Annotated in this window: 54 protein-coding genes (1 of these 54 cut by a window edge); 39 read left to right on the top strand and 15 right to left on the bottom strand. The window is 67.6% G+C overall.

The window, feature by feature from the left end; translation table 11 throughout:
• From A9974_RS28545 to A9974_RS28535, 3 genes are all read left to right on the top strand, one after another.
• A protein-coding gene (locus tag A9974_RS28545) for an ABC transporter substrate-binding protein (protein ID WP_183007534.1) crosses the window boundary here: on the top strand, positions 1 to 464 show its 3' end. The gene continues 508 nt to the left of window position 1, outside the view; only the last 464 of its 972 coding nucleotides appear in the window; its start codon lies off the left edge, out of view; it ends in the stop codon at positions 462 to 464.
• Positions 465 to 852: 388 nt separating this feature from the next.
• A complete protein-coding gene (locus A9974_RS28540) occupies positions 853 to 1,743 on the top strand; it encodes an ABC transporter permease (protein ID WP_183007533.1) in 891 nt (296 codons plus the stop codon).
• 1 nt (position 1,744) lies between these two features.
• Positions 1,745 to 2,539: an ABC transporter ATP-binding protein gene (locus A9974_RS28535; RefSeq protein WP_183007532.1), complete on the top strand. Its 795-nt coding sequence runs from the start codon at positions 1,745 to 1,747 to the stop codon at positions 2,537 to 2,539.
• A gap of 95 nt (positions 2,540 to 2,634) precedes the next feature.
• On the opposite strand, the gene A9974_RS28530 is transcribed toward A9974_RS28535, so the two are convergent.
• From A9974_RS28530 to A9974_RS28500, 7 genes are all read right to left on the bottom strand, one after another.
• Entirely contained in the window at positions 2,635 to 3,303 is a 669-nt protein-coding gene (locus A9974_RS28530) for an aspartate/glutamate racemase family protein (protein WP_183007531.1), read from the bottom strand.
• A complete protein-coding gene (locus A9974_RS28525; protein ID WP_183007530.1) occupies positions 3,300 to 4,085 on the bottom strand; it encodes an amino acid ABC transporter ATP-binding protein in 786 nt (261 codons plus the stop codon). The genes A9974_RS28530 and A9974_RS28525 overlap by 4 nt, the downstream gene beginning before the upstream one ends.
• 2 nt (positions 4,086 to 4,087) lie before the next feature.
• Entirely contained in the window at positions 4,088 to 4,876 is a 789-nt protein-coding gene (locus A9974_RS28520; protein ID WP_183007529.1) for an amino acid ABC transporter permease, read from the bottom strand.
• A 10-nt stretch (positions 4,877 to 4,886) separates the two neighbouring features.
• Positions 4,887 to 5,723, bottom strand: a complete 837-nt coding sequence (locus A9974_RS28515) for a transporter substrate-binding domain-containing protein (protein ID WP_025137864.1) — start codon at positions 5,721 to 5,723, stop codon at positions 4,887 to 4,889.
• Positions 5,724 to 5,787: 64 nt separating this feature from the next.
• Positions 5,788 to 7,032, bottom strand: a complete 1,245-nt coding sequence (locus A9974_RS28510) for an FAD-binding oxidoreductase (protein WP_183007528.1) — start codon at positions 7,030 to 7,032, stop codon at positions 5,788 to 5,790.
• A gap of 160 nt (positions 7,033 to 7,192) precedes the next feature.
• Positions 7,193 to 8,830, bottom strand: coding sequence for an NAD(P)/FAD-dependent oxidoreductase (locus tag A9974_RS28505; protein WP_183007527.1), 1,638 nt, complete (start codon positions 8,828 to 8,830; stop codon positions 7,193 to 7,195).
• The gene (locus A9974_RS28500) at positions 8,830 to 10,341 is read right to left on the bottom strand and encodes a polyamine aminopropyltransferase (RefSeq protein WP_183007526.1); all 1,512 of its coding nucleotides are present in this window, start codon (positions 10,339 to 10,341) and stop codon (positions 8,830 to 8,832) included. Before A9974_RS28500 ends, A9974_RS28505 begins: the two co-directional genes overlap by 1 nt.
• A gap of 98 nt (positions 10,342 to 10,439) precedes the next feature.
• Here A9974_RS28500 and A9974_RS28495 point away from each other — a divergent pair, with 98 nt between their 5' ends.
• From A9974_RS28495 to A9974_RS28460, 8 genes are all read left to right on the top strand, one after another.
• The gene (locus A9974_RS28495; protein WP_183007589.1) at positions 10,440 to 10,826 is read left to right on the top strand and encodes a DUF350 domain-containing protein; all 387 of its coding nucleotides are present in this window, start codon (positions 10,440 to 10,442) and stop codon (positions 10,824 to 10,826) included.
• A 45-nt stretch (positions 10,827 to 10,871) separates the two neighbouring features.
• Entirely contained in the window at positions 10,872 to 11,924 is a 1,053-nt protein-coding gene (locus A9974_RS28490) for an SPFH domain-containing protein (RefSeq protein WP_183007525.1), read from the top strand.
• 13 nt (positions 11,925 to 11,937) lie between these two features.
• Positions 11,938 to 13,407 (top strand): DUF4178 domain-containing protein, encoded by a 1,470-nt coding sequence (locus A9974_RS28485; protein ID WP_183007524.1) that lies wholly within the window; start codon positions 11,938 to 11,940, stop codon positions 13,405 to 13,407.
• Positions 13,408 to 13,410: 3 nt separating this feature from the next.
• A complete protein-coding gene (locus A9974_RS28480; RefSeq protein ID WP_183007523.1) occupies positions 13,411 to 13,587 on the top strand; it encodes a hypothetical protein in 177 nt (58 codons plus the stop codon).
• Between the two features lie 41 nt (positions 13,588 to 13,628).
• Positions 13,629 to 13,979, top strand: coding sequence for an adenosylmethionine decarboxylase (speD, locus tag A9974_RS28475; protein ID WP_183007588.1), 351 nt, complete (start codon positions 13,629 to 13,631; stop codon positions 13,977 to 13,979).
• 129 nt (positions 13,980 to 14,108) lie between these two features.
• A complete protein-coding gene (gene modA, locus A9974_RS28470) occupies positions 14,109 to 14,867 on the top strand; it encodes a molybdate ABC transporter substrate-binding protein (protein ID WP_183007522.1) in 759 nt (252 codons plus the stop codon).
• 43 nt (positions 14,868 to 14,910) lie between these two features.
• Positions 14,911 to 15,594: a molybdate ABC transporter permease subunit gene (gene modB / locus A9974_RS28465; RefSeq protein ID WP_183007521.1), complete on the top strand. Its 684-nt coding sequence runs from the start codon at positions 14,911 to 14,913 to the stop codon at positions 15,592 to 15,594.
• A complete protein-coding gene (locus tag A9974_RS28460) occupies positions 15,594 to 16,280 on the top strand; it encodes a sulfate/molybdate ABC transporter ATP-binding protein (RefSeq protein WP_183007587.1) in 687 nt (228 codons plus the stop codon). The genes modB and A9974_RS28460 overlap by 1 nt, the downstream gene beginning before the upstream one ends.
• A gap of 52 nt (positions 16,281 to 16,332) precedes the next feature.
• On the opposite strand, the gene A9974_RS28455 is transcribed toward A9974_RS28460, so the two are convergent.
• Complete coding sequence (locus A9974_RS28455; RefSeq protein ID WP_183007520.1) at positions 16,333 to 17,127, bottom strand: TOBE domain-containing protein; 795 nt, start codon at positions 17,125 to 17,127, stop codon at positions 16,333 to 16,335.
• A gap of 188 nt (positions 17,128 to 17,315) precedes the next feature.
• Between A9974_RS28455 and A9974_RS28450 the strand changes: the two genes are divergently transcribed.
• The 12 genes from A9974_RS28450 to A9974_RS28395 all read left to right on the top strand — a co-directional run bounded on the left by A9974_RS28450 (position 17,316) and on the right by A9974_RS28395 (position 32,421).
• A complete protein-coding gene (locus A9974_RS28450; RefSeq protein WP_183007519.1) occupies positions 17,316 to 17,912 on the top strand; it encodes a DUF4136 domain-containing protein in 597 nt (198 codons plus the stop codon).
• Between the two features lie 28 nt (positions 17,913 to 17,940).
• Positions 17,941 to 19,137, top strand: coding sequence for a patatin-like phospholipase family protein (locus A9974_RS28445; RefSeq protein WP_183007518.1), 1,197 nt, complete (start codon positions 17,941 to 17,943; stop codon positions 19,135 to 19,137).
• A gap of 203 nt (positions 19,138 to 19,340) precedes the next feature.
• Positions 19,341 to 19,781 (top strand): winged helix-turn-helix domain-containing protein, encoded by a 441-nt coding sequence (locus A9974_RS29600; protein WP_183007517.1) that lies wholly within the window; start codon positions 19,341 to 19,343, stop codon positions 19,779 to 19,781.
• A gap of 271 nt (positions 19,782 to 20,052) precedes the next feature.
• Positions 20,053 to 21,309 carry an efflux RND transporter periplasmic adaptor subunit gene (locus tag A9974_RS28435; protein ID WP_183007516.1) on the top strand — a complete coding sequence of 419 codons (1,257 nt, stop codon included), beginning with the start codon at positions 20,053 to 20,055 and terminating at the stop codon, positions 21,307 to 21,309.
• 63 nt (positions 21,310 to 21,372) lie between these two features.
• On the top strand, positions 21,373 to 24,609 hold the full coding sequence (locus tag A9974_RS28430; RefSeq protein WP_183007515.1) for an efflux RND transporter permease subunit: 3,237 nt from the start codon (positions 21,373 to 21,375) through the stop codon (positions 24,607 to 24,609).
• Positions 24,606 to 26,099 (top strand): efflux transporter outer membrane subunit, encoded by a 1,494-nt coding sequence (locus A9974_RS28425; RefSeq protein ID WP_183007514.1) that lies wholly within the window; start codon positions 24,606 to 24,608, stop codon positions 26,097 to 26,099. The genes A9974_RS28430 and A9974_RS28425 overlap by 4 nt, the downstream gene beginning before the upstream one ends.
• Positions 26,096 to 26,836: a pyridoxine 5'-phosphate synthase gene (gene pdxJ, locus A9974_RS28420; RefSeq protein WP_183007513.1), complete on the top strand. Its 741-nt coding sequence runs from the start codon at positions 26,096 to 26,098 to the stop codon at positions 26,834 to 26,836. The genes A9974_RS28425 and pdxJ overlap by 4 nt, the downstream gene beginning before the upstream one ends.
• Positions 26,837 to 26,928: 92 nt before the next feature.
• The gene (acpS, locus tag A9974_RS28415; RefSeq protein WP_183007512.1) at positions 26,929 to 27,366 is read left to right on the top strand and encodes a holo-ACP synthase; all 438 of its coding nucleotides are present in this window, start codon (positions 26,929 to 26,931) and stop codon (positions 27,364 to 27,366) included.
• A gap of 44 nt (positions 27,367 to 27,410) precedes the next feature.
• Positions 27,411 to 28,466, top strand: a complete 1,056-nt coding sequence (nagZ, locus tag A9974_RS28410; protein ID WP_183007511.1) for a beta-N-acetylhexosaminidase — start codon at positions 27,411 to 27,413, stop codon at positions 28,464 to 28,466.
• The gene (gene uvrC / locus A9974_RS28405) at positions 28,429 to 30,258 is read left to right on the top strand and encodes an excinuclease ABC subunit UvrC (protein ID WP_183007510.1); all 1,830 of its coding nucleotides are present in this window, start codon (positions 28,429 to 28,431) and stop codon (positions 30,256 to 30,258) included. The genes nagZ and uvrC overlap by 38 nt, the downstream gene beginning before the upstream one ends.
• A 104-nt stretch (positions 30,259 to 30,362) precedes the next feature.
• On the top strand, positions 30,363 to 30,935 hold the full coding sequence (pgsA, locus tag A9974_RS28400) for a CDP-diacylglycerol--glycerol-3-phosphate 3-phosphatidyltransferase (protein WP_183007509.1): 573 nt from the start codon (positions 30,363 to 30,365) through the stop codon (positions 30,933 to 30,935).
• Between the two features lie 190 nt (positions 30,936 to 31,125).
• Entirely contained in the window at positions 31,126 to 32,421 is a 1,296-nt protein-coding gene (locus tag A9974_RS28395) for an MFS transporter (RefSeq protein WP_183007508.1), read from the top strand.
• A gap of 114 nt (positions 32,422 to 32,535) precedes the next feature.
• On the opposite strand, the gene A9974_RS28390 is transcribed toward A9974_RS28395, so the two are convergent.
• The gene (locus tag A9974_RS28390; protein ID WP_183007507.1) at positions 32,536 to 33,612 is read right to left on the bottom strand and encodes a tartrate dehydrogenase; all 1,077 of its coding nucleotides are present in this window, start codon (positions 33,610 to 33,612) and stop codon (positions 32,536 to 32,538) included.
• 137 nt (positions 33,613 to 33,749) lie between these two features.
• Here A9974_RS28390 and A9974_RS28385 point away from each other — a divergent pair, with 137 nt between their 5' ends.
• Positions 33,750 to 34,658 carry a LysR substrate-binding domain-containing protein gene (locus A9974_RS28385; RefSeq protein WP_183007506.1) on the top strand — a complete coding sequence of 303 codons (909 nt, stop codon included), beginning with the start codon at positions 33,750 to 33,752 and terminating at the stop codon, positions 34,656 to 34,658.
• 125 nt (positions 34,659 to 34,783) lie between these two features.
• Here A9974_RS28385 and queF read toward each other — a convergent pair whose 3' ends face one another.
• Positions 34,784 to 35,608: an NADPH-dependent 7-cyano-7-deazaguanine reductase QueF gene (gene queF, locus A9974_RS28380; protein ID WP_183007505.1), complete on the bottom strand. Its 825-nt coding sequence runs from the start codon at positions 35,606 to 35,608 to the stop codon at positions 34,784 to 34,786.
• 322 nt (positions 35,609 to 35,930) lie between these two features.
• Between queF and aceA the strand changes: the two genes are divergently transcribed.
• Entirely contained in the window at positions 35,931 to 37,250 is a 1,320-nt protein-coding gene (gene aceA / locus A9974_RS28375) for an isocitrate lyase (RefSeq protein WP_183007504.1), read from the top strand.
• Positions 37,251 to 37,303: 53 nt separating this feature from the next.
• Here aceA and A9974_RS28370 read toward each other — a convergent pair whose 3' ends face one another.
• On the bottom strand, positions 37,304 to 38,101 hold the full coding sequence (locus A9974_RS28370) for a helix-turn-helix domain-containing protein (RefSeq protein ID WP_183007503.1): 798 nt from the start codon (positions 38,099 to 38,101) through the stop codon (positions 37,304 to 37,306).
• A 130-nt stretch (positions 38,102 to 38,231) separates the two neighbouring features.
• Here A9974_RS28370 and A9974_RS28365 point away from each other — a divergent pair, with 130 nt between their 5' ends.
• On the top strand, positions 38,232 to 38,996 hold the full coding sequence (locus tag A9974_RS28365; RefSeq protein WP_183007502.1) for an alpha/beta fold hydrolase: 765 nt from the start codon (positions 38,232 to 38,234) through the stop codon (positions 38,994 to 38,996).
• A gap of 61 nt (positions 38,997 to 39,057) precedes the next feature.
• On the opposite strand, the gene A9974_RS28360 is transcribed toward A9974_RS28365, so the two are convergent.
• On the bottom strand, positions 39,058 to 39,915 hold the full coding sequence (locus A9974_RS28360) for a LysR family transcriptional regulator (protein ID WP_183007501.1): 858 nt from the start codon (positions 39,913 to 39,915) through the stop codon (positions 39,058 to 39,060).
• Between the two features lie 126 nt (positions 39,916 to 40,041).
• Here A9974_RS28360 and A9974_RS28355 point away from each other — a divergent pair, with 126 nt between their 5' ends.
• Genes A9974_RS28355 through A9974_RS28345 form a run of 3 tightly spaced genes read left to right on the top strand, consistent with a single transcriptional unit; the run spans position 40,042 to position 43,103 of the window.
• Positions 40,042 to 41,010 (top strand): tripartite tricarboxylate transporter substrate binding protein, encoded by a 969-nt coding sequence (locus A9974_RS28355; RefSeq protein ID WP_255468355.1) that lies wholly within the window; start codon positions 40,042 to 40,044, stop codon positions 41,008 to 41,010.
• 33 nt (positions 41,011 to 41,043) lie between these two features.
• Positions 41,044 to 41,907 carry a CoA ester lyase gene (locus A9974_RS28350; protein WP_183007500.1) on the top strand — a complete coding sequence of 288 codons (864 nt, stop codon included), beginning with the start codon at positions 41,044 to 41,046 and terminating at the stop codon, positions 41,905 to 41,907.
• The gene (locus A9974_RS28345) at positions 41,904 to 43,103 is read left to right on the top strand and encodes a CaiB/BaiF CoA-transferase family protein (protein ID WP_183007499.1); all 1,200 of its coding nucleotides are present in this window, start codon (positions 41,904 to 41,906) and stop codon (positions 43,101 to 43,103) included. Before A9974_RS28350 ends, A9974_RS28345 begins: the two co-directional genes overlap by 4 nt.
• A gap of 22 nt (positions 43,104 to 43,125) precedes the next feature.
• Here A9974_RS28345 and bioD read toward each other — a convergent pair whose 3' ends face one another.
• From bioD to bioF, 3 genes are read right to left on the bottom strand one after another with little or no spacing between them, the layout of a single operon-like run.
• The gene (gene bioD, locus A9974_RS28340; RefSeq protein WP_183007498.1) at positions 43,126 to 44,559 is read right to left on the bottom strand and encodes a dethiobiotin synthase; all 1,434 of its coding nucleotides are present in this window, start codon (positions 44,557 to 44,559) and stop codon (positions 43,126 to 43,128) included.
• On the bottom strand, positions 44,556 to 45,218 hold the full coding sequence (locus A9974_RS28335) for an alpha/beta fold hydrolase (RefSeq protein WP_183007497.1): 663 nt from the start codon (positions 45,216 to 45,218) through the stop codon (positions 44,556 to 44,558). Before A9974_RS28335 ends, bioD begins: the two co-directional genes overlap by 4 nt.
• A gap of 11 nt (positions 45,219 to 45,229) precedes the next feature.
• On the bottom strand, positions 45,230 to 46,402 hold the full coding sequence (gene bioF, locus A9974_RS28330; RefSeq protein ID WP_183007496.1) for an 8-amino-7-oxononanoate synthase: 1,173 nt from the start codon (positions 46,400 to 46,402) through the stop codon (positions 45,230 to 45,232).
• Positions 46,403 to 46,483: 81 nt separating this feature from the next.
• Here bioF and A9974_RS28325 point away from each other — a divergent pair, with 81 nt between their 5' ends.
• The 10 genes from A9974_RS28325 to A9974_RS28280 all read left to right on the top strand — a co-directional run bounded on the left by A9974_RS28325 (position 46,484) and on the right by A9974_RS28280 (position 54,556).
• Positions 46,484 to 47,752, top strand: a complete 1,269-nt coding sequence (locus tag A9974_RS28325; RefSeq protein ID WP_183007495.1) for an adenosylmethionine--8-amino-7-oxononanoate transaminase — start codon at positions 46,484 to 46,486, stop codon at positions 47,750 to 47,752.
• Between the two features lie 62 nt (positions 47,753 to 47,814).
• Complete coding sequence (locus A9974_RS28320; protein WP_183007494.1) at positions 47,815 to 48,789, top strand: hypothetical protein; 975 nt, start codon at positions 47,815 to 47,817, stop codon at positions 48,787 to 48,789.
• Entirely contained in the window at positions 48,786 to 48,947 is a 162-nt protein-coding gene (gene ccoS, locus A9974_RS28315) for a cbb3-type cytochrome oxidase assembly protein CcoS (RefSeq protein ID WP_183007493.1), read from the top strand. The genes A9974_RS28320 and ccoS overlap by 4 nt, the downstream gene beginning before the upstream one ends.
• Positions 48,948 to 49,078: 131 nt before the next feature.
• Positions 49,079 to 50,563 (top strand): cytochrome-c oxidase, cbb3-type subunit I, encoded by a 1,485-nt coding sequence (ccoN, locus tag A9974_RS28310; protein ID WP_183007492.1) that lies wholly within the window; start codon positions 49,079 to 49,081, stop codon positions 50,561 to 50,563.
• A gap of 10 nt (positions 50,564 to 50,573) precedes the next feature.
• A complete protein-coding gene (gene ccoO / locus A9974_RS28305; RefSeq protein WP_183007491.1) occupies positions 50,574 to 51,314 on the top strand; it encodes a cytochrome-c oxidase, cbb3-type subunit II in 741 nt (246 codons plus the stop codon).
• Positions 51,314 to 51,490, top strand: a complete 177-nt coding sequence (locus A9974_RS28300; protein WP_183007586.1) for a CcoQ/FixQ family Cbb3-type cytochrome c oxidase assembly chaperone — start codon at positions 51,314 to 51,316, stop codon at positions 51,488 to 51,490. The genes ccoO and A9974_RS28300 overlap by 1 nt, the downstream gene beginning before the upstream one ends.
• Positions 51,487 to 52,443 (top strand): cytochrome-c oxidase, cbb3-type subunit III, encoded by a 957-nt coding sequence (gene ccoP / locus A9974_RS28295; RefSeq protein WP_183007490.1) that lies wholly within the window; start codon positions 51,487 to 51,489, stop codon positions 52,441 to 52,443. The genes A9974_RS28300 and ccoP overlap by 4 nt, the downstream gene beginning before the upstream one ends.
• A gap of 73 nt (positions 52,444 to 52,516) precedes the next feature.
• Complete coding sequence (gene ccoG, locus A9974_RS28290) at positions 52,517 to 54,007, top strand: cytochrome c oxidase accessory protein CcoG (protein WP_183007489.1); 1,491 nt, start codon at positions 52,517 to 52,519, stop codon at positions 54,005 to 54,007.
• Between the two features lie 31 nt (positions 54,008 to 54,038).
• The gene (locus A9974_RS28285; RefSeq protein WP_183007488.1) at positions 54,039 to 54,296 is read left to right on the top strand and encodes a FixH family protein; all 258 of its coding nucleotides are present in this window, start codon (positions 54,039 to 54,041) and stop codon (positions 54,294 to 54,296) included.
• A 23-nt stretch (positions 54,297 to 54,319) separates the two neighbouring features.
• A complete protein-coding gene (locus A9974_RS28280; protein WP_183007487.1) occupies positions 54,320 to 54,556 on the top strand; it encodes a hypothetical protein in 237 nt (78 codons plus the stop codon).
• Positions 54,557 to 54,781: the final 225 nt, after the last annotated feature.

Genomic DNA, 54,781 nt, shown 5'->3' with positions numbered 1-54,781 from the left:
GCGAAGCCAACTCGGTCGTGGTGGTCAAGAAGCTGCAGGAACTGCTGCCCAAGTCGGGCATGAGCCTGGTCGAAGCCGCCGCCCCGCGTTCGGTCGACGTGGCCTCGGCCGCGCGCAGCCTGATCGGCAAGGTCGACGTCATCTACACCAACACCGACAACAACGTGGTTTCGGCCTACGAGTCGCTGGTGAAGGTCGGCAACGACGCGAAGATCCCCCTGATCGCCTCGGACACCGACAGCGTCAAGCGCGGTGGCATCGCCGCCCTGGGCATCAACTATCGCGACCTGGGCGTGCAGACCGGCAAGGTGGTGGTGCGCATCCTGAAGGGCGAAAAGCCCGGCGCCATTCCGTCCGAAACCATCAACAAGCTCGAGCTCTACGTGAACCCGGGCGCGGCCGCCAAGCAAGGCGTGACGTTGTCCGACGCGGTCATCAAGTCGGCCGCGGTGGTCGTGAAGTAAAGTAATGGCTGGTCTGCCCCGCCCGTGCCCACCCGGCGCGGGCGGGGCTTGTTTTTATCTTGTTTTCTTGTGTTTTCCCGGCCGGCAGGCGGGGCCCACAGGGCGGCAGCATCCACAAGGTGCGCGCGGCCCGGCGCAAAGGCGTTGGTCTTAACGGCATGTCGGCCTTGGCCGCCACGCTGCGTTTTGCTCCCCTGGAGCGTCCATCGAGCAGCCCGCTTGCGGCCCTGGCCGGCGAGCCTGGCGACGCCTTGGCAGGAATCGAGAGAAAATCACACGGCAAGAAACGTTTATTGCGAAAGCTCGGGTAAAACTGACCCCGAAACGCAAGAAGTCGGACGTTTCAAATCACTAATATGCTCGTTCCTTACCTGATTGGATTTGACCCATGTCATTGTTCTCGTTGTTAGGCGCACTGGAGATCGGCCTGATCTTCAGCCTGGTGGCCTTGGGCGTGTATATCTCCTTTCGCCTGTTGCGCTTCCCTGACCTGACCGTTGACGGCAGCTTCCCGCTGGGCGGCGCCGTCTGTGCCACGCTGATCGCTTCGGGCACCGACCCGTTCGTGGCCACCATCGTCGCCACGTTCGCGGGCGCGGCCGCCGGCCTGGTCACCGGCTGGCTCAACGTCAAGCTCAAGATCATGGATCTGCTGGCCAGTATCCTCATGATGATCGCGCTGTATTCCGTGAACCTGCGCATCATGGGCAAGCCCAACGTGCCGCTGATCACGGAACCCACCGTCTTCACGATCCTGCAGCCGGGCTGGCTGTCGGATTACGTGGCGCGGCCGCTGATCCTGCTGGTCATCGTGGTGCTGGCCAAGCTGGCGTTGGACTGGTTCTTCGCCACCCAGACGGGCCTGGCGGTGCGCGCCACCGGCTCGAACGGCCGCATGGCCCGCGCCCAGGGCGTGAACACCGGTCGCATGATCCTGTTCGGCATGGCGCTGTCCAACGCACTGGTCGCCATGGCGGGCGCGCTGTTCGCGCAGACCCAGGGCGGGTCGGACATCTCGATGGGCATCGGCACCATCGTCATCGGCCTGGCCGCCGTGATCGTGGGCGAAAGCATCCTGCCGTCGCGCAAACTGGTGCTGGCCACGCTGGCCGTCATCATCGGCGCCATTGTCTACCGCTTCTTCATCGCGTTGGCTCTCAATAGCGATTTCATCGGCCTGAAGGCGCAAGACCTGAACCTCGTCACCGCGGTCCTGGTCACCATCGCCCTGGTCATCCCCATGCTCAAGCGCCGGCTCCTCGGCAAGAAGGGGCGCTGATATGCTGTCCGCAAAAGACCTCAAGATCACTTTCAACGCGGGCACGCCGATCGAAACGCGCGCGCTGCGCGGCCTGTCGCTGGACATTCCCTCGGGCCAGTTCGTGACCGTCATCGGCTCGAACGGCGCGGGCAAGTCCACCTTCCTGAACGCCGTGTCGGGTGACCTGCCGATCGATTCCGGCACCATCATGATCAACGACGCCGACGTCACCCGCCAGCCCGTCTGGGCCCGTGCGGGGCGCGTGGCGCGGGTGTTCCAGGACCCCATGGCCGGCACCTGCGAAGACCTGACCATCGAAGAAAACATGGCGTTGGCGCAGCTGCGCGGCGCGCGCCGCGGCTACGGCCGCGCGGTCAAGGCATCGATGAAGGACGGTTTCCGCGAACGCCTCGCAACCTTGGGCCTGGGCCTGGAAAACCGCCTGTCGGACCGCATCGGCCTGTTGTCGGGCGGCCAGCGCCAGGCGGTGAGCCTGCTGATGGCCGCGCTGCAGCCGTCGCGCATCCTGCTGCTGGACGAGCACACCGCCGCGCTGGATCCGCGTACCGCCGACTTCGTGCTGCAACTGACCGCCCGCATCGTGGCGGAAAACAAGCTGACCACCATGATGGTCACGCACAGCATGCGCCAGGCGCTGGACGTGGGCGACCGCACGGTCATGCTGCATCAGGGGCAGGTGGTGCTGGACGTGTCCGGCGAGGAGCGCCGCGGCATGGACGTGCCGGACCTGCTGGCGATGTTCGAGCGCGTGCGCGGCGAGAAGCTGTCGGACGACGCGTTGCTGCTGGGGTGATCCCGCGCTGACCCGCTCAGCGAAACGCCCGGTGCGGCGCCCCATTCCAGGGGCGTCTCACCGGGCGTTTTTCATGGCGTGGCCGGGTTGGGCTGTCAGGGGGCCAGGCTTCGCCAGGTCTTGAGCAGCAGCGTTTCGATGTCGTGCACCGGCAGCCCGGTGGCGCGCGCCACGGCGTCGCGGTAGGGCGGCATATTGGTGCATTCCAGCACGATGTCGCTCAGGTCCGGCGCCCGCGCCGCCAGGCGCGTGGCGGCGTCCACCACATCGCGCTCGACCTGGGCCAGGTCCATCACGGGGCTGTTTTCCAGGATGCGCGCATGCATTTCGCAGCCGGGCGCCAGGCCTTCGACGATGGCATTGGCCGGCACATCGACCGCATCCAGGATGCCGCGCGACAACGACCGCGCGTCGAAGGTGACGACGCCCACGCGCGCCAGGCCGCGGCATTGCAGCAGGCTGGACGTGACCACAGGCACCGGCACGGCGGCGGCCAGCGCCGACTGGTACCTGGCCAGGAAGCCGCAACTGGTGGAGATCAATGCGGCGCCGTCGCGCGCCAGCGCCACGGCGGCATCGATGAACGGCTGCAGAAAGGCCGGGTCGGCCTCCTGCACGATCTTGCGCGGCGATGCCCCCTGCACCGTGACAAAGCGCACCGGGATGCCGGCCCGTGCATAGGTCTGGGCGTTGCCGACGTCGCCGGGCGGCCGCGGAAAGCGGGTGTCCAGCATCAGCACGCCCAGGAAGCCGGCGGCGCTCATGCGGAAGTCTCCTGTCCTGGCGCGCGGTGAAAGCGCGCCAGGAAGGCGCGGGTGGCTTCGTTTTGCGGATTGCCGATCACGGCTTGCGGCGGCCCGCTTTCGGCGACCACGCCGTCGCGCATGAACACGACCTGGTCGGCGACCTCGCGGGCGAAGCCGATCTCGTGGGTCACCAGGATCATCGTCATGCCATCGCGGGCCAGGCCTTTGATGACGTTCAGCACTTCGCCCACCAGTTCGGGGTCCAGCGCCGAGGTGGCTTCATCGAACAGCATCACGGCCGGCTGCATCGCCAGCGCGCGGGCAATCGCCACGCGCTGCTTCTGGCCGCCGGACAGCTTGTCGGGGTAGTAGTCGGCGCGCTCGGCCAGGCCGACCTTGCGCAGCAGTTCGCGGGCGCGTTCCTCGGCTTCCTTTTTCGGCATGCGTAGCACGGTGACCGGGCCTTCCATCACATTGCGCAGCGCCGTCATGTGAGGGAACAGGTTGAAATGCTGGAACACCATGCCGGCCGAGGCGCGAAAACTGGCCAGCTGCTTCTCGCTGGGCAGGCGGGTGGCGGCGCCCTGGAACGCCAGCGACTGGCCGCCCACCGCGATGCGGCCGCCGTCGGGAATGGTCAGCAGGTTGATGCAGCGCAGCAGCGTGGACTTGCCCGAGCCCGACGGCCCGATCAGGGCCACGGCCTGGCCGCGTTCGACCTGCAGGTTGATGTTCTTGAGCACTTCCTGTCCGCCGAACGACTTGCGCAGGCCCTGGATATTGATGAGAGGGTTGCCCATGGTCATGCCTCTTTGGCGGTGCTGCCGAATTCGAGCTTCTTGGCCCACAGCGTGAAGGGCAGCAGGATCACGAAATACGCGACCGCGATGAAGGTGTAGATCTCCAGCGGCCGGTAGGTGTCGTGCGCCACCACCTGGCCCTGGTACAGCAGGTCGGGCACTGCTAGCACGGACAGCAGCGAGGTGTTCTTGAGCTGCATGATGGACTGATTCATCAGGGGCGGCACCATCTTCTTGAACGCCTGCGGCAGGATCACTCGGCGCAGGGCCTGCGCCGGCGTCATGCCCAGCGCCTTGGCCGCCTCGGTCTGGCCGGCATCCGTGGAAATGATGCCGCCACGGATGATCTCGGAATAGAAAGCGCCGCCGTACAGCGCCAGGCACAGCGTGGCCGCCGCCACCGGCGACATCTCGATGCCGGTGACCACGGGCAGGGCGTAGTAGAACCAGACCAGTTGCACCAGCACCGGGGTGCAGCGGAACACCTCGATGTAGGCGCGGATCGGCGCGGTGACCAGCACGTTGCGCGACAGCCGCCCCAGGCCGGTTACCAGTCCTACCGCCAGGCCCAGGAACACGCACAGGATGGTGAACAGGATGGTGTTCATGACGCCCACGGCGATCAGCTTGCGGTATTCCCACAACACGCTGAAGTCCCAGTCGTACTGGACCGCCGCGCCGAAGATGGCTTCGCGCTTGACGATGACCGCGAGCACGGCGACGGCCACCGCCACGCCCAGCAGCCAGGCGCCTGCCCGCGAGCGGGGCAGGGTTTCGTTCTGGTCGTTCATTGCCGCGGCCTTAGAACTGGATTTCGGGCGGGAAGGCTTCGGGCGGCACGCCGGCCAGCTTCTGCATGTTGGACAGAATCACGCCACGCACCTCGCCTTTGGCGCGGATGTCGGCCAGCCAGGCGTTGACGGCCTTTTGCAACGAATCGTCGGCTTCCTTGCGCAGACCGATGCTGACTGGCGCGGTTTCAACCGGGCTGGGGATCGACATGACGCCGATGCCGGGCCGCTTTTCCAGCAGCGGCTTGGCCAGCAGCACCACCAGGATCTGGCAATCGGCGCGGCCGGACGACAGCGCCAGCGTGGCCGAACCGGAATTCTCCAGGCGAGTGACGGTGGCCTTGGTCAGCACGCGCGTGGCGAGCTGGTCATGGCTGGAGCCCACGTCGACCACGACGCGGTTCTCGGGGGCGTTGAGTTCGGCCCACGATTTGGCCGGGAAGCCCTTGCGGCAGACGGTGGTGTAGGTGTTCTGGAACAGGGTGTCGGAGAAATTCACGACTTCCTTGCGCGCCGGGGTGGGCGCCATGCCGAACATCAGGTCGATCTTGTTGGTCTGCACGTCCAGCACCGAATTGCCCCAGGTGGTTTCCAGGTATTCGGTCTTCACGCCCAGGCGGGCGGCGAACATCTCGGCGAAGTCGGGGCCGAAGCCTTCCCACTTGCCGGTATTGATGTTCTTGTTGAAGTAGGGGATGGCGCCGGCGATGGCGCCGATGCGGATCGTCTTGGTGCGCATGATGCGCTCCATGGCGGTCTCGTTGGCGGACTGGGCGTGCGCCGCGCCGGCGAAGGCCAGGCCGGCCAGCGCCAGGACGGACGCGACGAATTTGCGTTTGGTGTTCATGGGCTTCTCCTTGGGGTCTGTCTGGTACGGGGCCGCGGGCGGCCCGTGCTGCTGTGATGGCGTCTTAAATGAACCGGCCGGGACGAAATGCGCGGTAGGGCGTGCCGTCCGCTCCGGACATCAGTTCGCCTAGTATCTTCGCCGTTCCTGGCGCGGTGCTGAAACCGATGTGCTGATGGCCCAGCGCCAGCCACAGGCCGGGGCGGCGCGGCGCCTGGCCGATCATCGGGCGGCTGTCCGGCAGGGTCGGGCGGCGGCCCAGCCAGGCCTGTGGATCCAGCCGCGCGCCCAGGGCCAGCGCTTCGCGGGCGCGGCTTTCCGCCAGGTCCAGTTGATCGGGGCGGGCAGGGGTCTCGCAGTCGTTCAGCTCGACGCCGGTCGTCAGCCGCAGGCCGCGGGCCATCGGGGACAGCACATAACCGCCGCCGGTGTCGTAGACCGGCCGGGTCAGCGCCGGCCCGTCGCCGGCGCCATAGTGCATGTGATAGCCGCGCTCGAACGCCATGGGCAGGTCGATGCCGGTGGTCTTGAGCAGTGACTTGGACCAGGGGCCCAGCGCCACCACCAAGTCCGGCGCGGCGAGCGCGGCGGACGCATGGTCGCCTTGCACGGTCCAGCCTGCGCCGTCGCGGCAGATGGCCGTTGCGTCCAGGCGGCGCAAGGTGCCGCCCCGGCGCTGGAACAGGTCGGCGTAGGCGCGCGTGACGGCGCCGGGATCGTCCACCGAATACGAACCTTGAATCCACAGGGCGCGGGTGAATATCGGGGCCAGGGCAGGTTCCAGCCGCGCCAGCTCGGCCGGGTCCAGCGCCTGGGTCGGCACCTGGTGGCGGGCGTAGGCGGCGCGCGACAGGGCGCTGCCCTGCCAGGCGGCTTCGCTGCGGAACAGGAAGATCCAGCCCGTGTCGCGCAGGCGGTGGCTGATGCCGGCTTCAGCCAGCAGGCGCTGGTGCTCGGGCGCCGACAGCCGGATCAGGCTGTCCAGCGCCGCGGCGGTTTCCTGGAAGACCGAGGGCCGCGCGCGCCACAGGAAGCTGGCGGCCCAGCCCAGGTTGCGGGCCAGGTAGCCGGGGCGGTAGCGGAATTGGACGGTGTCGTTCTTGAGCAGCCGGGGCAACTGGCGCCACAGGCCGGGATGGTTGAACGGCATCAGGGAACTGCGGGCCAGCACGCCGGCGTTGCCGTGCGAGGTTTCCTGGCCAGGTTCCTGGCGGTCGACCAGGGTGACGTCCATGCCGCGACGCTGCAGTTCCAGCGCACAGCAGACGCCGACGATGCCGGCGCCGAGCACAATGACTTGTTTTCCCATCTTTTTTTGGACTCAGGCTAGGGGCAAAGGGACCCGTCGGCGATTGTAGGGCAGCGGGGGGCGGCCTGCGCGCGGGACAGGCCACGGCGTGGACGCCCGCGGCGAGGGCCGCGCGATGACTGCGCCGTCGCAGGCCGCAGGGGCCGGCAGGCCGCCCGGCTCAGGTTGGCGGCCGTTGCCCCAGGATCCGGCCGGCCGCGGCCACGCCCCACCACGCCGCCTCCTCGAAAACGGAATAGCCGGACAGGTCGGCGTGGGCGAACAGCACCGGGCCGTCGACGTCGCGCAGGGCTGCCAGGCCCGGGTTGGACAGGTAGCCGCAATACGGCGAGGCCATGGCGTGGCCGCGCACCGTGATTTCAAGCTGGCGCGCGCGGCGCCAGAAGTCATCGCCGTAGGCGGCCACCAGATCCGCCGCCGCTTCGTCGCGCAGCGCTTCGGGACTGGCGCTGGCCAGCCATCGTCGCGTGGCTTGCGGCGTCTTGCCGCTGAGCGCGTCGTAGGCCGTGAACACCGTGCGCGGCGAACGCGCCACCCGCAGCAATTGGTGGGTCGACACCACATAGCCCAATGCGCGGCCCTGGTAGACCACGTTGTCCCAGGACAGCGGCTCGCCGGGCGCTTCGCGCGGATAGCCGTCCATGACGAAGTTGGACACCAGCCATGGCGCGTGCGGTGAAGCGTGCACCGCCGGGTCGTAGCCGTAGGCGCGGATGTCGGGCAGGATGCGCTGGGCCACGAACAACGGCATGGCGCAGACGGCGCGCCGCGCCTGCAGCGTGTAGACGCTGGCGGCGGGGCCCGGCGCCAGGCAATCGACCTGGGGGCCGGCGGCGGTCTCGCGCAGGCGCACCGCGGTGCCGGGCAGCAGCCAGCCGGCGTGGCCCAGCCGCGCGCTGATCGCATCGCGCAGGCGCTGCATCAGCGGCGCCAAGCCGCCGGGCCAGGTCAGCACCGCGCCCTCGGCGGCGTTGGCGGCATGACCGTCGCGGCTGGCGAAATAATGCAGGCCGGCCCAGGCCGAGACCACGTCGTATTGCGCGCCGTAGTCGTCGCGGCAGCAGTAGTTCAGGTACCAGTGCAGCGCGGGCGAGGTATAGCCCTCGCGGTCCAGCCACGCTTTGAACGTCAGCGTGTCCAGCGCGCGCCAGGCCGGGTCGCGCGACGACAGCGCGATGGGAATGCAGAAGACCTTGTGGCCGTCGTTGCCGACCTGCCCGTGCAGTTGATCCACCAGCGCCAGGAACTTGCGATGCTGTTCGGCGTCGCCGTCGGGCAGGCCGGTCATCGGCAGCAGGCCGTCTTCCCAGTGGCCGTTGCGCAGCAGGCGCTCCTGCGGCGAATGCGCCAGGACGGTTTCGTCGTAATAGGGCCGCGCGGCGTAGGCGTCGCGTTCGGCGATGCCGAAGTCGGCCAGCATCTCGCGCACGTGGGTGGACTGCAGCGACGGCAGCGGCAGGTAGTGCGCGCCCAGTGGATAGTCCAGGCCGTCGCGCTGCCCGGCCGAGGCATTGCCGCCGTACTCGGGGCCCTCGACCACCACGAAATCGGTATGGCCTTCGCGCGCCAGTTTCCAGGCGCAGGTCAGGCCGGCCACGCCGGACCCCAGGATCGCCACCTGGCAGCGGCGGCTACTTGATGACGTCGGCAGCGTGGCACCGTCGCGCAGCGCATGGCCGGCCTGCATGCCGGGATAGCGCACGTCGGGCGTGGTCTCGATGATGCGCGACCGGTAGTAGCCCGCCGTGCCCGCCGCGGCGGCGGTGGCCGTGCCCAACAGGAAGGTGCGGCGGCGCATCAGCGGATGACCTTGCGCCAGTCCTCGTCGAAGTAGCGCACGAGCGATTGTTCGTTCAAGCGGTTCGGCGGCATGGCCAGCGCCGGCATGTCGGCGGGAAAGTGGAACAGCTCGCGCAGGGTGGGCGGGTCCAGGTAGCGGGTCGGCACCGAGATGGCTGCGGGCGGCGTGTAGTCGCGGCGCTTGCCGGCCAGGATGAAGCCCCAGTCGCCGAACGACGGTACGTAGGCGTGGTACGGCCAGGTGTTCAGGCCGGCTTCCTTCAGTGTGGCGTCCACGCTCCAGAACGAGCGCGGCGCGAAGTAGGGCGAGGTCGACTGGATGACCATGTAGCCGTTCTCGGCCAGGTGCCGCGCCATCAGGTGGTAGACCGGCACCGAATACAGCCGGCCCAGGCCGAAGTTGGACGGGTCGGGGAAGTCGACCACGATGTAGTCGTAGACCTCGGCATGGCTTTCCAGCCAGCGGCCCGCGTCGTCGTTGATGACGGTGACGCGCGGATCCTTCAGCGAATTCTGGTTCAGCCGGGTCAGCGGTTCGGAACGCGAGAACAGGCCGGTCATGGCCGGGTCCAGGTCCACCAGCGTCACGTGCTCGACGTGCTTGTACTTGAGGATTTCACGCACCGCCAGGCCATCGCCGCCGCCCAGCACCAGCACGTTGCGGGCCCACGGCAGCGCTTGCAGGCCGGGAATCACCAGCGACTCGTGGTAACGGTGTTCGTCGCGCGACGAGAACTGCAGGTTGCCGTTGATGTACAGGCGCAGGTCGTCGTGCCAGCGCGTCACGATCAGGCGCTGGTAGGGCGTGGTTTCGGCGTGCACCACATCGTCGCCGTACAGGCCTTTTTCGGCCCAGGCCGTCATCTGGCCTGAGAACAGGAAGCCCAGGGCCAGCAAGCCGAGCACCACGCCGCCGCGGATGGCTTTTTCAGCGGGCCGGCGCACTTCGGCGCGGAACAGCCAGGTGGTCCAGAGCGCCACGCTGGCATTGAGGATGCCGAACAGGAACCCGGTGCGCAGCAAGCCCAGCTTGGGCGCCAGCAGCAGCGGAAAGATCAGCGAGACGGCCAGCGCGCCCAGGTAGTCGAACGTCAGCACCCGGCTGACGATTTCGCGGAATTCCGTCTTGCGCTGGTTGAACACGCGCATTACCAGCGGGATTTCCATGCCCACCATCAGGCCGATGATGAACACGCCCACGTACAAGGCGGCGCGGAAGGGCGCCGACAGCCAGGCGAACACCAGGAACAGGACGGCGGCGGAAACTCCCCCCAATAATGCGACGGCCAGTTCGACGTCGATAAAGCGATTCAAAACGTCGTCGTCTTTTACATATTTTGACAACCACGATCCGATGCCCATCGCGAACAGATAGCAGCCGATGACGGAAGAGAACTGGAGAATGGAATCGCCCAGCAAATAGCTGGCCAGCGCGCTGCTGATGAGCTCGTAGCCCAAGCCGCAGGATGCGACGATCAATACCGACAGGATGAGAACGCGGTCGCGCATGGGGGTTCCGACTCAGAAAATGCGTTCGCAGTATATCGAAGGCGCCGTATATACTGCGCGCAATTAGGGCCTGAAGGGGGGCGAATATGGGAGAAGCGATGCATCCGGCCGTGACCTATCTGATCTACATCGTCTCGGCGCTGGTGATGCTGGGCGTGTTCACCGCCGTCTACACCACGGTGACGCGCTACAAGGAATTCGACCTGATCCGCGAAGGCAACATCGCCGCGGTGCTGTCGTACAGCGGCGCGCTGGTGGGCTTTTCCTTCACGCTGTGCTCCAGCATCGCCATCCACGCCAGCTTCGTCATGTTCGTGGTCTGGGGCGTCGCCGCCATGGCGGTGCAACTGGTCGTCTACGCGATCATGGCGCGGGCCATCCGCGGCCTGAACGAAGCCATCGAAGAAAACAATATCGCCATGGGCGGCCTGATCGGTTCGATCTCGCTGGCCGCCGGCGTCGTCAACGCCGCCTGCCTGACCTGAGCGGGCCGAACGCGCTGATTCCGATCTGACACAGGAGAACTTGCCATGAGTCTCGGTTCATTTATCCGCAAGCAGTTTATTGACATCCTGCAATGGAACGAGGATGGCGATGGCGTGCTGGCCTGGCGCCATCCGATGCAGGATTTTGAAATCCAGTACGGCGCCAGCCTGACCGTGCGCGAATCGCAGATGGCGGTATTCGTCAACGAAGGCAAGGTGGCCGACGTGTTCGGCCCCGGCATGTACAAGCTGACGACGCAGACGCTGCCGATCCTGACGTACCTGAAGAACTGGGACAAGCTGTTCGAGTCGCCCTTCAAGTCGGATGTGATCTTCTTCAGTACCCGCCTGCAACTGGGCCGGCGCTGGGGCACGGCGCAGCCGGTCACGCTGCGCGACAGCGAATTCGGCATGGTGCGGCTGCGCGCCTTCGGCGTGTATTCGTACCAGATCACCGATCCGGCCAAGTTCTACCGCGAGATCAGCGGCACGCGCGACGTCTACACCGTCGACGACCTGGAATTGCAGCTGCGCAACATGGTGGTCGCCGCCATGACTACCGCGCTGGGCGGCTCCAAGGTGGCGTTCCTGGACATCGCCGGCAATCAGGGCCTGATGTCGCAGAGCATCAGCGAGCAGCTGGCCCCGGTGTTCGATCGCTACGGGGTCAAGCTGGACAACTTCACGGTTGAAAACGTGTCGCTGCCCGAAGAGTTGCAAAAGGCGCTGGACACCCGGATCTCGATGGGCATGGCCGGCGACCTGGGCAAGTTCACCCAGTACCAGACGGCCACCTCGATCCCGCTGGCGGCGCAGAACGAAGGCGGCATCGCCGGCATCGGCGCGGGCCTGGCGGCCGGCGCGGCGCTGGGCCAGACCATGGCGACCGGGCTGGGCGTGGGGCAGGCTGCGGCTCAGGGCCAGCCGGCGCAGGCCACGGCGGCTGGCGCCGCCGCGGCAGGGGCTGCGGGCGCGGCGGCCGGGGGCGACCCCGTGCAGCGGCTGCAGCAGCTCAAGGACCTGCTCGACAAGGGCCTGATCACGCCGGCCGACTACGACTCGGCCAAGGCCGAAGTGCTGAAGAAACTCACCAGCTGAGCGCCGAACGCCCATGCAGCAGGTCCTGTGTCCGCAGTGCGGAGCGCCCGTCAAGTTCACGTCCACGGCGTCGGTCATGGCGGTCTGCGGCGCATGCCGCAGCACGCTGCTCAAGGACGCCGAGTCGGTCAAGCGCATCGGCGAAACCGCGGATGTGCTGGAAGACTATTCGCCCCTGTGCCTGGGCGCTGCCGGCCAGTTCGAAGGCAAGCGCTTCGACCTGATCGGCCGCATCCAGCTGCGCTATGAAGACGGCTTCTGGAACGAGTGGTATCTGTGGTTCGACGACGGCTCGGACGGCTGGTTGTCGGACGCCTCGGGCCAGTACGCCATCACCCGCCGCCGCAAGGTCAAGTCAACCCAGGGCATGCCGGCGTTCGCCGACATCGCGCCGGGCGACGAACTGAAGCTGGACGGCCAGCGCTTCGCGGCGTCCGACGTGCGCACCTGCCGCGCCGGCGGCGCGCAGGGCGAGTTGCCCTTCGTGCCGGGCGATGGCTGGGAGGCCAAGGTGGCCGACTATCGCAGCCTGGACGCCTTCCTGACGCTGGATTTTTCCGACAGCCCCGATCCCGAGCTGTACATAGGCAAGGCCTTCGACCTGGCGGGCATGCAGGCGGCCTCGTTGCGTTCGAACGAACAGGTGCAAGAGACGGCGGGGCGCTTTCGCGGCCAGATCAAGGCGCTGGATTGCCCCAATTGCGGCGCGCCCATCAGCTTTGTCGCGGCCATGGCCACCCAGGTGGTGTGCCCGTCGTGCGCCGCCACGGTCGACTGCGCCGGCGAGACCGCCGAGGTCATCGCCAAGGCGCAGAAGGTCAAGGCCATCAAGACCACGCTGGCGCTCGGCGCCACCGCCAAGATCGACGGCGCGGCCTATACCCTGATCGGCCTGATGAAATGCGCCGACCCGGACCCCGAAGAGCCGTCCGACTGGATCGAATACCTGCTGTTCAACCCGGTCAAGGGCTTCATCTGGCTGGTGGAAACGGACGAGGGCTGGGAACGTGTGCAGGTCTGCGACACCTGGCCCAGTCGCAACAATGCCACCAGCGTGCGCTGGCGCGACAAGCTGTACCAGAAGCTGTACGACTACACGTCGCGCGTCGACCTGGCGCTGGGCGCCTTCAACTGGCGGGTGAAGGTGGGCGACAGCACGCAGATCACCGACTACAAGGCGGGCAACCTCAAGCTCACCCGCGAGCAGGGGCCGGCCGAACTGGGCTGGTCCGCCGCTGGGCCGGTGGCACCCGCCCAGCTGGCCGAGTGGTTCGGCAACCCCGAACTGGCCAAGCAGAAAGCCATGCCGCGGGCGAGCACGCCGGGCGGTTACCGCAAGTGGGCCTGGTTCGCGACCATCGCCATGGGTTTCCTGAACCTGGGAAATATTTTCAACGGCCGCCTCCTGCCGATCCTGATCGGCCTGGCGTTCCTGTGGCTGCCGGCCAGCCTCGCGGACAAGATGTCCGCAAAGGACGAATAGCGGATGGGCAAGTTCCTCTATGCCATCTACGCCGTGATCGTGGTCATGGCCGCCACCGGCGCCAGCTCGCCCGGCGCCCGCTTCACCAGCGGCGGCAGTACCAGCAGCGGCAGCAGCAGCAGCTGGGGCGGTGGTTCATCGGGCAGCTCGGGCTGGTCCTCGGGCGGATCGCACAAGTGACAGCGCTGGTTTCGACCCCGCAAGACCCGCGTCCCGCCCCGGTGACGCCGCACGCCACGCCCGGCCGTCACATCCTGGCCGACTTTCGCGGCGTGCCGGCCGGCTTGCTGGCCGACGCGCGGGCGCTGGAGCGCGAGCTGGTCCTGGCCGCCGAAGCGGCGGGGGCCAAGGTGCTGGGCGCCCATTTCCACCATTTCGGCGAAGGCGCCGGCGTGACCGGCGTGGTCATGCTCAGCGAATCCCACATCAGCGTGCATTCCTGGCCCGAACACCAGTTCGCGGCGCTGGACATCTTCATGTGCGGCGCGGCGCGGCCCGAGCTGGCGCTGGAGCGCCTGCACGCGGCGCTGGCGCCCCAGACCGTGCGCGTCACTACGGTCGACCGCGGCTGAACGCCCGGCGCCGGCGGCATTCCCCCAACCTTTGACCTGGCGCAAGCCGCCTGCCGGCTGCAAATTGACGGGCGTTATATACCTATATATATTTCGTTACCGATATTGATCTTGTTCTAGGAGAGTGCCATGTTCCGCAAACACCCGATCCTGGCTGTGTCGCTGGCCCTGGCCGCCGTCTGGGGTTCCAGCGCCCACGCCGGCGACCTGGTGGTGTCCGCCGCCGCCAGCCTGACCAACGCGTTCAAGGAAGTGGCGCAGGCCTACGAAAAGGAGCATGCCGGCACCAAGGTCGTCCTGAACTTCGGTGCCTCCGACGTGCTGCTGCAGCAGATCGTCAAGGGCGCGCCCGCCGACGTGTTCGCGTCCGCCGACCAGAAGGCGATGGACAAGGCCGTCGAGGAAAAAGCCGTCAAGGCCGATTCGCGGGTGGACTTCGCGTCCAACCAGATCGTGCTGATCGTGCCGACGGACAGCAAGCTCAACATCGCCGCGCTCAAGGACCTGACGCGCGACGACGTCAAGCGCATCGCCTACGGCAATCCGGCCTCGGTGCCGGTGGGCCGCTACACCCAAGGCGCGCTGCAGGCCGCCGGCCTGTGGGACGCGGTGCAGGCCAAGAGCGTGCTGGCGCAGAACGTGCGCCAGAGCCTGGACTACGTGTCGCGCGGCGAAGTGGACGCGGGCTTCGTGTTCGCCACCGATGCCGCCGTGATGCCGGACAAGGTCAAGGTCGCCGTGCGCGTGCCGTCGCAGACGCCCGTCACCTATCCTATCGCCGTGACCGCGCGCGACGCCGCCGCCAAGGAAGCCCAGAGCTTCGTGGCCTATGTGCTGTCGCCCGCCGGCCAGGAGATCCTGTCGCGTTACGGCTTCCAGAAGCCCTGAGTCCAGGCCGGGATTGAACGTTGAATCTTGAATCGCAGGCGTCATGAGCGATCCAGTATGGGTGCCCCTGCTGCTTACCCTGAAAGTGGCGGGCTGGGCAACGCTGTTGGCAACCGTGGCCGGCACCGCGGCAGCCTACGGCTTGTCCCGCTGGCGCTGGCCGGGGCGGGACCTGCTGGACGCCATTTTGACGCTGCCGCTGGTGCTGCCGCCTACGGTGCTGGGCTATTACCTGCTGGTGCTGCTGGGCCGGCGCGGCGTGCTGGGCGAAAAGCTGGCGGCGCTGGGCATTGAACTCGTGTTCACCTGGCAGGGCGCCGTCATCGCCGCGTCGGTGGTGGCGTTTCCGCTGGTGTTCAAGTCGGCCCGCGCCGCGTTCGAAAACGTCGACGCGCAGCTGGAAAGCGCCGCCCGCGTGTTGGGCGTGTGCGAAGCCGGTGTCTTCTTCCGGGTGACGCTGCCGCTGGCGGCGCGGGGCATCGTGGCCGGCGTGCTGCTGGCGTTTGCCCGCGCGCTGGGCGAATTCGGCGCCACGCTGATGATCGCCGGCAACCTGCCGGGCCGCACCCAGACGCTGTCGGTGGCCATCTACGAAGCGGTGCAGGCGGGCGACGATGCCACCGCCAACTTTCTGGTGCTGGTGACTTCGATCACCTGCATCGCGGTGCTGCTGGCGGCCGGCAAACTGGTGCCGATCAGTTCCAGCCGACGCAGCGGAGGCGCATGATGAGCGTCGACCTGCGGATCCGCAAGAACATGGTCTCGGGCGATCGGCATTTTTCGCTGGACGTGGCGTTTTCGTCGGCGTCCAAGCGGATTGCGCTGTTTGGGCCGTCCGGAGCCGGCAAGAGCCTGACGCTGCGCGCGGTGGCCGGCTTGCTGCGGCCCGACGCTGGCCGCATCGAAGTCAACGGCCGCGTGCTGTTCGATTCCGAGGCCCGTGTCAGCGTCGCGCCGCAAGCCCGGCGGGTGGCCTACCTGTTCCAGGACTACGCGCTGTTCCCGCACCTGACGGTGGCCCAGAACATTGCCTTCGGCTCGCGCCGCGGCTGGCTCAATCCGCCCAAGCGGGCGGTTTCGGCCGACGCGCGGCGCTGGGTCGACGCCTTTGAACTGGGCGCCATCGTCGGCAGCTATCCCAGCGAGATCTCGGGCGGTCAGAAGCAGCGGGTCGCGCTGGCGCGGGCGCTGATGCTCAAGCCCGACATCCTGCTGCTGGACGAGCCGTTTTCGGCCCTGGATTCCCAGTTGCGCGGCAAGATGCGCCAGGAACTGAACGCCTTGCAACGCCAACTGAACGTGCCGATGCTGCTGATCACGCATGATCCGGCGGACGTCGACGCGCTGGCCGATGAGGTGTTCGAGGTGCGCGAGGGCAAGGTGCGCCGGCGCGACGAAGACGTGGGCGTATAGGGGCGAGGGCAGGGCGGGAGCTTGCCCGCCGCCCGTTAGCGACGGGCGCGCGTCAGTCCAGCACGCCCAGGATCACGCTGGACGCCTTGAAGATGGCGACCGCGGGAGCGCCGTCGCCCAACCCCAGCTCGGTGGCGCTTTCGTTGGTGACAATTGCCACGAGCGTGGTGCCGCCTTCCAGGTCGATCAGGATTTCGCTGTTGACCGCGCCGGTGCGCACCGCCGCGATGGTGCCCGGCAGCTGGTTGCGGGCCGACAGCCGCAGGCCGGGGCCCGGGGCGCCGACGATCACCGATGAGGCCTTGACCAGCGCCAGCGCCTCTTTGCCAGGGGCCAGTTCCAGCTCCTGCGTGCTGTCACGCGTGATGGTGGCGGTGATGACGTGGCCGCCGGCGATGCGCAGCAGGATCTCGTCGTTGACGGCCCCGGTGCGGACTTCCATCACGGTGCCCAGGAGCTTGTTGCGTGCGCTGGTCTTCAACATAAATCGCCTCATCAGGTCGATGTCGCCACGGGCGGTCAGGCCGGCGCGCGTCAGGTTTTCCATGAATTTGCGGTGCTCGGACTCCAGCGCGCGGAAGGTCGCGATCAGGCTGCGGGCCCGGTCCGTCAGGCGCGTGCCGCCGCCGCCCTTGCCGCCCGCGGCGCGCAGCACCAGCGGTTCGCCCGCCAGGTTGTTCATGGCGTCGATGGCGTCCCAGGCGCCCTTGTAGCTCATGCCCACCGCGCGCGCGGCAGCGGTGATGGAGCCCGTGGCGTCGATTTGCGCCAACAGGTCTATGCGGTTCTTTCCGCCCCAATTCTGGGCGCCGGAACGAAACCAAATCGAGCCGTCGAGTTCCAACATGGGGGTATCGTGTGGTCTGGGTCTGGAATAATCCCCCGAGTGTAATGGAGCCCGCGCGCGCCGCGGTTTGATCTTGATCCAATGAGAATGCGTCCTTGTTGAAACTTTGTCCGCTTCGCGGCACTATGAATGCGCCTAAGTCCTGTTGACACCCGGGCCCGCGCGGGCTCGTTCTCTCGGAGATCGACATGAAAGCGTTCAAAATGCTGGCGGTGGGTTCCTTGACGGGCTTGTTGGCGGCTTGCGCCTCCGGCCCCACCGTCAAGGGCGATTACGATCACAAGGCCGATTTCGCGCAGTACCGCACGTTCGGCTACATGTCGCCGCTGGGCACCGACAAGGCCGGCTACAGCACCCTGCTGACCGAAAGGCTGAAAGACGCCACCCGTGGCCAGATGGAGATGCGCGGCTACGTCTACAGTGCTTCCAACCCCGACCTGCTGGTCAATTTCAACGGCAAGCTGCAACAAAAGACCCAGGTCACCGAAGCACCGCCGGCGATGGGGCCGTACTACGGCTACCGCGGCGGCTTCTACGGCGGCTGGCCCGGCTACGGCTGGGGCGACACCGTCTACCAGTACACCGAAGGCACCCTGAACGTCGACCTGGTCGACTCGCGCCGCAAACAGCTGGTCTGGGAAGGCGTGGCGGTCGGCGAGGTTCAGAACCCCGAGATGGCGGCATCGGCGCAAAGCGTCGAGAAAGCCGTCGCGCTGATTTTCGCCAAGTATCCGTTCCGGGCCGGCGTCGCCGCCCCGCAGTTGCCGGACAAGAGCAAGCCCTAGGGCTATGTGACTTTCAAAGGATTCCCGCATGAGTACACGCCGCAAGGCCCAGACCCCCGACACCGGCGCGACGCCGTCCTATGACACCGTGGCCCTGGTCTTGCAGGGGGGCGGGGCCCTGGGGTCCTACCAGGCGGGCGTATACGAGGGCCTGCACGAGGCGGGCATCCGGCCGAACTGGGTGTCGGGCATTTCCATCGGGTCGATCAACGCGGCGATCATCGCCGGGTCGCCCGAGGACGAGCGGGTGGCGCGGCTGCGCGGTTTCTGGGAGAGCATCTGCCGCCCCACCGGCTTTGCCGCCCTGCCATGGGGCGAAACGCTGGCCAATATGTTCGACGGCATTCCGTTCGGCTTCGGCTCGCCCGCCATGAATGGCCAGCTGTCGGCTTTCCAGGCGTTGTTCTCGGGGCAGCCGGGTTTTTTCAAGCTGCGTGTCCCGCCGCCGTACCTGCTGCACGGCAAGGGCGCGGCCTCCACCAGCTTCTACGACACCACGCCGCTGGCGGACACGTTGCGCCAGTACGTGGATTTCGACCTGCTCAACAAGGGCAAGGTGCGCGCCAGCTTCGGCGTGGTGAACGTACGCAGCGGCAATTTCGCCTATTTCGACAGCCAGAAGCACACGCTCGGCCCCGAGCACATCATGGCTTCAGGCGCCTTGCCGCCGGGCTTCCCGTCGGTGGAGATCGACGGCGAGCACTACTGGGACGGCGGCGTCGTGTCCAACACGCCCCTGGCCCAGGTGCTGACAACCGACACCATGCGCGACACGCTGGCCTTCCAGGTGGACCTCTGGCCCGCCCGGGGCGGGCTGCCCACCACGCTCGAGGAAGTCGCTGAACGCCAGAAGGACATCCAGTATTCCAGCCGTACCCGTATGGTCACCGACCAATTGCGGCGGGTGCTGAAGCTGCGCCACGGCCTGCAGCAACTGCTGGACCGCCTGCCCGAGAAAGAACGCAACGCGCCCGACCTGGCCGACATCCGCAAGCTGGCCAATACCCCGGCGACCAACATCATCAACCTGATCTACGAGTCCAAGCACCGCGAGCGTTTTTCCAAGGACTACGAGTTCGGTACCGAGGCCATGCGCGAACACTGGGAATCGGGCCTGGCAGACATCCGCCAGACGCTGGCCAAGCCGGGCATCCTGGCGCGTCCGACCCAGAACAGCTGCTTCGTTTCCCACGACATCCACCGTAATGGCACGCACGTGTCCTAAGGCGGTGCCGCGGGCGCCCGCCGGGGCGGCCGGTCACGCAGGATTGCGCCGCGCCGCGATTTGCCTAGGACTAGTCTGATTTCAAGGCCTTTGTACGGCGCAACCCGCCCAAGCCCGGTAGTCTTTCGGCAAGATTAGCAACCTTGTTCCGGATCCGGAGCGCCGCTCCCCTGGGCGGCGGCCTGCCCGGTGGAGACCTTGGCGTGACTGCTTCCTTTCCCCGTTCTTCCGCTCCCCCCGCCGCCGCGGGCCGTACAGATTCTCCTGCAGGCGCGTCACGGACCGCCGCGGCACGCAAGCGGCCGGCCGCCGAGGCCGCGTGCGCCGCGTCAGCCTTTCCGCCCGACGGCTGGTGGAGCCTGGCGTATCGCGGCTGGACCCTGGTGACCCCGGATGGCGCGCGGCTGGACCTGACCGAAGTCGAACGCGCCTGCTTCCAGTGCCTGCTGGGTAACCCGCGCCGCGAACTTCTCCGCGAAGAACTCATGGCCGCACGCCAGGGCACCAACCTGCGCACGCTGAACGTGGCGATCTGCCGGCTGCGCCGCAAAGTGCGACATCTGGACGCGCGCCTGCCCCTGCACACTGTGCACGGCGCCGGCTACGTGTTCCTGGGCAACCTGCGAGAGATCTCCGATCTGTGATTCCGGCCTTTTGATTCCCGGCCCCCTGCTTGCGCCGTGCTGTGAAAATCAGTGATTTCCCCAATAACTGAGTTACATTAACGGGCTATTCACGTGTCACGCGCGGCGCGCGGCGTTTTGCTTTGATCGCAGGCAGGGTTTGCGGTCAAATACGGCGGTCGGATGCGGCCCCCCGAAACCTGCGGCTGTCTTCGGCAACGGGACACGGCGATTGCTTATCGCCGTCACATTGTTGCGGTCGCTTGGCGCGGTCAACTTCGCGGGGGTTTCAATGCGGTTTTCGCCTAAACGTGTCTCAGGTCTGGCTTTTTCCGGCGGCGTCCTCGCGCTGTTGTTGGCGGGGTGCGGTGAAAAGCCGCAAATGAACCCGGGCATGCCCCAGGTCAGCGTCATTACCGTACAGCCGCAACGCACGCCCATCGTGGCCGAGTTGCCGGGCCGCGTCGACGCGGTGCGCGACGCCCAGATCCGCTCGCGGGTCACCGGCATCGTCCAGAAGATCACCTTCGAGCAGGGCGGCGACGTCAAGGAAAACCAGCTACTGTTCAAGATCGATCCGGCGCCCTACAAAGCCACCTACGATCAGGCCACCGCACAGCTCAAGCAGGCGCAGGCCACCCTGTTCAGCGCCAAGGTGCTGGCTGACCGCTACGCGCCGCTGGTCAAGGCCAACGCCGTCAGCAAGCAGGAATACGACAACGCCGTGGCGTCGTACCGCCAGGCCGAGGCCAACGTGGCCGCCGCCAAGGCCGCCCAGGACAACGCGTCGATCAACCTCGGCTACACCGATGTCGTCTCGCCCATCACGGGCCGCATCGGCAAGCCGCTGGTGACCGAAGGCGCGCTGGTCGATGCCACCCAGGCCACGCAAATGGCCACCGTGCAGCAACTGGACCCGATCTACGTCGACTTCACCCAGTCGACCGCGGACCTGGCGGCGCTGCGCCGCGCCTTTGCCAGCGGCAAGCTGCAGCAGGTCGGCAAGGACGCCGCGCGCGCCACCGTGGTGCTCGAAGACGGCTCCGAATACGACAAGCCGGGCAAGCTGCTGTTCACCGGCATCACCGTCGACCCGTCCACCGGCCAGGTCAACCTGCGCGCCGAAATCCCCAACCCCGACGGCATCCTGTTGCCCGGCATGTACGTGCGCGTGCGTCTGGAGCAGGGCGTGGACGACCAGGCCCTGGTGGTGCCGCAGCAGGCGCTGCAACGTACCGCCGACGGTTCGCAAAGCCTGATGCTGGTCAAGGACAACAAGATCGAACAGCTGCCCGTCACCACCGGCGGCGCCGTCAAGAACAGCTGGATCATCAACAGCGGCCTGAAGGCCGGCGACGTCGTCGTGGTCGAAGGCTTCCAGAAGATCCGTCCGGGCGCGCCGGTGCAGGCCAGCCCCTGGAACAAGAACGGCGGTGCGCCCGCTGCTGGCGGCCAGCCGGCGGCGCAGCCCGGCGGCAAGCCCGCGGAGCCCGGCGCCAAGCCGGCCGAGCCGGCGCCGCAGGACAAGGCCGCAGGCCAGAAATCGTAAGCGGCCCGCAGCGCAACGCGCTGCGTTCCTCTTTGGTGAGCATCGCTTTCAGAGTCAGCCCACATGCCGCAATTTTTTATTGATCGACCAATTTTTGCCTGGGTAGTCGCCCTGTTCATCCTGCTGGCTGGGGTGCTGGCGATCCCGAACATGCCGGTGTCCCAGTACCCCGACGTGGCGCCCCCGGCCATCACCATCACCGCGACCTACCCGGGCGCGTCGGCCAAGGAAGTGGCCGAATCGGTCACCAGTATCATCGAGGACAAGCTCAACGGCGCCAAGGGCCTGATCTACTACGAGTCGGTCAGCGATTCGTATGGCACCTCGACCATCACCGCCACGTTTGCGCCGGGCCGCGACCCCGACCTGGCGCAGGTGGATGTGCAGAACCGCGTGTCCAACGTGATCGCCCAGCTGCCCGCCGCCGTGCAGCAGCAGGGCCTGAAGTACGAGCAGACCAGTACCGGCTTCCTGATGATCGTGACGCTGTCGTCCACCGACGGCTCGCTGGACCAGACCGCGCTGGCCGACTACATCACCCGCAACGTGCAGAACCCGGTGTCGCGCGTGGCCGGCGTGGGCCAGTTCCAGCTGTTCGCGGCGCCGCGCGCCATGCGCATCTGGGTCGATCCCGCCAAGTTGGTGGGCTTCAGCCTGAGCATGGCCGAGGTCAACCAGGCGATTTCGGCGCAGAACGTGCTGGTGTCCGGCGGCAGCATCGGCGCGCCGCCCAACCCCGAATCGCAGCGCATCACCGCCACCGTGGTGGCCAACGGCCAGCTCAGCACGGTCGAAGGTTTCGGCAAGATCGTCCTGCGCGCCAATACCGATGGTTCCAAGGTGCTGCTGCGCGACGTCGCCCGCATTGAGGTCGGCGCCGACAACTACCAGTTCGGCGCCCGCCTGAACGGCAAGCCCACGGCGGCCTTCGCCATCGTGCTCTCGCCCGACGCCAACGCGCTGGCTACCGCCCAGGGCGTGCGCCAGCAGATGGACGAACTGTCCAAGTACTTCCCCGGCAACATCACCTACGCCATCCCCTACGACACCGCGCCCTACGTCAAGGTCTCGATCGAGCAGGTGCTGCACACCCTGGCCGAAGCCATGGTGCTGGTGTTCCTGGTGATGTACCTGTTCCTGCAGAACGTGCGCTACACCCTGATCCCGGCGCTGGTGGTGCCGGTGGCCATGCTGGGGTCGTTCGCGGTCATGCTGGCGCTGGGGTTCTCGATCAACGTGCTGACCATGTTCGCCATGGTGCTGGCGATCGGGATTCTCGTGGACGACGCCATCGTGGTGGTCGAAAACGTCGAACGGATCATGGCCACGGAAGGGCTGCCACCCAAGGAAGCCACCAAGAAGGCCATGCCCCAGATCAGCGGGGCCATCATCGGCATCACGCTGGTGCTGGTGACGGTGTTCCTGCCGCTGGCCTTCATGAGCGGGTCGGTGGGCGTGATCTACCGCCAGTTCTCGGTGGCCATGGCCGTGTCGATCTTCTTCTCGGCGCTGCTGGCCCTGACCTTCACGCCGGCGCTGTGCGCGACCATCCTCAAGCCGGTGCCCAAGGGGCATCACAACGACAAGAAGGGCTTTTTCGGCTGGTTCAACCGCAAGTTCGACGCCACCACCCACGGCTACCAGAATTGGGTGTCCCGTATCCTGCACAAGGGCGGACGCATGATGCTGGCCTTCCTGGTGCTGGTGATTCTGCTGGGCTGGCTGTACCTGCGCCTGCCGTCGTCGTTCCTGCCTGAAGAAGACCAGGGCTACGTCATCAGCAACATCGAACTGCCCACCGGCGCCAGCGCCAACCGCACGGTCCAGGTCATCGAAGAGGTCGAAGCCTACTTCCGCCAGATTCCCGCGGTCGAGAACATCATCACGGTGCAGGGTTTCAGCTTCAACGGTAACGGCCTGAACGCCGCTATCGCGTTCACCACGCTCAAGGACTTCAAGGACCGCAAGGGCAAGGGCGATTCCGCTGGCGCCATCGCGTTCAACGCGTTCCAGAAGCAGCTGATGGGCGTGCACGACGCCATGGTGTTCACGCTGGTGCCGCCCGCGATCTCGTCGCTGGGCAATGCCACGGGCTTCGACCTGCGCCTGCAGGATCGCGGTTCGGCAGGCACCGACGCGCTCGCCGCGGCCACCGGCCAGCTGATGGGCATGGCCATGAAGAGCCCGGTGCTGTCGCAGGTGCGTATCACCGGCCTGTCGGCCGGCACGCAGCTGACGCTGGACATCGACCGCGACAAGGCCGCCGCGCTGGGCGTGAACTTCGACGAGGCCGCCTCGCTGATTTCCACGGCGGTCGGTTCGGCCTACCTGAGCAAGTTCCCCAACCTGGGCCGGATGCAGAACATCTGGGTGCAGGCGGATGCGCCGTACCGCATGCAGTTGTCGGACGTGCTCAAGCTGAACGCCCGCAACGTGCAGGGCGGCATGGTGCCGCTGTCGACGTTCGTGTCGGCCAAGTGGTCGCAGGGCCCGGTGCAGGTGGTGCGCTACAACAGCTATGAATCCATGCGTATCGGCGGCAGCGCCGCGGCCGGTTACACCACCGGCCAGGCCATGGAAGAAATGCAGAAGCTGGTGGCGCAGTTGCCGCAAGGCTTTGGCTACGAATGGACCGGCCTGTCCTACCAGGAACGCCAGGCCGGCAACCAGGCCCCGATCCTGATGGGCCTGTCGCTCCTGATCGTGTTCCTGGTGCTGGCCGCGTTGTACGAAAGCTGGGCGATCCCCATCTCCGTCATGCTGGTGGTGCCGCTGGGCATGCTGGGCGCGGTGGCGCTGGTCAGCGCGCTGGGCATGTCCAACGACGTGTACTTCCAGGTGGGTATGGTGACCGTGATCGGGCTGGCGGCCAAAAACGCCATCCTGATCGTGGAATTCGCCAAGGATCAGTACGCGCGGGGCATGGGCCTTTACGAGGCCGCGGTGGAAGCCGCGCGCCTGCGGTTCCGGCCGATCCTGATGACGTCGCTGGCATTCATCCTGGGCGTGGTGCCGCTGGCCATGGCCACCGGCGCCGGCGCCGCCAGCCAACGCGCCGTGGGCTTGGGCGTGTTGGGCGGCATGCTGGCCGCCACGCCGTTCGCGGTGATTTTCGTGCCGACCTTCTTCGTGGTGGTGCTGGGCCTGTTCAAGACCAAGCCACGCCTGTTGGGCGCCGAACTGCGCGCCTTCGAAGAAGAGCAGGCGGCTAAGAAAGCGGCCGCGGGACAGACCCCGCCGGACGCGCCGCCCGCATCCCCGCAATCTCCCGCACACGGTGGCCAGGAGGGCAAGGAATGAGCGCCCTGATGTTCAAACAGACCGCCCTGTCCGCCTTCGTGGCGGTGGCGTTGGCCGGCTGCTCGCTGGCGCCCGACTACAAGCGGCCCGATGCGCCGGTTTCCGGCACGTTCCCGGACCAGCCCAAGGTGCAGTACGGCGCGTACGCCAATCCCATGACGCTGGGCACGCAGCCCGCGGATGCGGTGGCGCCGCAGACGGGCACCCCCGCGGCCGACCTGGGTTGGCGCGAATTCTTCCGCGACGCGCGCCTGCAGCGCCTGATCGAATTGGCGCTGGTCAATAACCGCGACCTGCGCGTGGCCGTGCAGCGCGTCGAAGAAGCACGCGCCCAGTACGGCGTGCAGCGCGGCGCGCAGTGGCCCAGCATCGGCGCCGGCATCCAGGGCCAGCGTCAGCACCTGCCGCGCAACATGCGTCCGGGCGGCCCCGATTCGACGTCGATCAGCAGCTCGTACCAGGCCGGTATCGGCCTGACCACGTTCGAGATCGACCTGTTCGGCCGCTTGCGCAATCTGTCCGAGGCCGCGTACCAGCAGTACCTGTCGACCGAGCAGGCGCAAAAGACCACCCACATCACCCTGATCGGTTCGGTGGCCGAGTCGTATTTCAATCTGCGCGCCGCCGAGGTCCAGCTGGAACTGACGCAGCGCACGCTGGCCTCGCGGCAAGAGTCGTACAACCTGGTCAAGCGCCGCTTCGACGGCGGTGTGGCGTCCGAGCTGGACCTGAATCAGTCCAAGTCGCTGCTGGACACGGCCTCGGCCGACCTGGCCCAGCTGGCCCGCGCCAAGGCGCAGGCCGTCAATGCGCTGGTGCTGGTGCTGGGCACGCCGCTGCCCGACGACCTGCCGGCGCCGGCCGTGTTCGGCCGCGATCAGTTGCTGGCCAGCGTGCCGGCCGGCCTGCCGTCCGACTTGCTGGAACGCCGGCCCGACATCCTGGCCGCCGAAAACCAGCTGCTGTCGGCCAACGCCAATATCGGCGCGGCGCGCGCGGCGTTCTTCCCGACCATCTCGCTGACCGGCCTGCTGGGCGTGTCGAGCCCATCGCTGGATACGCTGTTCAAGGGCGGGCAGGGCTACTGGAGCTTCTCGCCGTCGATCACCACCCCGCTGTTCGCGGGCGGCAGCATCCGCGAGGGCCTGAACCTGGCGAAGGCCCGCGACAACATCGCGGTGGCGCAGTACGAGCAGACCATCCAGCAGGCGTTCCGCGAAGTGTCGGATGCGCTGGCGGGTGAAGCCACCTATGGCGCGCAACTGGATGCCCAGCGCGCGTTGCAGGATTCGTCGGCCCGCACGCTGGAACTGTCGAATTTGCGCTATACCAATGGCATCGACAGCTACCTGCAGGTGCAGACCGCGCAAGTGGACCTTTTCAATGCCCAGCTCGCGCTGGTGCAAACCGGCCTGGCCGCGCTGATCAACCGTGTGGAACTCTACAAGGCGTTGGGCGGCGGCTGGGAAGAAACAACGAAAGTGCAATGATAGAACTTGGTGTAAACATCGATCACGTCGCGACGCTGCGGCAGCAGCGCCACACGGCCTATCCCGACCCGGTAGCCGCGGCGCTGCGCGCCGAAGACGCCGGCGCCGACCTGATCACGCTGCATCTGCGCGAAGACCGCCGCCACATCCAGGACGCCGACGTCTACGCCATCCGGCCGGTGCTGCGCACCCGCATGAACCTGGAATGCGCGGTCACGGCCGAAATGCTCGAGATCGCCTGCGCGGTCAAGCCCAGCGACGTCTGCCTGGTGCCTGAAAAGCGCACCGAGCTCACCACTGAAGGCGGGCTGGAAGTGGCGGGCGCGTTCGCCGCGGTGTCCGATGCCGTTGGCCTTTTGACCGAAGCCGGCATCCGCGTGTCGCTGTTCATCGATCCGGACCCCGTGCAAATCGAAGCCGCCGCCCGCGCGGGCGCGCCGGTCATCGAACTGCACACCGGCGCCTATGCTGAAAGCGAAGGCGAGGCCGCCCAGGCCGAACTGCAGCGCATTCGCGTGGCGGTGGCCGAGGGCCTGCGCCACGGTCTGCGCGTCAATGCGGGCCACGGCCTGCATTACGGCAACGTCAAGCCGGTGGCGGCCCTGGACGGCATCTCCGAATTGAACATTGGCCACGCCATCGTGGCGCAGGCGGTGTTCGACGGCTGGGAAAAAGCGGTACGCGACATGAAGGCCTTGATGGTGCAGGCCCGCCTGGAAGCGGTGCGCGGCCGTTGACCGCAGGCGGCCGATGGCCAACGCGGCCGGCCGCCAACTGCTACTCTGGTGACTGTCATTCCCAGCTGTCATTCCCTTTAGACGCCGCCGCGATGTCCCAACCTGAATCCGCCCCTGCCGTTTCGCCGCCCGCCGCCATCGGCGGCATCGGCATGGACCTTCTGCGTATCGACCGGATCGAGCGCGCGCTGGCGCGCCACGGCGACCGCTTCGCCGAAAAGATCCTGGGCCCCGAAGAGCTGCTGAAGTTTCACGCGCGGCGGGCCCGTGACCCGGTGCGCGGGGTGCGCTTTCTGGCCACCCGTTTTGCCGCGAAAGAGGCCTTTTCCAAGGCGGTGGGCCTGGGCATGCGCATGCCGATGACGTGGCGCCGCGTGCAGACGCTGAATGCGCCGGGCGGCCGGCCGGTGCTGGTGATCGCCCCTGAATTGCTGGATTGGTATGTGCAGCGCTTCGGCGCCGCGCACGTGTCCATCACCGATGAATCCGACATGGCCGCCGCCTACGTGGTGGTCGAACGCAAGCCCTGACCGCCCGCGGCGGGTTTGCAAGCCAAATACAGAAGGACAAGCCGATGGCCAAGAAAAAATCCAGGGCGTTGCCGCCCGGTCCCGTGATGGTCGATGTGGCCGGCACCGTGCTGACCAAGGAAGAAAAGAAGCGTCTGCGCCACCCGCTGGTGGGTGGCGTGATCCTGTTCGCGCGCAACTTCGAAAATCGTCGCCAGCTGACCGAGCTGACCCGCCAGATCCATAAGGCGCGCAAAGAGCGCCTGCTGATCCTGGTCGACCACGAAGGCGGCCGGGTGCAGCGTTTCCGCGAAGACGGCTTCACCGCCTTGCCGGCGATGCGCGACCTGGGCGTGCTGTGGGATCGCGACCCCTTGACCGCCATGCGCCTGGCGACCGAAGCCGGTTACGTGCTGGCCGCCGAGCTGCGCGCCTGCGGCGTGGACATGAGCTTCACCCCCGTGCTGGACCTGGACTACGGCGTGAGCAAGGTGATCGGCAACCGTGCTTTTCACCATGATCCGCGCGTGGTCACCATGCTGTCGCGCGCGCTGATCCAGGGCCTGGCCCTGGCCGGCATGTCGGCCTGCGGCAAGCATTTCCCGGGGCATGGTTTCGTGGGCGCCGATTCGCACCATGAAATCCCCATCGACCCGCGTCCGCTCGAGCGCATCTTGAAGGACGACGGCGCGCCGTACGCCTGGCTGGGCGACGCCGTGCTGCCGTCGGTGATGCCGGCCCACGTCATCTATCCCAAGGTCGACAAGCATCCCGCCGGCTTCTCCAAGCGCTGGGTGCAGGACATCCTGCGCACCCGCCTGGGCTATGACGGCGTGGTGTTCTCGGACGACCTGACCATGGAAGGCGCCTCGGTCGCGGGCGACATCCTGGCGCGCGCCAATGCCGCGTTGGGCGCCGGCTGCGACATGGTGCTGGTGTGCAACCGGCCCGACCTGGCCGATGAATTGCTGGCGCGCCTGAAGGTTGACCACGCCCCCGAGTCCGTGGCCCGAATCCGCCGCCTGATGCCGCGTTTCGACGCGCTGGACTGGGACTCCCTGCAGGCCGAAAGCCGTTACCAGAATGCCCGACGACTTCAATCTCAAATCGTTCCTGGCTGACCTGCCGCATCTGCCGGGTGTCTACCGGCACCTGGATGCGGCCGGCGAGGTCATGTATGTCGGCAAGGCGCGCGACCTGAAAAAGCGCGTCTCGTCGTATTTCCAGAAGAACCTGGCCAGCCCGCGCATCGCCCAGATGGTGGCGAAGGTGGCGCGGCTGGAGGTCACGGTGACGCGCTCCGAAGCCGAAGCGCTGATTCTGGAAAACAACCTCATCAAGAGCTTGAAGCCGCGCTACAACATCCTGTTTCGCGACGACAAGTCTTATCCGTACCTGCTGATCACCGGCCACGACTGGCCCCGCATTGCCTACTACCGCGGCGCGACCAACAAGCGCGGCCAGTATTTCGGCCCGTTCCCCAATGCCTGGGCGGTGCGCGAAACCATCCAGATCCTGCAGAAGGTGTTCCGCCTGCGGACCTGCGAGGACTCCGTCTTCGCCAACCGTTCGCGGCCCTGTCTGCTGCATCAGATCGGCCGCTGCTCGGCGCCCTGCGTGGGCGCCATCCAGGCCGAGGATTACGCATCGGACGTGCAGCGGGCGGTGCGTTTCCTGAACGGCGAGGCCAAGGACGTGATGGGCGAAATCGAAGCCCGTATGCTGGAAGCCGCCGAAGCGCTGCGCTTCGAGGAAGCGGCCGCGCTGCGCGACCAGATGGGTTCGCTGGCGCGGGTGCTGCACCAGCAGACCATGGAAAACGTCAGCGGCGAAGACACCGACATCGTCGCCATTGCCATCGCGGGCGGCAAGGTCTGCGTCAACCTGGCCATGGTGCGGGGCGGACGCCACCTGGGCGACAAGCCGTTTTTCCCGACCCACGCCGAGGGCGAGGCCGCGCCGCAGGTGCTGGAAGCCTTCGTGGCGCAGCACTACACCGACAATGCGCTGCCGCCGGTGCTGGTCTGTTCGCACGCCTTGCCCGATGCCCGCCTGATCGACCTGCTGGTCGAGCAGGCGGGCGGGCGGCCATCGCGCGTGCTGACGCGGCCGCAAGGCACGCGCCGCGCCTGGCTGGAGCAAGCGCAGAAGAACGCCGACATGGCGCTGGCCCGCGCCCTGACCGAGTCCGGCGCGCGCGCCGCGCGCACGCTGGCGCTGGCCGAAACGCTGGACCTGGACACCGACGAGGCCGCGCTGGACGCGCTGCGCATCGAGTGCTTCGACATCAGCCATACCGCGGGCGAGGCCACCCAGGCGTCCTGCGTGGTGTTCGAGCACCACGACATGCAGCCGTCGCTATACCGCCGTTACAACATCGCCGGCATTACCCCGGGTGATGACTACGCGGCCATGCGCCAGGTGCTGACGCGGCGCTTTGCCAAGGTCGCCGACGGCGAGGCCCAGATGCCCGGGCTGGTGCTGATCGACGGCGGCAAGGGCCAGGTCGAGGTCGCGCGCAAGGTCTTCGTCGAATTGGGTCTGGATATCCAGACCCTGGTGGGCGTGGCCAAGGGGGAAGGGCGCAAGGTCGGCCTGGAAACCCTGGTATTCGCCGACGACCGCCCACCGGTGGCGCTGGGCGGGGAATCCGCCGCGCTGATGCTGATCGCCCAGGTGCGCGACGAGGCCCACCGTTTCGCCATCACCGGCATGCGGGCGCGGCGGGCCAAGACCCGCAATGTGTCCCGCCTGGAGGAAATCGAAGGCGTGGGCGCGCGCCGCCGCCAGCGCCTGCTGGCCCGTTTCGGCGGATTCTCGGGGGTGGCATCGGCCAGTATCGAGGATCTGGCGTCGGTGGAGGGCATTTCGGACGAATTGGCCGAGCGGATCTATGAAGCGTTGCGCGGTTAGGGGCTCGCAGGCCCCGTTTTTTCTGCCCGTCGTGGGTCAACTGCTGGCCAGACGCCGCTTCCAAGACAGTCAGTGCCATCTGCCTGATGTAGCATACGGACACTATGCCAATTAACGTACCCATTATTCTGACGTGGCTGCGCATCGCCATGATTCCGCTGGTGGTCGGGCTGTTTTACCTGCCCGAAAGCTGGATGTCCGTGCCCGTGCGCGACACCTTCGCCGCCTGCGCATTCATCATCGCCGCGCTGACCGACTGGTTCGACGGCTGGCTGGCCCGCCGCTGGAACCAGACGTCCGCATTCGGGGCGTTCCTGGATCCGGTGGCCGACAAGCTGATGGTGTGCGCCGCCCTGATCGTGCTGCTGGACCTGAGCCGGGTGGACGCATTCATTTCGCTGATCATCATCGGCCGTGAAATCACGATTTCCGCCCTGCGCGAATGGATGGCCAAGATCGGCGCCAGCGCCAGCGTGGCGGTGCACCGGCTGGGCAAGTTCAAGACCGCCGCCCAGATGGTGGCGATTCCCTGCCTCTTGTACAACCAGCCGCTGTACGGCGTGTCCACCAAGATGCTGGGCGACGTGCTGATCATCGTTGCCGCGGTGCTGACGGTCTGGTCGATGCTGTATTACCTGCAGCGCGCCTGGCCCGCCATCCGCGAGAAAGCCCAATAATTTACGGCGGCCCGGCTCGCGTCCGGGGCCGCCGTTACCTATAAAGAGCGATGCCGGCACAGCGCCGGCACGGCCACCCGCCGCATTCGCCATACGGACAACGGCCGGACAGACCGGACGTTGAGGAGACAACCCGCGAGCCGCGCCCCTGCGCGGCCGCCTATCGCCGCCCTTGGGGCGGCCCCGTGCCATGACTACCGCTGCATCCCCCCTGGCCTCGGACCCCGCTGTCCGCCGGCGCGACTGGCAGATCATTCTGCTGATCGGCGTGGCCCACGCCTCGTCGCACTTCTTCCAACTGGTCTTGCCGTCCCTGTATGTGTCGCTGGGCAACGAGTTCGGCCTGGATTTCGCCCGGCTGGGCCTGCTGGTGTCGGCCTTCTATGTGGTGTCGGGCATTGGCCAGGCGTCGTCCGGCTTTGTGGTGGACCGCATCGGCGCGCGCCCGGTGCTGTGGTTCGGCCTGGCGTGCTTCGTGCTGTCGGGCCTGCTGATCGGGTCGGCCACCGGCTACCCCATGCTGATGACGGCCGCCGTCGTGGGCGGCATCGGCAATTCGGTGTTCCATCCGGCCGACTATTCCATCATCAACCACCGCATTACTGCCCCGCGCCTGGGGCACGCGTTTTCGACCCACGGCCTGACCGGCAACCTGGGCTGGGCCCTTACGCCCGTGTTCATGACCACGATCACGCTGCTGGCCAACTGGCGCGTGGCGGCCTACAGCGCCGCCGCCCTGGTGGCGGTGGTGCTGCTGATGACGGTGATCTGGCGCGGCCTGCTGGGCGGCGCCGAGCCGGCGGCCCAGGCCGACGGCCAGGATGCCAAGGGCGCGCGCGCCGCGCCCAAGCCGCAGGAAGGGGTGCTGACCACGTTGGCCACGCTCTTGTCCAAGCCGGCGCTGTGGGGCGCGTTCCTGTTCTTTGCCTGCACCTCCATCGCCTTGTCGTCGGTGCAGAACTACACTATTCCGCTGCTCGGCCAGCTGTACGACCTGTCCAAGGTGGCGGCCAGCTCGGCGTTGTCGGGCTATATGGTGGCGTCGGCGGTGGGCATGGCGGCCGGCGGGTTCCTGGTGTCGGCCAATCCGCGGACCGAGCGCACCGTGATGGTGGCGTTGATCCTGTCGGGCCTGACGCTGGTGGTGCTGGCCCTGGGCCTGGTGCCGGCGGTGCTGGCGGCCCCGGTGGTGGCCCTGGCCGGTTTCTGCTCGGGTGTGGCCGCGCCGTCGCGCGACATGCTGATCCGCAAGGTCACGCCCAAGGGCTCCACCGGGTCGGTCTACGGCCTGGTGTATTCGGGCATGGACGTGGGTTCGGCCTTGGGGCCGCTGGCCTTCGGGTTGCTGCTGGATGCGGGGTTGCGCCAGGGGCCGTGGATCGGCGCAGGCGTGGCGTTCACGGCGGCCGCCTTGCTGGCGCAGTGGATTGCGGTGCAGGCGCGCCGGGCGGATCCCGCCGCCGCGCCCGTCGGGGCGCGTTCCTGACGGGGGCCGCCTTTTGCCATAAACAGCACGCCGCCCTCGGGCGGCGTTCTGCTTGTTGAGCGGGTGAGTCGTGTCGGCCTGATGCCGGCCGGCACGATTCCGGACCGCCGGGCGTCAGGCTCCCGCTTCGATATGCGCCGCGATGGCCCGGCCGATGTCTTCGGTGCGGGCCTGGCCGCCCAGGTCAGGCGTGCGCGGCCCGTCCTTCAGGCAGTGCTCGATGGCGGCCAGGATGGCGTCATGGGCGTCCTGGCTGCCCAGGAACTGCAGCATCAGCGCGCCCGACCAGATCATGGCGATGGGATTGGCGATGCCCTTGCCGTAGATGTCCGGCGCCGAGCCGTGCACCGGCTCGAACAGCGACGGGAACTTGCGTTCCGGGTTCAGGTTGGCCGATGGCGCGATGCCGATGGTGCCGGTGCAGGCCGGACCCAGGTCCGACAGGATGTCGCCGAACAGGTTGGACGCCACCACCACGTCAAAGCGCTGCGGCTGCAACACGAAGCGCGCGGCCAGGATGTCGATGTGCTGCTTGTCGGTCTTGACGTCGGGATAGTGCTGGCCCATGGCGTCGGCACGTTCGTCCCACCACGGCATGCTGATGGCGATGCCGTTGCTCTTGGTGGCCACGGTCAGGTGCTTGCGTTCGCGGCGGTTGGCCAGCTCGAAGGCGTAGCGCATGACGCGGTCGGTGCCGTGGCGCGTGAAGACCGATTCCTGGATGACGACTTCGCGGTCGGTGCCTTCGAACAGGCGCCCGCCCAGGTTGGTGTATTCGCCTTCGGTGTTTTCGCGCACGATGAAAAAGTCGATGTCGCCGGCGCGCCGGCCGGCCAGCGGGCAGGCCACGCCGTCGAACAGCCGAACATGACGCAGGTTGATGTACTGGTCGAATTCGCGGCGGAACTTGAGCAGCGAGCCCCACAGCGACACGTGGTCGGGTACCGTGGCCGGCCAGCCCACCGCGCCGAAGAAGATGGCGTCGTAGCCGGCTAGCTGGGCCTTCCAGTCGGGCGGCATCATCTCGCCATGCTGGGCGTAGTACGCGCAATTGGCCCAGGGGAAGGTATCGATCTGCAGCGCCAGGCCGAAGCGGCGGGCGGCGGCCTGCACGGCGCGCAGGCCTTCGGGCAGGACTTCGTTGCCGATGCCGTCGCCGGCGATGGCTGCGATCTTGTAGACGTGGGACATGGAAAAACCTGGGAAAGAAGGGGAAGGGGCCCGCTGCGCAGCGCCGCGAGGCAGCCGGCAACGGGAACCCGGTCATGGTAGGGGTCTACACAGTCCATCTACAATGGGCTGTTCCGTGAAATGACTATGCACGAATCATGAATAATGACCTGCTGCCAGCCGACCTGCGCGTCTTCAACGCGGTGGTGCGCGCATCCAGTTTTTCCAAGGCCGCCGAAGACCTCGGGATGTCGCCCGCCTACGTCACCAAGCGCATCCGCCTGCTGGAGGAAAGCCTGGGCACGCCGCTGTTCCATCGCACCACGCGGCGGGTGGTGGTCAGCGAGGCGGGCGAGCGCGTCTATCACTGGGCGCAGCGCATCCTGGACGATGTGGATCATCTGGTGGAGGAGGTCGGCACCACGCGGCGCGAGCCGCGCGGGCTGCTGCGGGTGTGCAGCAGCTTCGGTTTCGGGCGGCGGGTGGTGGCGCCGGCACTATCGGCGTTCGTGTCGCGGCACCCCGCCGTTCAGGTGCGCTTCGAGGTGTTTGACCGTCTGGTCGACGTGGCAGCCGAAGGCTACGACCTGGACGTGCGGGTGGGCGACGACATCGCGCCGCACGTCATCGCCCGCAAGCTGGCCGACAACCACCGCCTGCTGTGCGCCGCGCCATCCTATCTGGCCGAGCGCGGTGAGCCGCGCAAGCTGGCCGACCTGGCGGCGCACGATTGCCTGGTCATCAAGGAGCGCGACCACCCCTTCGGCGTCTGGCGCATGCGGCGCGGCGACCAGGAACACACCGTCAAGGTGCGCGGCCCGCTGTCGGCCAACAATGGCGAGATGGTGGTGCAGTGGGCCGTGGACGGCCGCGGCATCATCCTGCGGTCAGCCTGGGACGTGGGCCCGCTGATTGCGGCAGGCAAGCTCGTGCCCGTACTGCCGCAATATCGGCAGGAAGCGAACATCTGGGCGGTGTATCCGTCGCGGGTGAATGCGTCGGCCAAGGTGCGGGTTTGTGTGGATTTCCTGGAGGATCACCTGCGCAGGCAACCGCTGAGGGACTGAGCGGCGGCCTCGCAGGGCAGGAGCTGATCCGGCGGCCAACCGGCGTTCGGCGCCCGGCGCTGCCACTGGCCCAAGCGGCCAAGCCTCGCGCCGAGCCGCCCGGGTAGCAGGCGGCCGCGCGGCGCTTACTGCCGGACGGTGCGCACGTCCGGCGGCGGCGCGGCTTCGAAGTTGCTGCGCCATGGGTTGATGTCCAGCCCGCCGCGCCGCGTGTAGCGGGCGTAGACCGTCAATTGCTCGGGCGCGCAGGCGCGCATGATGTCGGTGAAGATCCGTTCCACGCAATGCTCGTGGAATTCAGCGTGTTGGCGGAACGAGATGACATAGCGCAGCAGCGCCTCGCGGTCGATGGGCGCGCCGCGGTAGCGGATCTGCACGCTGGCCCAGTCGGGCTGGCCGGTCACCGGGCAGTTGGACTTGAGCAGGCGCGAGCACAGGGTTTCGTCCACGGGATCGCCCGGGCGCGTGCGCAGCACTTCGGGCGCCGGCTCGTAGGTGTCGATCTCGATATCCAGCTTATCTATATAAATACCGTCCAGCTCGCCCATGCGCAGCTCGGAAAACCGCTGCGGCAGAATGAAGTCCAGGCCCACGGGGGCGCCCGCGGCAGCGCTCAGGTCGCGTTCGAGGCGGCCCCGCAATGCGGCCGAATTGACCAGGCGGGTCTGGTTGAACGAGTTCAGATAGAGCTTGAACGACTTGGATTCGATGATGTTGGGGCTGTCGGCCGGCACCGAGAAGGTGGCCATGGCGACGCGCGGCTTGCCCTTGGCGTCCAGCCACGACAGTTCGTAGGCGTTCCACAGGTCCACGCCGGTGAACGGGAGCGTGCCCGCGGCCAGGTCCAGCGCCTGGCGGTTGTGGCTGCGCGCGATGGGGAACAGCAGCGAGGGGTCGTATTGCGAGGCGTAGGCCACGCTCTGGCCCAGCGGGCCGTGAGACAGCGTCATGGAATGGGTCGTCGAAATGCTTGGGAATGTTCGCATTGTAGGCGCTCGCGAATGGTGCATTTTTCGCATGATGAAACGCCGATCTCGGTATGTGAAAGTTCGTGCTGCGCCGCATCGCGGGGCCATTTCACAGATGACAATCTCGTTCCACAATACAAAATTGAACGAATAACATATTGATTTTATTCAATAATATTTTTCATCTTATATAAGAGACCGGTTCACCTTGCTCCGCAGCACAGGCATAGACTTTGTCCAACGATTCACGCAATGCAAACCAAAGTTTTTTTGCCTTTTCAGCCATAGACCAAGGAGCATGACCATGAGCAACCGCGAAACCGAAATCCGCAATCTGCAGAAAGACTGGGCCGAGAATGGCCGTTGGCAGGGCATCAAGCGCGACTACAGCGCCGAGGATGTCATCCGCCTGCGCGGCTCGATCAGCGTCGAGCACACCCTGGCCCGTCGCGGCGCGACCCGCCTGTGGGAACAGCTGCATAGCGAGCCTTTCGTGAATTCGCTGGGCGCCCTGACCGGCAACCAGGCCATGCAACAGGTCAAGGCCGGCCTGAAGGCCATCTACCTGTCGGGCTGGCAAGTCGCCGGCGACGCCAACCTGGCCGGCGAGATGTACCCCGACCAGTCGCTGTACCCCGCCAACTCGGTGCCGCAGGTCGTGCGCCGCATCAACAACTCGCTGACCCGCTGCGACCAGATCCAGTGGATGGAAGGCAAGAACCCGGGCGACGAGGGTTACATCGATTTCTTCGCGCCCATCGTGGCCGATGCCGAAGCCGGCTTTGGCGGCGTGCTCAATGCGTTTGAACTGATGAAGGCCATGATCGAGGCCGGCGCCTCGGGCGTGCACTTCGAAGACCAGCTCGCGTCGGTCAAGAAGTGCGGCCACATGGGCGGCAAGGTGCTGGTGCCCACCCGCGAAGCCGTGGCCAAGCTGGTGTCGGCGCGCCTGGCGGCCGACGTGATGGGCACGCCCACCGTGCTGCTGGCCCGCACCGACGCCGACGCGGCCGACCTCGTGACCAGCGATGTCGACGAAAACGACCGGCCGTTCATCACCGGCGAACGCACCGTGGAAGGTTTCTTCCGCACCAAGGCCGGTATTGACCAGGCGATCTCGCGCGGCCTGGCCTATGCACCCTACGCCGACCTGATCTGGTGCGAAACGTCCACGCCCAACCTGGAATACGCCCGCAAGTTCGCGGACGCCATCCATCGTCAATTCCCGGGCAAGCTGCTGGCGTATAACTGCTCGCCGTCGTTCAACTGGAAGAAGAACCTGGACGACGCCACCATCGCCAAGTTCCAGCGCGAGCTGGGCGCCATGGGCTACAAGTTCCAGTTCATCACGCTGGCCGGCTTCCACGCGCTGAACTACGGCATGTTCGAACTGGCCCACGGCTACGCCCGCCGCCAGATGAGCGCCTTCGTCGAATTGCAGCAAAAGGAATTCGCCGCCGCCGACATGGGCTTCACCGCCGTGAAGCACCAGCGCGAAGTGGGCACCGGCTACTTCGACGCCGTCACCCAGACGATCGAAGGCGGCCAGTCGTCGACCACCGCGCTGACCGGCTCGACGGAAGAGGCCCAGTTCGAACACGGCAAGGTGCAGAAGGTCGCCTGAGCCTGACGGATCAGATTTTGCAGTTGCAGTTGTAGTGCTGTTGTAGGGTGGATTCAGGGTGCCTTCGGGCACCCTTTTTTTTCGGCCAGATAGGCGCCGGGAGGCTGACCCAGTGCGCGGCGGAAGGCGGACGTGAAGGCGCTGGGGCTGGCGTAGCCCAGGTCCAGCGCGATACGGGTCACCGGCAGGCCCTGGCTCAGGCGTTCGATCGCGGCCAGCAGGCAGGCCTGCTGGCGCCAGGCGGCGAAGCTTGTGCCCGTCTGCGCGCGGAACAGGCGGGTGAACGCGCGTCGGCTCATGCCGGCTTGTGCGGCGACGCTGTCCAGGCTGGGTGCGATGGACGGTTCGGCGAACAGTTGCCGGCAGGCGCGCGCCAGGCGGGGATCGTCGGGCAGCGGCGCGCTCAACGGCAGCGGCGCCATGGCGGCGATTTCCTCGGCCAACAGGGCCATGAGCTTGCCGGCGCGACCGTCCAGGTCGTACAGCGCGGGCAGGTCGATGGCGGCGTCCAGCAACCGGCGCAGCAGGGGGGACACGCCCAGCACGCAGCAATGCGCGGGCAGCCCCAAGGCCTGCGCCGCGGGATCGGCCAGGAAGGTGTTCAGCATGGTCACCGGTCCGCCCATGGTCATTTCGTGGGTGATGCCGGCGGGCACCCAGCAGGCGCGCTGCGGCGGCACCAGCCAGCGGCCGTGGGGCGTGGCGACGCTGATCGCGCCACGCGCGGCAAAGGCGAACTGGCCGCGCCGGTGGGCGTGCACGGGAAACGTCAGGCCCGCGGGGTAGTCGCAGGCGGTTACGACCACGTCGCGGGCAATGTCCTCGTAGGGGTCGACCAGGGTGTTGCGCATGGCCCGGATTCTACATTGATAGGCCTGGCATCGAAGGCAGGCCAGGCGGAGGCGGCCTACGATGCCAAGGTCTCTGCAACCCAAGGCCGCCCGCCCGCGAGCGCGCCGCGACAACGCTTCTGGAACCCGGATGCCCAATACTTTTCACCGCGTGGGGCAAGGCCCCCATCCCGTCATCGTGCTGCATGGCTGGTTTGGCGATGCGCATGCATTCGAACCGATCGAGCCCTGGCTGTCGGGCGACGCCTTCAGCTACGTGTTCATGGACTACCGCGGCTATGGCGGCATGCGGGATGCGCCGGGAGCGTACTGCATCGACGAGATCGCCGCGGATACCCTGGCACTGGCGGACGCGCTGGGCTTTGACCGGTTCAGCCTGGTGGGGCATTCGATGGGCGGCATGGCCATCGAGCGGGTCGCGACGTTGGCGCCGCGGCGGGTGCGTGCGTTGGTGCCGGTGGCGCCGGTGCCTTGCGGCGGCGTGCCGATGGCGCCAGCCGCGCGGGGATTGCTGCAGGGGGCGGCCGCCGACCTTGCCAAGCGCCGCGCCATCATCGACCGCAGCACCGGCGCACGCCTGCCGGCGGCGTGGGTTCAGTGGAAGGCGGCGTATTCCGCGCAACACGCCTCAGCCGATGCATTTGCCGCCTACCTGCCGGCCTGGGCCGATACCGATTTCAGCGATGCGATCGATGGGCGTCATCCGGTGTTGGCGCTGGTGGGCGAACATGATCCGGTGTTCACCGCGGCGCTGATGACTGCGACGTATGGACAGCGCTACCCGGGGGCAGCGGTTCAGGTGCTGCAGAACGCGGGGCACTACCCGATGAATGAAACGCCGCTGGCCCTGGTGGCGGCGATCGAGCGCTTTTTGCATGCGGTGGCGGCGGATTGAGGCGCGAGGGGCGGGTTCGTGCGTCAGGCCGTTCCGCGGCGTGGGCGGGTTGGGCGCGGTGTTACCGGCGCGCGCCTTCCAGCAGCGCCTGCACCAGGCGATTGTCCTGGTCCGTCTGCCGGCACACGAACGAGATCTGCCGATAGGGCGCGTCCTTGCCCAGCGGCAGCACGCGCACCGGATGCACGTCCAGCAGATTGGGACCGGGCTCGGGCAGGATGCATACGCCCAGCCCTTCGGACACCAGCGCGGTCAGCGCGGCCAGCGATTGCAGGTCGATGCGGCAGCGCGCATGCGGCGCATGCCGCGCCACATAACGGGCCGCCAGCCGGCCGCCGATGGTGGTCTTGTCAAAGCGGATCCATTCGTAGCGTTCGAACAGGTCGGCCAGCGATTTTTCGCGCGATTGGGGCGGGGCGATCAGCACCAGCCGTTCGCGAAACAGCGGCGTCCATGCCAGCCGCCGGGATCCGCCCGTTTCCGGCTGCGTGATGATCGCCGCGTCGATTTCGCCGGTCTTGAGCTTTTCGACCAGCTCGGTCGCGCGGCCGCGCATCAGCCGCACGTCCAGTTGCGGATAGCGCTCGCGCAGCACCCGCAGCAGCGGCGGCAGCAGGGTCACCTGCAAGGGTTCGATCGTGCCCAGCCGCACACGCCCTTCGACTTGCGGCGTACTGCGCCGGCGCAGCTCGTCCAGCCGCGACAGGGCGTCCTGCAGCACGGCGTCGACCTCGGCCGCGAACGCGTTGGGCCGGGCTTGCAGCGCCGACCGGTCGAATAACGGCTGGCCGAAATATTCCTCGATCTGCTTCATCTGCAGGCTGACGGCGCTGGGCGACAGGCTCATGTCGGCCGCGCCGGCCGCGAAGCTGCCGCCGCGCAACACGGCGTTGAGCGTGCGGAACGATTCGATCTTCATGAGGAATCCTCACGTAGTGTTTTAAGAATCCTCGCTTTATATCATCAGGCGACAGGCCTAGCATGGCGTCGACCATAACAACGCGGCTGGCACCTAGGTGTCAGACCGTGGACACGGAGACATGCCATGAAGAAGATCCTGGGCGGCCTGGCGGCCGCTTGCCTGGCCGGGCTGATGGCCGCGGGCGCCTCGGCCGCACCGCCCTCCCTGCCGCCCACCGTCACGATGGTGGTGCCGTTCCCGCCGGGCGGCAGCAATGATGTGTTTGCGCGGGTACTGGCCGAAAAGCTGGGCGCCCGCGTGGGCGCCACCGTCATCGTCGAGAACCGCCCCGGCGCGGGCGGCGCCATCGGCGCCGAATACGTGGCGCGCGCCCCCAAGGACGGTTCGGTGCTGATGCTGTCGTCGTCGACGTTGACGACCAATGCGGCGGTGCAGACCAATCTGAAATACGACGTGACGCGCAGCTTCGCGCCGGTGGCCATGCTGGCCCGCAGCCCGATGGCGCTGGTGGTGGGCAAGGACTCGCCGTATCAATCCGTGGCCGACCTGCTTGCTGCCGGCCGCAAGGAACCCGGCAAGCTGACCTACGGCAGCGCCGGGCTGGGCTCGGTCAACCAGATGGCCAGCGAGATCCTGGCGGGCGGCGAGAAGACCAGTTTCACGCACGTGCCCTACAAGGGCATGTCGCACGCGCTTAACGACCTGGCCGGCGGCCGGGTCGATTTCGTCATCGGCAGCTTTGCCTCGACCGCGGCCTTGCTCAAGGGCGGCAAGCTGCGCGTGCTGGCCGTAACGTCGCCGGCTCGCTCGCCGTTCTATCCCGACCTGCCCACCATCGGCGAAGGCCAGCCGGGCTATTCGGTCGAATTGTGGTGGGGCGTGCTGGCCCCCGCGGACACGCCCGTGCCGCTGGTCGAGCGCCTGAATGCCGAGATCCGCGGCATCGTCAACGATCCGAAGATGCGCGCCATGTTCGCCGAGGAAAGCGCGGTGCCCGCCGAGCTGACCGTGGCGCAATTCACCGAGCTGGTGCAGGCCGATGCCGCCCGCTGGAAGCAGGTCGCCGCCGACCGCAACATCACCGTTCAATGATCCGCAACCCCCGCCGCATTTGAGAGTGCCCGCATGAGAAGCAAACTGTTTGTCCCGGGATCGCGTCCCGAACTGTTCGCCAAGGCTCTGGCCGGCCCGGCCGACGCCTTGTCGTTCGACCTGGAAGACGCCGTGGCCGGCGAACGCAAGGACGAGGCGCGCCGTCATCTGGCGGACCTGCTGGTCTCGCCCGCGGCGGCGGCCAGCGCCAAGACGTTGATCGTGCGCGTCAATGCGCTGGATTCCGGCTGCTTCCAGGCGGATGTGCAGGCCGTGGTGCGCCCGGCGCTGCGGCTGGTGAACCTGCCCAAGGCAGAGTCCGCGGACCAGGTGCGGGCCGCGGCGCAGGCCATCGAGCAGGCGCGCCGGGACAACGGCGTCGAGCAAGCGGTGGGCTTGCTGCTGAACATCGAATCCCCGCGCGCTTTGCGCGACGCGGCGGCGTTGGCCGCGGCGCACCCCAGCGTGGCCGGCCTGCAGCTGGGGCTGGGCGATCTGTTCGAGCCGGCCGGCATCGACCGTCGCGAGCCGGCGGCGGTGCAGCAGGCCATGTTCGCGCTGCGGCTGGCGGCGGCCGAGGCGGGCGTGTTCGCCTACGACTCGGCCTTTGCCAACATCGAGGACGAGGCCGGTTTCCAGGCCGAGGCCGCGTTGGCGCGCCGGCTGGGCTTTCTGGGCAAGAGCTGCATCCACCCGCGCCAGGTGCCGCTGGCCAACGCGGCGTTCCGGCCCACGGATGCCGAGATCGCGCACGCGCGGCGGGTGGTGCTGGCCGCCGGCCAGGCCGAGGCGCAAGGCGTGGCCGCATTCGTGGTGGACGGGCGCATGATCGACGGCCCCTTCCTGCGCCGCGCCGAAACCGTCGTGCGCCTGGCCGACACGCTGGAGGCGCGATGACTGCCGCCGCGACGCCGCAAGCGGCCACCGGACCGCTGGCCGGAGTCCGGGTGCTGGACCTGAGCGCTTATATCGCCGGCCCGTACGGTTGCGCCTTGCTGGCCGACCAGGGCGCTGACGTGATCAAGGTGGAGCCGCCCACGGGCGACAACCTGCGCAAGTATCCCTCCACGCTGGAGGCCGAGAGCCGCGCGTTCCTGGGCGTGAACCGCGGCAAGCGCGGACTGGTGCTGGACCTGAAGCAGGACGCGGCGCGCGAGGTCCTGCGCACGCTGGTCGCGCGCGCCGACGTGCTGGTGCACAACTTTCGTCCCAGCGTGCCGGCGCGGCTGGGCATTGCCTACGAGCAACTGGCCGAGATCAACCCGCGCCTGATCTATTGCGCGGTCAGCGGCTATGGCGAAAGCGGGCCGCTCAAGGACAAGGCGGGCTACGACCAGGTACTGCAGACCATGACGGGCATGTGCGCGTTGCAAGGCCGCGCGGAAGGGCCGCCCGAAGTGCTGTACGGCTCGGTGGTGGACTACTACGCGTCGGCCATGGTGGCTGCGGGGGTGGCGTCCGCGCTGTACGAGCGCGAGCGCAGCGGGCGCGGCCAGTTCGTCGGCGTGTCGCTGCTGCGCAGCGCGCTGGCGCTGCAATCGGCGCGGCTGGTGTGGGCCGAGGGCGAGCCGCGCGAGGTCGGTCGCGACATGCGGTCGGGCGGTATCACCGGCATCCATCCCACGCGTGACGGCTATCTGTACATATCGGCCAATACACCGCATTTCTGGCAGGCGCTGTGCGCCAAGACCGGCCTGCACGACTTGGCGGCGGATGCGCGCTATGACTCGGTGCGCAAGCGCGCGCAGTATCGCGATGAAATCGTGCCGCTGCTGCACCAGGCCTTGCAAGCCCATGGCGCGCTGGAATGGGAGGCGCTGTTCGGCGAAGAGGTGCCTTGCGCCGCGGCGCGCGGCGTCGAGGACATGTTCGATTTTCCGCAGGTGCAGGCCGAAGATATGATCTCGACCTTCGCGCATCCGGTGGTGGGCAGCTACCGCGGTTTCGCGCAGGCCATAAAGTACGGCCGCAGCCAACCGGCCACGCCGCGCGCCGCGCCCGCCTTTGGCGAGCATGGCGATGAGGTGCTGGCGGAAGCGGGGATCGATCCGGCGCGGGTGGCGCGGCTGCGCGCCAGGGGGGCGTTGGGCTAGGGCCTTTTAGTGTTGACAGGCCCTAGGAGGCCGCGGCGTTGCTCAGCGCGGCCAGGCACTCGTCCAGCGGCGCAATCGTGCCCGCCAGCGCATCTACCGCTGCCGCGTCCACGCGGTCCAGCGGCGGGATTTCCGCCAGCACCCGCACATTGCCGAAGCGCTCGATGGCTTCGCGGTTGCCTGCCGACAGCGGTCCGCTCATGACCACCCCCAGCACCGGAATGGCGCGGCGGCGCAGCGCCTCCAGGCTGAGCAGCGTGTGGTTGATGGTGCCCAGGCCGCTGCGCGCGGCCAGCACCACGGGCAGGCCCAGGCGCGCGATCAGGTCGATCATCATGTGGCTGTCGTCGATCGGCACGTACAGGCCGCCGGCGCCTTCGATGATGAGCGGTGCGCGGGTGGCGGGCGGCACGATGGCGGTGGCGTCGATTTCCGCGTCTTCCAGCGGCGCGGCGGCCCAGGGCGACAGCGGCGCCTGCAGCACGTAGGCGGGCAGGTGCAGCCGTTCGGGCGGCAGCTGCGCCAGGCGGGCGACGGTGTCGGTGTCGCCCGGCTCCTCGGCCACGCCGGTCTGCACCGGCTTCCAGTAGTCGGCGTGCCAGGCGCGGGCCAGGATGGCCGACACCAGGGTCTTGCCGATGCCGGTGTCGGTGCCGGTCACGAATACGCCCTTGGGGCGGGAGTCAGTCTTGTTTGTCCACATGCCGTAGGCCAGGTGATAGGTCACCGTGGCTCCTTGTTGGTCGAAATGGGCCAGCACGCGCCGTAAGGCGGCGGCGCCCAGCGGCGCGCGCCCGGGGGCGGGCGTGGTGGCGCCGATGCCCTTGAGCGCTTTCAGGAAATGCAGGCCGTCAGGATGTTGTTGTATCAGTCGCTCGCTGTGCACGCCACCGGCCAGATTGCCCTGGGCCGGATGGATGGCGCCGGCGGCCGGATAGGGCGGGGTCGCCGCCGTCAGCCCGGCGGCATCGTGGGCGGTCCGCCATTCCATGAAGGTGCCGGCGGCCAGCGTGGCCACCGCCAGGTGGCCGCCGGGCGCCAGCAGGGCGGCCAGCCGCCCCAGCCCGGCGTTCAGGTCCGTGAACCATTGCACCGCCAGGCTGGAGCAGATCAGGTCGTAGCCGCCCGGCAGCTCGCCGGGATGCTCGCCGTCCAGCACCTGGTAGCGGGCCGTGCCGGGCAGGGCCGGGCCCTGCCCGGCACGGGCCAGCATCGCGGGCGAGATATCGGTGATGGTCCAGTCGGCCGGACCCAGCCGGGCGGCCAGCGCCTGGGTCAGCAGGCCGGTGCCGCAGCCGATCTCCAGGATGCGCGGGCGCGGCGGCAGCGGCAGCCGCAGGATGTCGTCGGCCAGCCGCTGGGCGGTGATGCGCTGGGCGCAGGCGTGGGCCTCGTACTGGTCCGCGGCGGCGCCGAAGCGGGCGCCGACCTGGGTGTTGCGCGCCGCCTGCGTCATGCGGCGGGCGCCAGCGCGGCGAGAAAATCGCGGATCTGCCGCGCGCACCAATCGGTGTCGGTGGCGGGCAGCAAGTGGCCGCCGGTGTCGCGCCAGCGCAGGCCGGCGGCATCGCCAAAGGTCGCCTGCGTCAGCGGCGCGGACACGATGGGGTCCTGCCCGCCGGCCAGCGCCAGCAGCGGCACGGCCAGGCCGGCCAGCGCGGCGCGCTGGTCTTCGTCGCGCAGCGCCTGCAGGTCGCGGGTCAAGGGGGCGAGCCGGGGCGAGCCGAACGCGGCCGCATCGCCGCAGCGCTGGCGGAAATCCCGCAGCACCGCGTCGGGCTGGATCGCCAGCCGGTTCAGCATGCGGTCCAGCATCCGCGCCGGCACGCCGGCGGCAAAGTCCGGCGCAGCGGCGAAGCGGGCGAAACCATTGATGGACACCAGGCCGATGCGGGCCGGCGCGGGGTCGCGCAGCAGCCGCAGCACGCCCAGGGAATGGCCGATGGCCACCCACGGGCCGTCGGGCAGGGGTTCGCGGCCGGGGCCGAAGTAGCCGGCGTCGAATGTGGCCTGGGGCCAGTCGCTTAGCGCGGCGGCCAGCGGCGCCCAGAACGCGGCGTCGAAGGCCCAGCCGTGCACGAACAGCAGGGTGGGGCGGGGAGCGGAGGCTTGCATGGCGGCGGTCGTCAGGCGAGGGCGGCGGCCAGGCCGGCGATCAGGCGGTCAAGGTCGGCGTCGCGATGCGCGGCGCTCAGGGCGATGCGCAGGCGGCTGGTGCCGGCCGGCACGGTGGGCGGGCGGATCGCCACGGCCAGCAGGCCGCGCTGTTCCAGATTGGACGCCAGCGCCAGGGCGCGGGCGGCGTCGCCGACCATGGCGGGCACGATCTGCGTCGACGAGGCGCCGGTATCCAGGCCCAGCCCGCGCAAGGCGTGGCGCAGGCGCTCGCCCGAGGCGGCCAGGCGGGCGCGTTCGGCGTCCAGCGTGGGCACCAGGTCCAGCGCGGCGTCCATGGCACCCAGCACCGCCGGCGGCAGTGCCGTGGTGTAGATGAAGCCCGAGCAGGCGTTGATCAGATAGTCGCACAGGGCGCGCGAGCCGGCGATGTAGGCGCCGAAACCGCCCAGCGCCTTGCTGAAGGTGCCCATGGCCAGGTCGATATGGCCGGGCGCCAGTCCGGCCAGTCCCATGCCGTCCGGCCCCAGCACGCCGGTGGCGTGGGCCTCGTCCAGGTAGACAAAGGCGTTGTAGCGGTCGGCCAGCGCCGCCAGGCGGACCACGTCGGTGCGGTCGCCGTCCATGCTGAAGACGCTTTCGGTAACGATGAAGCGGGCCGCTGGCCCCGGGCGGGCAGCCAGCAGGGTCTCCAGGTGGTCCAGATCGTTGTGGCGAAAGCGGATCTGCTTGACGCCCGCCGCCTGGCAGCCGTGGTGCAGGCTGGCGTGGTTGAGCTTGTCGGCGTAGACCTGCACCTCGCCCTGGCCGGCGGCGGCGCGCAGCAGCGCGGGCAGGACGGCGGCGTTGGCCTGCCAGCCGGATGCCAGCAGCAGCGCGGCTTGTGTCCCCTTCAGGCGCGCCAGCTTGGCCTCGACCTGCTCGTGCAGGTCCAGGTTGCCGCAGACCAGGCGCGACGCCTGCGCGCCGGCGCCGTGGCGGGCGGCCCATTCGCGGGCGCGGTCGATCAGCAGCGGATGCTTGGACAGGCCCAGGTAGTCGTTGCTGGAGAAATTCAGCGCGGGCGCGCCGTTGATCTCGATGCGCCCGGCCGGGGCGACGGTGGCGGTGCGCAGCCGGCGGCGCACATGGCGCGATTCGGCAAGCGCCAATTCGGAAGAAAACAGAGGATCCAGCTTAGACATGACGATTTCCCGCAGCGGCCGGCGCCAGGGGAGGGCCCGGGCCAGGCCGTAGAATGCGAGCCATTGTAGTGGAGGTGAAACATGCAGACCCCCGACTGGGTGGCCCAGGGCCAGCCCCATATCTGGCTGCCCTATGCCCAGATGAAAACGGCGACGCCGCCCTTGCCCGTGGCCCGCAGCCGCGGCAGCCGGCTGGAACTGGCCGACGGCCGCGAACTGATCGACGGCGTGGCGTCCTGGTGGACCGCCTGCCACGGTTACAACCATCCGCATATCGCCCAGGCCGTGCGCGCGCAGCTGGACGCCATGCCGCACGTGATGTTCGGCGGCCTGACCCACGAGCCGGCCCTGACCCTGGCGCGGCGCCTGGCCGGCCTGCTCGGTCCGGGGCTGGACCGCGTGTTCTATACGGATTCGGGCTCGGTGGCGGTGGAAGTCGCCATGAAGATGGCGGTGCAGTTCTGGCTGAACCAGGGCGAACGCGGCCGCAGCCGTTTCCTGGCGTTCCGCGGCGGCTACCACGGCGATACCTTCGGCACCATGGCGGTGTGCGACCCGGACGAGGGCATGCACAGCCTGTTTCGCGGCATGCTGGCCGAGCACGACATCGTTGACCTGCCGCGCAGCGACGAGGCCATGGCCCAATTGGACGCATTTCTGGAAACCCGCGGACCGCAGTTGGCCGGCATTCTGGTCGAGCCGCTGGTGCAAGGCGCCGGCGGCATGCTGCTGCATGACCCGGATGTGTTGCGGCGCTTGCGCCGGCTGGCCGACCGCCATGGCCTGCTGCTGATCTTCGACGAGATCTTCACGGGTTTTGGCCGCACCGGCACGATGTTCGCGTTCGAGCAAGCTGGCGTGAAGCCCGACATCATCACGCTGTCCAAGGCCCTGACCGGCGGCACGCTGCCGCTGGCCGCCACCGTGGCCAGCAACCGGGTGTTTGACGGTTTCTGGTCCGACGATCCGGCGCATGCGCTGATGCACGGCCCCACCTTCATGGGCAACGCGCTGGCCTGCGCCGCCGCCAATGCATCGCTGGACCTGTTCGAGACCGAGCCGCGGTTGGACCAGGCGCGGGCGATCTCGGCGGCCCTGGCCGCGGGCCTGGCCCCATGCCGCGAGCTGGACTGGGTGCGCGACGTGCGGGTGCTGGGCGCCATCGGCGTGGTCGAGCTGGACGGCATCCACGACCGCGAGGCTCTCAAGCGCCGCCTGGTCGAGGCGGGCGTGTGGGTGCGGCCGTTTGGCAACGTGGTGTATCTGACGCCGGCCCTGACTATCGGGGCGGAGGAATTGGATATCTTGATGCGGGCGGTGGTGGGGGTGCTGCGGGCGCAGCGGCCTTAGGTGGGCGGCCCCCTTGATCCACATCAAGGTGAAGAGGGGCGCGCGCGGCTTACCATCGGCGCATGCGAGCAAAATCGATCTTCGCCGTCCCGGCGACCCTGTCCGACGCCGAACGCCAGCAGCGCCGCCATGCGCTGGTGCGCCTGTCGCTGGCGTGGCTGGCGATGATGCAGGTGATGATGTTCGCCTGGCCCGGGTATCTGCGCCATGAGGGCATCCCCAAGGATGCGCTGGACACGCTGGACTGGGCGATCGTGCTGATGAACTGGGCCAGCCTGGCGCTGACCGTGCCCGTGGTGTTGTATTCCGCCTGGCCGATCTGGCGTCACGCCGGGGCGAATCTGCGGCAGGGGCGCGCCGGCATGGACGTGCCAGTGGCGCTAGGCATCGTCGCTGCCTTCATCCCCAGCGTGCACGCGACGTATACGGGGCGCGGCGAAGTCTATTTCGATTCCGTCACGATGTTCGTCGCGTTCCTGCTGACCGCGCGCTATCTGGAGCTGTGCGCCCGCCAGTCGTTCGGCGGTGCCGCGGGAGGCCTGCGCCACGCGCGGGTCGAAACGCAGCGGCTGGCCCTGGGCGCCAGCGCCGATCGCCTGGCCTCGCGCTTCGTCCTGGCGCAGGTGGCGTTGGCGCTGGGCGCGGGCGCGGTCTGGGCCTATATCGACCCGGCGCATAGCGTGCCGGTGATGGTGGCGTTGCTGGTGATGAGCTGTCCCTGTGCCATGTCGATGGCGGTGCCCACCGCTATGGCCTCGGCGCATGCCGCGCTGGCGGCCGACCCGGCCATGTCCGATGCGATGCTGGACGCGCTGCTGGATCGCGCCCGCGGCAAGGCGCGCCAGAACCTGCACGGCTCGCTGGCCTGGCACCTGCTGATGACGCCGCTGGCGCTGGTGGGCTGGGTCACGCCCTGGCTGGCCGCGATCACCATGCTGGTGTCGTCGCTGGCTGTGGCCTACAACTCATGGCGGCTGACGCGCCATGGCGGCAGCGTCCACGAGGCCGCCGACGGCGCGCTGGAAGCCGCGCCATGACCATCCTGTACCTGCTGCTGCCGCTGTCGCTGCTGTTCGTGTTCGCGATTGGCATTTTCCTGTGGTGGGCCGTGTTCAACGGCCAGTACGACGACACCGACAGCGCCGGCGCCGCCATCCTGCGGGACGACGACAGCGGGCCCGCGTCGCGCGGCTGACACGCGTTGTCGCGCGATTCGCGCAAGTTCCCCCGCGCTCCGTGCCGCGTTTGACGCATATCAACACCCGTTTGCGCGCCTGCCCCCATCATTGAAACCTGGAGCTATTTGTTTCTTTTAGGGGAAGGGTGATGAACGATTGCGCCGCAATCGCAAGCAAGGCCGATACCTTCAACTACAGGATCGTGAGGCAATTCGCGCTCATGACGGTGGTCTGGGGCATTGTCGGCATGGCTGTGGGCGTTTTTCTCGCCGCGCAGCTGATTTGGCCTCAGTTGAACTTCGATACCGCCTGGCTGAGCTACGGCCGCCTGCGTCCGCTGCACACCAATGCGGTGATCTTCGCCTTCGGCGGCAGCGCGCTGTTCGCGACCTCGTACTACGTCGTGCAGCGCACCTGTCAGACGCGCCTGTTCTGCGACCGGCTCGCGGCGTTCACCTTCTGGGGGTGGCAGGCCGTCATCGTGGCCGCCGCCATCACCCTGCCGATGGGCTTTACCAGCAGCAAGGAATACGCCGAGCTGGAATGGCCGATCGACATCCTGATCACACTGGTCTGGGTGGCCTACGCCATCGTGTTCTTCGGCACCATCATCAAGCGCCGGTCCAAGCACATCTACGTGGCCAACTGGTTCTTCGGCTCGTACATCCTCACCATTGCCATCCTGCACATCTTCAATAACATCGAGATGCCGGTGACGCTGTGGAAGTCGTACTCCGCCTACTCGGGCGTGCAGGACGCGATGGTGCAATGGTGGTACGGCCACAACGCCGTGGGCTTTTTCCTGACCACCAGCTTCCTGGGCATGATGTATTACTTCGTGCCCAAGCAGGCCGGCCGTCCGATCTATTCGTACCGGCTGTCCATCGTCCACTTCTGGGCGCTGGCCTTCACGTACATGTGGGCGGGCCCGCACCACCTGCTGTACACCTCGCTGCCCGACTGGACCCAGTCGCTGGGCATGACGTTCTCGCTGATCCTGCTGGCGCCCTCGTGGGGCGGCATGATCAACGGCATCATGACGCTGCAGGGCGCCTGGTACAAGCTGCGCACCGACCCGATCCTCAAGTTCATGGTGACCGCGCTGTCGTTCTACGGCATGGCCACCTTCGAGGGCTCGATGATGTCGATCCGCACCGTGAACGCGCTGTCGCATTACACGGACTGGACCATCGGCCACGTGCACTCCGGCGCGCTCGGCTGGGTCGCGATGATCACGTTCGGTTCGCTGTACTACCTGATTCCGCGCCTGTACGGCCGCGAAAAGATGTACAGCGTCAAGGCCATCGAACTGCATTTCTGGATCGCCACCATCGGCGTGGTGCTGTACATCGCCGCGATGTGGATCGCCGGGGTGCAGCAGGGCCTGATGTGGCGCGACACGGCATCCGACGGCACGCTGGTCTACAGCTTCGTCGAAGAACTCAAGACGCGCGTGCCTTATTACCTGATCCGCCTGCTGGGGGGCGCGCTGTTCCTGTCGGGTGTCCTGGTCATGGCCTGGAACGTATGGAAGACCGTGCGCGGCGCGCAAGCGGTCAACCCCGCGATTCCGCAAGACGACCCCCACGCTGCCCGCACGCCGGCCATCGCCGCCGCGCCGGCTACTGTTTGACGAGGACATCATGGCCAACAAGCAACAAGGCTTTTTTTCTCACCAGACGCTTGAGAAGAACATCGGCTGGATGATCATCGCCAGCATCCTGGTGGTGTCCTTCGCCGGCCTGGTCCAGATCGTGCCGCTGTTCTTCCAGCACAGCACGACGCAGCCGGTCGCCGGGGTCGAACCCTACAGCCCGCTGCGCCTGATGGGCCGCGACGTCTACATCCGCGAAGGCTGTGTCGGCTGCCACTCGCAGCAGGTGCGCCTGCTGGCCGCCGAAGTGCAGCGCTATGGCTCGTACTCGCTGGCATCGGAATCGGTGTTCGATCATCCCTTCCTGTGGGGCTCCAAGCGCACCGGTCCCGATCTGGCACGCGTGGGCGAGCGGTATTCGGATGACTGGCACCGCATCCATCTGCGCGACCCGCGCAAGGTGGTGCCCGAGTCCAACATGCCGGCCTACCCGTGGCTGCAACAGACCGTGATCACCGGTCAGAACGTGGACCAGCGCATGCGCGCGCTGCGCGCCCTGGGCGTGCCGTACACCGACGACGAAATCGCCGCCGCGCCCAAGGCCATCGAAGGCAAGACCGAAGAGGACGCGCTGGTGGCCTACCTGCAAGGGCTGGGTGTGGGCGTACGCAAGGCACAGCAGGCAAAGAAGGCGGAAGAGGCCAAGAAAGCCGAGCAAGCCAGGAGGGCGGCCCAGCCCGCGCCGGCCCCCGCCGCCACGGCCACCCAACCGGCCGCCACGGGAGGCTGATCATGGCGTTCCTGAGCGCAATCGTCACCGCCATTTCGATGGCGACCTTTTTCGGCATCGTCTGGTGGGCCTGCTCGCGCGGCCGCCAGCGCGCCAACAGCGAATCGGCCCTGCTGCCGTTCGCGCTGCCCGATGAGTTCGGGCCTGCACAACAAGATGGAGCGGATCGGTCATGAGCGATTTCGTCAATGGCTTCTGGGGATATTTCATCTCGATCGTCGCGGTCGGCGGCGTGGTCTGGTGCGTATGGCTGCTGTACACGCAGCGCCGCTGGCTCAGCACCAAGCCGGCCAATGGCCAGGTGCAAGACACCGGCCACGTCTGGGACGGCGACCTGACCGAGCTGAACAACCCCGTGCCCGGCTGGTGGACCTGGATGTACCTGCTGGCCTGCGTGTTCGCGCTGGGCTACCTGTTCTTCATGCCCGGCCTGGGTTCCTACAAGGGCCAACTGGGCTACAGCAGCGCCGACGAAGTGGCGCGCCAGCAGGCCCAGATGGCCGAAGCCGTGCGCCCCATCTACGCACGCTTCGAGACCATGACCGTGCCGCAGATCGCCGCCGACCCCGGCGCCCGCGAAATCGGCCAGCGCCTGTTTCTGAACACCTGCGCGCAGTGCCACGGGTCGGACGCCAAGGGCGGCCCCAGCTTTCCCAACCTGACCGACGGTGATTGGCTGCATGGCGGCTCGCCCGAAGCCATTACGCAGACCATCACCAACGGCCGCATCGGCATGATGCCGCCCTGGAAGGCCGCCATCGACGCCAAGACCGCCGGCGACATCGCGCAGTACGTGCGGTCGCTGTCGGGCCTGACGGCCGACCCGGTGCGGGTCTTCCGCGGCAAGCGCGAGTTCGCCAACTACTGCGTTGCCTGTCACGGTGTCGACGGCAAGGGCAACCAGGCCCTGGGCGCGCCCAATCTGACCGACGACGTGTGGCTGTACGGCAGTTCGGAGGCCACCATCGTCAAGACCATCCTGGATGGCCGCGACAACCGCATGCCGGCCCACGGCGACATCCTCACGCCCGAGCAGATCAAGATCCTGACGGCCTGGGTCTGGGGGCTGTCCAACAAAACGGATGCCGCCCCGGCGCCGCAGGCCGCGGCGACGGTACCGGCCAAGTAGCAGACGGCGCATAGGTGGGGGCGCGCCGGCAAGGCGGCCCCCATATCACATGGACATACGGCAGGAGCAGCACATGGATGATGGGTCAACCGCAAGCGTCAGCAGTCCGCCTGGCGGCGACCCGCCACCCTGGCGGCCGCACACGCGGCCGCCGCGGCCCGGCCAGGAAACGCTGGAGCAGACGCTGGCCGGCGTGCGCAGCAAGATCTATCCGCGCTCGGTCAGCGGCATCTTCGCGCGCTGGCGCATCGCATTCGTCTTCCTGACCCAGCTGATTTTCTACGGCCTGCCCTGGCTGCAATGGAACGGCCGCCAGGCCGTGCTGTTCGACCTGGGCGCGCGCAAGTTCTACCTGTTCGGCCTGGTGCTGTGGCCGCAAGACGTGGTGTACCTGGCGGTGCTGCTGGTGATCTCGGCGCTGGCGCTGTTCCTGTTCACCGCGGTGGCGGGGCGGCTGTTCTGCGGCTATGCCTGTCCGCAGACCGTCTACACCGAGATCTTCATGTGGATCGAGCGCAAGGTCGAAGGCGACCGCATCGCCCGCATCAGACTGGATGAATCGCCCTGGTCCTGGCGCAAGGCGCGCATCAAGGTCACCAAGCATGCGCTGTGGATCGCGCTGGCGTGGTGGACGGGATCGACCTTCATCGGCTATTTCGCGCCCATCCGCGAGCTGGGCCACGAACTGTTCACGCTGCAGCTGGGCCCGTGGCAATGGTTCTGGATGCTGTTCTACGGCTTTGCCACCTGGGGCAACGCGGGCTTCATGCGCGAGTCGGTCTGCAAGTACATGTGCCCGTATGCGCGCTTCCAGAGCGTGATGGTGGACCCGGACACCTTCGTCGTCACCTACGACAAGCGCCGCGGCGATCCGCGCGGCAGCCGCTCGCGCAAGGTCGATCACAAGGCCGCCGGACTGGGCGATTGCGTCGATTGCAGCCTGTGCGTGCAGGTCTGTCCGACGGGCATCGATATCCGCGAGGGCCTGCAATACATGTGCATCGGCTGCGGCGCCTGTATCGACGCCTGCGAGCAGGTGATGGACAAGATGCAGTATCCGTCGGGGCTGATCCGCTATACCTCCGAGCGGGCCATGCTGGACGGCCTGTCGACCCAGAGCGCGCGCTCGCACCTGCTGCGGCCGCGGGTGCTGATCTACGGCACCCTGATCCTGGGGCTGGCGGTGGCGTTCGTGGTGTCGCTGGCCCTGCGCAATCCGTTGCGGGTCGACGTGATCCGCGACCGCGGCTCGCTGGGCCGCGAGGTCGCCGGCGGCATGATCGAAAACGTGTACCGGCTGCAGATCATCAATACCTCGGACGCGCCGCTGCGACTGCGCCTGTCGGCCGACGGCATGCCGGGGCTGGCGGTGCTGGCCGGCCAGAGCGGATCGGACGTGGTCGAGGTCGAGGCGGCGGCCAACAAGCTGGTACCGATGGTGATCCGCGCGCCGGCGGGCGCCGAGCCGGGCGCGCACCCGATCACGTTGCGGGCCCGCGCCCATGATGCCGAGAACCGGCCCGTCGAGACCGACGAAGCCGCCAGTTTCTACGTACCCGATTGATGGATGTGCCTTCTGTAAAAGGATGCCGACGATGACCTCTGCTGCCCCGCTTGCTTCTTCCCTGTCCGCGCCCCGCGCGGTGAAACCCTGGTATCGGGAGCCGTGGCCCTGGCTGCTGATGGCGGGCCCGTTCGTCGCGGTGGTGGGCTGCGCGATCACGATCTATCTGGCGTATACGCAGTTCGGCAACCAGCCGATCGTGGAAGGGGTGGTCAAGCGCGGGCTGGTGATCGAGCAGGCCGATGCGCCGGGCCGCGAAGCCGGGCCGGCCGTGACGCCGGCGCGTTGATGATCTTGCGAGGGAGCCATGCCATGGGCTTGAAGTCGCTGATGTGGATTCTCTGGCCGTCGTTCCTGGCGGCGGCCATCGGGAGCGGAGTGGTCTTTGCCTTGATCGATCCGCTGGATGTGGCGGTGATGGGGTACGTGCCTTCGGGGCGGGGCGGGTTTTATACGGTGTCGTTCTTTTTGTTTTGGGCGATGGCGGGGGCTGCTAGTGCGTTGACGGCTTATTTGATGCCTAAGGTGGAGGAGGATCAGGATCTTTAGGGGTCGTGGGTTTGGTGCTTCGTAGGCATGGGTTTGGCGCTTCGTAGGCCGCCCGTCTGGCGGCGGGTCTCGGTGTCGAGCGCCCACGATTGCGGTCCGGCGCGCGGGCGCCGGACTTCCCCTTCGTCATCTTCGTCCAGGCCTTCGGCCTTCCCTTCAGATTCCCTCGGGCGCATCGAGGTTGCCCGCCGCCACGAAGCCCTGCACGACGGGCTACGCGTGTCT

It is taken from the genome of Achromobacter sp. UMC71, assembly GCF_014170305.1.
Classification (GTDB): Bacteria; Pseudomonadota; Gammaproteobacteria; order Burkholderiales; family Burkholderiaceae_B; genus Achromobacter.
Note: the sequence above shows the minus strand (reverse complement) of the source record. Positions and strands in the feature narration are given on the sequence as shown.

What these genes read in the sequence shown, in the direction of transcription:
- A9974_RS28430 (WP_183007515.1), top strand. Translation starts at nt 21,373, where the DNA reads ATGCCGCAATTTTTTATTGATCGACCAATTTTTGCCTGGGTAGTCGCC.
- A9974_RS28490 (WP_183007525.1), top strand. Translation starts at nt 10,872, where the DNA reads ATGAGTCTCGGTTCATTTATCCGCAAGCAGTTTATTGACATCCTGCAA.
- A9974_RS28455 (WP_183007520.1), bottom strand. Translation starts at nt 17,127, where the DNA reads ATGTTGGAACTCGACGGCTCGATTTGGTTTCGTTCCGGCGCCCAGAAT.
- A9974_RS28280 (WP_183007487.1), top strand. Translation starts at nt 54,320, where the DNA reads ATGGGCTTGAAGTCGCTGATGTGGATTCTCTGGCCGTCGTTCCTGGCG.
- A9974_RS28525 (WP_183007530.1), bottom strand. Translation starts at nt 4,085, where the DNA reads ATGGGCAACCCTCTCATCAATATCCAGGGCCTGCGCAAGTCGTTCGGC.
- bioD (WP_183007498.1), bottom strand. Translation starts at nt 44,559, where the DNA reads ATGACGCAGGCGGCGCGCAACACCCAGGTCGGCGCCCGCTTCGGCGCC.
- modB (WP_183007521.1), top strand. Translation starts at nt 14,911, where the DNA reads ATGAGCGATCCAGTATGGGTGCCCCTGCTGCTTACCCTGAAAGTGGCG.
- A9974_RS28365 (WP_183007502.1), top strand. Translation starts at nt 38,232, where the DNA reads ATGCCCAATACTTTTCACCGCGTGGGGCAAGGCCCCCATCCCGTCATC.
- A9974_RS28335 (WP_183007497.1), bottom strand. Translation starts at nt 45,218, where the DNA reads ATGCAAGCCTCCGCTCCCCGCCCCACCCTGCTGTTCGTGCACGGCTGG.
- A9974_RS28445 (WP_183007518.1), top strand. Translation starts at nt 17,941, where the DNA reads ATGAGTACACGCCGCAAGGCCCAGACCCCCGACACCGGCGCGACGCCG.
- A9974_RS28485 (WP_183007524.1), top strand. Translation starts at nt 11,938, where the DNA reads ATGCAGCAGGTCCTGTGTCCGCAGTGCGGAGCGCCCGTCAAGTTCACG.
- A9974_RS28480 (WP_183007523.1), top strand. Translation starts at nt 13,411, where the DNA reads ATGGGCAAGTTCCTCTATGCCATCTACGCCGTGATCGTGGTCATGGCC.
- A9974_RS28390 (WP_183007507.1), bottom strand. Translation starts at nt 33,612, where the DNA reads ATGTCCCACGTCTACAAGATCGCAGCCATCGCCGGCGACGGCATCGGC.
- ccoO (WP_183007491.1), top strand. Translation starts at nt 50,574, where the DNA reads ATGGCCAACAAGCAACAAGGCTTTTTTTCTCACCAGACGCTTGAGAAG.
- A9974_RS28385 (WP_183007506.1), top strand. Translation starts at nt 33,750, where the DNA reads ATGAATAATGACCTGCTGCCAGCCGACCTGCGCGTCTTCAACGCGGTG.
- A9974_RS28450 (WP_183007519.1), top strand. Translation starts at nt 17,316, where the DNA reads ATGAAAGCGTTCAAAATGCTGGCGGTGGGTTCCTTGACGGGCTTGTTG.
- queF (WP_183007505.1), bottom strand. Translation starts at nt 35,608, where the DNA reads ATGACGCTGTCTCACGGCCCGCTGGGCCAGAGCGTGGCCTACGCCTCG.
- A9974_RS28520 (WP_183007529.1), bottom strand. Translation starts at nt 4,876, where the DNA reads ATGAACGACCAGAACGAAACCCTGCCCCGCTCGCGGGCAGGCGCCTGG.
- A9974_RS28500 (WP_183007526.1), bottom strand. Translation starts at nt 10,341, where the DNA reads ATGCGCGACCGCGTTCTCATCCTGTCGGTATTGATCGTCGCATCCTGC.
- A9974_RS28540 (WP_183007533.1), top strand. Translation starts at nt 853, where the DNA reads ATGTCATTGTTCTCGTTGTTAGGCGCACTGGAGATCGGCCTGATCTTC.
- ccoS (WP_183007493.1), top strand. Translation starts at nt 48,786, where the DNA reads ATGACCATCCTGTACCTGCTGCTGCCGCTGTCGCTGCTGTTCGTGTTC.
- A9974_RS28320 (WP_183007494.1), top strand. Translation starts at nt 47,815, where the DNA reads ATGCGAGCAAAATCGATCTTCGCCGTCCCGGCGACCCTGTCCGACGCC.
- A9974_RS28505 (WP_183007527.1), bottom strand. Translation starts at nt 8,830, where the DNA reads ATGCGCCGCCGCACCTTCCTGTTGGGCACGGCCACCGCCGCCGCGGCG.
- ccoG (WP_183007489.1), top strand. Translation starts at nt 52,517, where the DNA reads ATGGATGATGGGTCAACCGCAAGCGTCAGCAGTCCGCCTGGCGGCGAC.
- A9974_RS28495 (WP_183007589.1), top strand. Translation starts at nt 10,440, where the DNA reads ATGCATCCGGCCGTGACCTATCTGATCTACATCGTCTCGGCGCTGGTG.
- acpS (WP_183007512.1), top strand. Translation starts at nt 26,929, where the DNA reads ATGTCCCAACCTGAATCCGCCCCTGCCGTTTCGCCGCCCGCCGCCATC.
- nagZ (WP_183007511.1), top strand. Translation starts at nt 27,411, where the DNA reads ATGGCCAAGAAAAAATCCAGGGCGTTGCCGCCCGGTCCCGTGATGGTC.
- A9974_RS28435 (WP_183007516.1), top strand. Translation starts at nt 20,053, where the DNA reads ATGCGGTTTTCGCCTAAACGTGTCTCAGGTCTGGCTTTTTCCGGCGGC.
- A9974_RS28395 (WP_183007508.1), top strand. Translation starts at nt 31,126, where the DNA reads ATGACTACCGCTGCATCCCCCCTGGCCTCGGACCCCGCTGTCCGCCGG.
- uvrC (WP_183007510.1), top strand. Translation starts at nt 28,429, where the DNA reads ATGCCCGACGACTTCAATCTCAAATCGTTCCTGGCTGACCTGCCGCAT.
- bioF (WP_183007496.1), bottom strand. Translation starts at nt 46,402, where the DNA reads ATGTCTAAGCTGGATCCTCTGTTTTCTTCCGAATTGGCGCTTGCCGAA.
- A9974_RS28515 (WP_025137864.1), bottom strand. Translation starts at nt 5,723, where the DNA reads ATGAACACCAAACGCAAATTCGTCGCGTCCGTCCTGGCGCTGGCCGGC.
- pgsA (WP_183007509.1), top strand. Translation starts at nt 30,363, where the DNA reads ATGCCAATTAACGTACCCATTATTCTGACGTGGCTGCGCATCGCCATG.
- aceA (WP_183007504.1), top strand. Translation starts at nt 35,931, where the DNA reads ATGAGCAACCGCGAAACCGAAATCCGCAATCTGCAGAAAGACTGGGCC.
- A9974_RS28350 (WP_183007500.1), top strand. Translation starts at nt 41,044, where the DNA reads ATGAGAAGCAAACTGTTTGTCCCGGGATCGCGTCCCGAACTGTTCGCC.
- modA (WP_183007522.1), top strand. Translation starts at nt 14,109, where the DNA reads ATGTTCCGCAAACACCCGATCCTGGCTGTGTCGCTGGCCCTGGCCGCC.
- A9974_RS28325 (WP_183007495.1), top strand. Translation starts at nt 46,484, where the DNA reads ATGCAGACCCCCGACTGGGTGGCCCAGGGCCAGCCCCATATCTGGCTG.
- A9974_RS28460 (WP_183007587.1), top strand. Translation starts at nt 15,594, where the DNA reads ATGAGCGTCGACCTGCGGATCCGCAAGAACATGGTCTCGGGCGATCGG.
- ccoP (WP_183007490.1), top strand. Translation starts at nt 51,487, where the DNA reads ATGAGCGATTTCGTCAATGGCTTCTGGGGATATTTCATCTCGATCGTC.
- A9974_RS28530 (WP_183007531.1), bottom strand. Translation starts at nt 3,303, where the DNA reads ATGAGCGCCGCCGGCTTCCTGGGCGTGCTGATGCTGGACACCCGCTTT.
- A9974_RS28360 (WP_183007501.1), bottom strand. Translation starts at nt 39,915, where the DNA reads ATGAAGATCGAATCGTTCCGCACGCTCAACGCCGTGTTGCGCGGCGGC.
- pdxJ (WP_183007513.1), top strand. Translation starts at nt 26,096, where the DNA reads ATGATAGAACTTGGTGTAAACATCGATCACGTCGCGACGCTGCGGCAG.
- A9974_RS28510 (WP_183007528.1), bottom strand. Translation starts at nt 7,032, where the DNA reads ATGGGAAAACAAGTCATTGTGCTCGGCGCCGGCATCGTCGGCGTCTGC.
- A9974_RS28535 (WP_183007532.1), top strand. Translation starts at nt 1,745, where the DNA reads ATGCTGTCCGCAAAAGACCTCAAGATCACTTTCAACGCGGGCACGCCG.
- A9974_RS28355 (WP_255468355.1), top strand. Translation starts at nt 40,042, where the DNA reads ATGAAGAAGATCCTGGGCGGCCTGGCGGCCGCTTGCCTGGCCGGGCTG.
- A9974_RS28285 (WP_183007488.1), top strand. Translation starts at nt 54,039, where the DNA reads ATGACCTCTGCTGCCCCGCTTGCTTCTTCCCTGTCCGCGCCCCGCGCG.
- A9974_RS28370 (WP_183007503.1), bottom strand. Translation starts at nt 38,101, where the DNA reads ATGCGCAACACCCTGGTCGACCCCTACGAGGACATTGCCCGCGACGTG.
- ccoN (WP_183007492.1), top strand. Translation starts at nt 49,079, where the DNA reads ATGAACGATTGCGCCGCAATCGCAAGCAAGGCCGATACCTTCAACTAC.
- A9974_RS28425 (WP_183007514.1), top strand. Translation starts at nt 24,606, where the DNA reads ATGAGCGCCCTGATGTTCAAACAGACCGCCCTGTCCGCCTTCGTGGCG.
- A9974_RS28345 (WP_183007499.1), top strand. Translation starts at nt 41,904, where the DNA reads ATGACTGCCGCCGCGACGCCGCAAGCGGCCACCGGACCGCTGGCCGGA.